Annotated in this window: 55 protein-coding genes and 3 pseudogenes (1 of these 58 running past the window's edge); 24 read left to right on the forward strand and 34 right to left on the reverse strand. The window is 33.6% G+C overall.

Annotation, left to right across the window (positions count from 1 at the left end):
- Window positions 1-100: 100 nt before the first annotated feature.
- Entirely contained in the window at window positions 101-538 is a 438-nt protein-coding gene (locus GH715_RS04780) for a hypothetical protein (RefSeq protein ID WP_324186979.1), read from the reverse strand.
- Window positions 539-637: 99 nt separating this feature from the next.
- On the opposite strand from GH715_RS04780, the gene GH715_RS04785 reads away from it, so the two are divergent.
- From GH715_RS04785 to GH715_RS21465, 3 genes and pseudogenes are all read left to right on the forward strand, one after another.
- A complete protein-coding gene (locus tag GH715_RS04785; protein ID WP_153834542.1) occupies window positions 638-1,342 on the forward strand; it encodes a YetF domain-containing protein in 705 nt (234 codons plus the stop codon).
- 89 nt (window positions 1,343-1,431) lie between these two features.
- Window positions 1,432-1,548: a biofilm-forming protein gene (locus GH715_RS04790; protein WP_153834541.1), complete on the forward strand. Its 117-nt coding sequence runs from the start codon at window positions 1,432-1,434 to the stop codon at window positions 1,546-1,548.
- Window positions 1,549-1,865: 317 nt separating this feature from the next.
- Window positions 1,866-2,007 (forward strand): annotated as a pseudogene (locus GH715_RS21465) (AraC family transcriptional regulator); the annotation flags it as partial.
- A gap of 555 nt (window positions 2,008-2,562) precedes the next feature.
- Here GH715_RS21465 and GH715_RS04800 read toward each other — a convergent pair.
- Entirely contained in the window at window positions 2,563-2,751 is a 189-nt protein-coding gene (locus tag GH715_RS04800) for a hypothetical protein (RefSeq protein WP_153834540.1), read from the reverse strand.
- A 498-nt stretch (window positions 2,752-3,249) separates the two neighbouring features.
- Between GH715_RS04800 and GH715_RS04805 the strand changes: the two genes are divergently transcribed.
- A complete protein-coding gene (locus GH715_RS04805) occupies window positions 3,250-4,548 on the forward strand; it encodes a hemolysin family protein (protein WP_153834539.1) in 1,299 nt (432 codons plus the stop codon).
- A gap of 272 nt (window positions 4,549-4,820) precedes the next feature.
- Here the strand turns inward: GH715_RS04805 and GH715_RS04810 are convergent, their stop codons facing one another.
- From GH715_RS04810 to GH715_RS04820, 3 genes are all read right to left on the reverse strand, one after another.
- Window positions 4,821-5,417 carry a hypothetical protein gene (locus tag GH715_RS04810; protein ID WP_153834538.1) on the reverse strand — a complete coding sequence of 199 codons (597 nt, stop codon included), beginning with the start codon at window positions 5,415-5,417 and terminating at the stop codon, window positions 4,821-4,823.
- Window positions 5,417-5,884, reverse strand: coding sequence for a hypothetical protein (locus GH715_RS04815; protein ID WP_153834537.1), 468 nt, complete (start codon window positions 5,882-5,884; stop codon window positions 5,417-5,419). Before GH715_RS04815 ends, GH715_RS04810 begins: the two co-directional genes overlap by 1 nt.
- A gap of 465 nt (window positions 5,885-6,349) precedes the next feature.
- Complete coding sequence (locus GH715_RS04820; protein WP_324186978.1) at window positions 6,350-6,742, reverse strand: ASCH domain-containing protein; 393 nt, start codon at window positions 6,740-6,742, stop codon at window positions 6,350-6,352.
- A 496-nt stretch (window positions 6,743-7,238) separates the two neighbouring features.
- Between GH715_RS04820 and GH715_RS04825 the strand changes: the two genes are divergently transcribed.
- Window positions 7,239-7,493, forward strand: coding sequence for an LAGLIDADG family homing endonuclease (locus GH715_RS04825; protein ID WP_228760253.1), 255 nt, complete (start codon window positions 7,239-7,241; stop codon window positions 7,491-7,493).
- A 448-nt stretch (window positions 7,494-7,941) separates the two neighbouring features.
- Here the strand turns inward: GH715_RS04825 and GH715_RS04830 are convergent, their stop codons facing one another.
- The 6 genes from GH715_RS04830 to GH715_RS04855 form a co-directional block, all read right to left on the reverse strand.
- The gene (locus GH715_RS04830) at window positions 7,942-9,450 is read right to left on the reverse strand and encodes a TniQ family protein (protein ID WP_153834536.1); all 1,509 of its coding nucleotides are present in this window, start codon (window positions 9,448-9,450) and stop codon (window positions 7,942-7,944) included.
- A 109-nt stretch (window positions 9,451-9,559) separates the two neighbouring features.
- Window positions 9,560-10,702 carry a TniB family NTP-binding protein gene (locus GH715_RS04835; protein WP_240469348.1) on the reverse strand — a complete coding sequence of 381 codons (1,143 nt, stop codon included), beginning with the start codon at window positions 10,700-10,702 and terminating at the stop codon, window positions 9,560-9,562.
- Between the two features lie 164 nt (window positions 10,703-10,866).
- Window positions 10,867-11,871 carry a DDE-type integrase/transposase/recombinase gene (locus tag GH715_RS04840; RefSeq protein WP_153834535.1) on the reverse strand — a complete coding sequence of 335 codons (1,005 nt, stop codon included), beginning with the start codon at window positions 11,869-11,871 and terminating at the stop codon, window positions 10,867-10,869.
- Window positions 11,872-14,538, reverse strand: a complete 2,667-nt coding sequence (locus GH715_RS04845) for a Mu transposase C-terminal domain-containing protein (RefSeq protein WP_228760252.1) — start codon at window positions 14,536-14,538, stop codon at window positions 11,872-11,874.
- Between the two features lie 171 nt (window positions 14,539-14,709).
- The gene (locus GH715_RS04850; protein WP_163578455.1) at window positions 14,710-15,240 is read right to left on the reverse strand and encodes a TnsA endonuclease N-terminal domain-containing protein; all 531 of its coding nucleotides are present in this window, start codon (window positions 15,238-15,240) and stop codon (window positions 14,710-14,712) included.
- On the reverse strand, window positions 15,227-16,591 hold the full coding sequence (locus tag GH715_RS04855; RefSeq protein ID WP_163578456.1) for a TniQ family protein: 1,365 nt from the start codon (window positions 16,589-16,591) through the stop codon (window positions 15,227-15,229). The genes GH715_RS04850 and GH715_RS04855 overlap by 14 nt, the downstream gene beginning before the upstream one ends.
- Before the next feature lie 294 nt (window positions 16,592-16,885).
- On the opposite strand from GH715_RS04855, the gene GH715_RS04860 reads away from it, so the two are divergent.
- The gene (locus GH715_RS04860; protein WP_153834532.1) at window positions 16,886-17,683 is read left to right on the forward strand and encodes a hypothetical protein; all 798 of its coding nucleotides are present in this window, start codon (window positions 16,886-16,888) and stop codon (window positions 17,681-17,683) included.
- Window positions 17,684-17,888: 205 nt separating this feature from the next.
- Window positions 17,889-18,083: a DUF7695 domain-containing protein gene (locus GH715_RS04865; protein ID WP_153834531.1), complete on the forward strand. Its 195-nt coding sequence runs from the start codon at window positions 17,889-17,891 to the stop codon at window positions 18,081-18,083.
- 226 nt (window positions 18,084-18,309) lie between these two features.
- On the opposite strand, the gene GH715_RS04870 is transcribed toward GH715_RS04865, so the two are convergent.
- Complete coding sequence (locus GH715_RS04870; protein ID WP_153834530.1) at window positions 18,310-18,942, reverse strand: YdhK family protein; 633 nt, start codon at window positions 18,940-18,942, stop codon at window positions 18,310-18,312.
- 436 nt (window positions 18,943-19,378) lie between these two features.
- On the opposite strand from GH715_RS04870, the gene GH715_RS04875 reads away from it, so the two are divergent.
- Window positions 19,379-20,893, forward strand: a complete 1,515-nt coding sequence (locus GH715_RS04875) for a multicopper oxidase domain-containing protein (RefSeq protein ID WP_153834529.1) — start codon at window positions 19,379-19,381, stop codon at window positions 20,891-20,893.
- A 323-nt stretch (window positions 20,894-21,216) separates the two neighbouring features.
- The gene (locus tag GH715_RS04880) at window positions 21,217-21,564 is read left to right on the forward strand and encodes a hypothetical protein (RefSeq protein ID WP_153834528.1); all 348 of its coding nucleotides are present in this window, start codon (window positions 21,217-21,219) and stop codon (window positions 21,562-21,564) included.
- Between the two features lie 144 nt (window positions 21,565-21,708).
- On the opposite strand, the gene copZ is transcribed toward GH715_RS04880, so the two are convergent.
- The 4 genes from copZ to GH715_RS04900 form a co-directional block, all read right to left on the reverse strand.
- On the reverse strand, window positions 21,709-21,915 hold the full coding sequence (gene copZ / locus GH715_RS04885; protein WP_147666856.1) for a copper chaperone CopZ: 207 nt from the start codon (window positions 21,913-21,915) through the stop codon (window positions 21,709-21,711).
- Between the two features lie 36 nt (window positions 21,916-21,951).
- Window positions 21,952-24,336 carry a heavy metal translocating P-type ATPase gene (locus GH715_RS04890; RefSeq protein WP_153834527.1) on the reverse strand — a complete coding sequence of 795 codons (2,385 nt, stop codon included), beginning with the start codon at window positions 24,334-24,336 and terminating at the stop codon, window positions 21,952-21,954.
- Between the two features lie 13 nt (window positions 24,337-24,349).
- Window positions 24,350-24,655, reverse strand: a complete 306-nt coding sequence (locus tag GH715_RS04895; protein WP_060681789.1) for a metal-sensing transcriptional repressor — start codon at window positions 24,653-24,655, stop codon at window positions 24,350-24,352.
- A gap of 165 nt (window positions 24,656-24,820) precedes the next feature.
- Entirely contained in the window at window positions 24,821-25,429 is a 609-nt protein-coding gene (locus tag GH715_RS04900) for an NAD(P)/FAD-dependent oxidoreductase (protein WP_147666859.1), read from the reverse strand.
- A 295-nt stretch (window positions 25,430-25,724) separates the two neighbouring features.
- Between GH715_RS04900 and GH715_RS04905 the strand changes: the two genes are divergently transcribed.
- The 8 genes from GH715_RS04905 to GH715_RS04940 all read left to right on the forward strand — a co-directional run bounded on the left by GH715_RS04905 (window position 25,725) and on the right by GH715_RS04940 (window position 33,741).
- Window positions 25,725-26,450, forward strand: a complete 726-nt coding sequence (locus GH715_RS04905; RefSeq protein ID WP_147666861.1) for a cytochrome c biogenesis CcdA family protein — start codon at window positions 25,725-25,727, stop codon at window positions 26,448-26,450.
- 12 nt (window positions 26,451-26,462) lie between these two features.
- Window positions 26,463-27,851 (forward strand): sensor histidine kinase, encoded by a 1,389-nt coding sequence (locus tag GH715_RS04910; protein WP_153834526.1) that lies wholly within the window; start codon window positions 26,463-26,465, stop codon window positions 27,849-27,851.
- Entirely contained in the window at window positions 27,844-28,524 is a 681-nt protein-coding gene (locus GH715_RS04915; RefSeq protein ID WP_153834525.1) for a response regulator transcription factor, read from the forward strand. Before GH715_RS04910 ends, GH715_RS04915 begins: the two co-directional genes overlap by 8 nt.
- Window positions 28,525-28,711: 187 nt before the next feature.
- Window positions 28,712-30,883: a copper-translocating P-type ATPase gene (locus tag GH715_RS04920; protein ID WP_153834524.1), complete on the forward strand. Its 2,172-nt coding sequence runs from the start codon at window positions 28,712-28,714 to the stop codon at window positions 30,881-30,883.
- Window positions 30,884-31,078: 195 nt separating this feature from the next.
- Window positions 31,079-31,654 carry a thiol-disulfide oxidoreductase ResA gene (gene resA / locus GH715_RS04925; protein ID WP_153834523.1) on the forward strand — a complete coding sequence of 192 codons (576 nt, stop codon included), beginning with the start codon at window positions 31,079-31,081 and terminating at the stop codon, window positions 31,652-31,654.
- Window positions 31,655-31,687: 33 nt separating this feature from the next.
- Complete coding sequence (locus GH715_RS04930; protein ID WP_060681782.1) at window positions 31,688-32,392, forward strand: cytochrome c biogenesis CcdA family protein; 705 nt, start codon at window positions 31,688-31,690, stop codon at window positions 32,390-32,392.
- Window positions 32,393-32,555: 163 nt separating this feature from the next.
- On the forward strand, window positions 32,556-33,083 hold the full coding sequence (locus GH715_RS04935; protein WP_153834522.1) for a CueP family metal-binding protein: 528 nt from the start codon (window positions 32,556-32,558) through the stop codon (window positions 33,081-33,083).
- Between the two features lie 328 nt (window positions 33,084-33,411).
- On the forward strand, window positions 33,412-33,741 hold the full coding sequence (locus GH715_RS04940) for a four-helix bundle copper-binding protein (protein WP_062351103.1): 330 nt from the start codon (window positions 33,412-33,414) through the stop codon (window positions 33,739-33,741).
- A gap of 69 nt (window positions 33,742-33,810) precedes the next feature.
- Here the strand turns inward: GH715_RS04940 and GH715_RS04945 are convergent, their stop codons facing one another.
- The 5 genes from GH715_RS04945 to GH715_RS04965 all read right to left on the reverse strand — a co-directional run bounded on the left by GH715_RS04945 (window position 33,811) and on the right by GH715_RS04965 (window position 38,845).
- Window positions 33,811-34,335, reverse strand: a complete 525-nt coding sequence (locus tag GH715_RS04945) for a spore coat protein (RefSeq protein ID WP_153834521.1) — start codon at window positions 34,333-34,335, stop codon at window positions 33,811-33,813.
- A 61-nt stretch (window positions 34,336-34,396) separates the two neighbouring features.
- Window positions 34,397-34,957, reverse strand: a complete 561-nt coding sequence (locus tag GH715_RS04950; RefSeq protein WP_121131880.1) for a hypothetical protein — start codon at window positions 34,955-34,957, stop codon at window positions 34,397-34,399.
- Window positions 34,958-35,240: 283 nt separating this feature from the next.
- Window positions 35,241-36,713: a multicopper oxidase family protein gene (locus tag GH715_RS04955; protein ID WP_153834520.1), complete on the reverse strand. Its 1,473-nt coding sequence runs from the start codon at window positions 36,711-36,713 to the stop codon at window positions 35,241-35,243.
- Between the two features lie 55 nt (window positions 36,714-36,768).
- Complete coding sequence (locus GH715_RS04960; RefSeq protein WP_153834519.1) at window positions 36,769-38,154, reverse strand: sensor histidine kinase; 1,386 nt, start codon at window positions 38,152-38,154, stop codon at window positions 36,769-36,771.
- A complete protein-coding gene (locus GH715_RS04965) occupies window positions 38,129-38,845 on the reverse strand; it encodes a response regulator transcription factor (RefSeq protein ID WP_062351081.1) in 717 nt (238 codons plus the stop codon). The genes GH715_RS04960 and GH715_RS04965 overlap by 26 nt, the downstream gene beginning before the upstream one ends.
- Before the next feature lie 132 nt (window positions 38,846-38,977).
- Here GH715_RS04965 and GH715_RS04970 point away from each other — a divergent pair, with 132 nt between their 5' ends.
- Window positions 38,978-39,217: a hypothetical protein gene (locus tag GH715_RS04970; RefSeq protein ID WP_062351078.1), complete on the forward strand. Its 240-nt coding sequence runs from the start codon at window positions 38,978-38,980 to the stop codon at window positions 39,215-39,217.
- A 19-nt stretch (window positions 39,218-39,236) separates the two neighbouring features.
- Complete coding sequence (locus tag GH715_RS21745) at window positions 39,237-39,359, forward strand: hypothetical protein (RefSeq protein WP_267463674.1); 123 nt, start codon at window positions 39,237-39,239, stop codon at window positions 39,357-39,359.
- 231 nt (window positions 39,360-39,590) lie between these two features.
- Here the strand turns inward: GH715_RS21745 and GH715_RS04975 are convergent, their stop codons facing one another.
- Window positions 39,591-39,863 (reverse strand): hypothetical protein, encoded by a 273-nt coding sequence (locus GH715_RS04975; RefSeq protein ID WP_163578457.1) that lies wholly within the window; start codon window positions 39,861-39,863, stop codon window positions 39,591-39,593.
- 583 nt (window positions 39,864-40,446) lie between these two features.
- Here GH715_RS04975 and GH715_RS04980 point away from each other — a divergent pair.
- From GH715_RS04980 to GH715_RS04995, 4 genes and pseudogenes are all read left to right on the forward strand, one after another.
- Window positions 40,447-41,838, forward strand: a complete 1,392-nt coding sequence (locus GH715_RS04980) for a hypothetical protein (protein ID WP_153834518.1) — start codon at window positions 40,447-40,449, stop codon at window positions 41,836-41,838.
- A 581-nt stretch (window positions 41,839-42,419) separates the two neighbouring features.
- A pseudogene (locus GH715_RS21470) lies at window positions 42,420-42,784 on the forward strand (arsenic resistance protein); the annotation flags it as partial.
- A 287-nt stretch (window positions 42,785-43,071) separates the two neighbouring features.
- On the forward strand, window positions 43,072-43,263 hold the full coding sequence (locus tag GH715_RS04990) for a hypothetical protein (protein WP_121131889.1): 192 nt from the start codon (window positions 43,072-43,074) through the stop codon (window positions 43,261-43,263).
- 199 nt (window positions 43,264-43,462) lie between these two features.
- On the forward strand, window positions 43,463-43,834 hold the full coding sequence (locus GH715_RS04995) for a hypothetical protein (RefSeq protein ID WP_153834517.1): 372 nt from the start codon (window positions 43,463-43,465) through the stop codon (window positions 43,832-43,834).
- A 708-nt stretch (window positions 43,835-44,542) separates the two neighbouring features.
- Here the strand turns inward: GH715_RS04995 and GH715_RS05000 are convergent.
- The 4 genes from GH715_RS05000 to GH715_RS05015 all read right to left on the reverse strand — a co-directional run bounded on the left by GH715_RS05000 (window position 44,543) and on the right by GH715_RS05015 (window position 49,340).
- Window positions 44,543-45,598, reverse strand: coding sequence for a flavin-containing monooxygenase (locus GH715_RS05000; RefSeq protein ID WP_153834516.1), 1,056 nt, complete (start codon window positions 45,596-45,598; stop codon window positions 44,543-44,545).
- A gap of 202 nt (window positions 45,599-45,800) precedes the next feature.
- Window positions 45,801-48,197 (reverse strand): heavy metal translocating P-type ATPase, encoded by a 2,397-nt coding sequence (locus GH715_RS05005; RefSeq protein ID WP_153834515.1) that lies wholly within the window; start codon window positions 48,195-48,197, stop codon window positions 45,801-45,803.
- The gene (locus GH715_RS05010) at window positions 48,190-48,555 is read right to left on the reverse strand and encodes an ArsR/SmtB family transcription factor (protein ID WP_153834514.1); all 366 of its coding nucleotides are present in this window, start codon (window positions 48,553-48,555) and stop codon (window positions 48,190-48,192) included. Before GH715_RS05010 ends, GH715_RS05005 begins: the two co-directional genes overlap by 8 nt.
- A gap of 179 nt (window positions 48,556-48,734) precedes the next feature.
- Window positions 48,735-49,340: a CadD family cadmium resistance transporter gene (locus tag GH715_RS05015; RefSeq protein ID WP_153834513.1), complete on the reverse strand. Its 606-nt coding sequence runs from the start codon at window positions 49,338-49,340 to the stop codon at window positions 48,735-48,737.
- A gap of 402 nt (window positions 49,341-49,742) precedes the next feature.
- Here GH715_RS05015 and GH715_RS05020 point away from each other — a divergent pair.
- Window positions 49,743-50,232 (forward strand): annotated as a pseudogene (locus GH715_RS05020) (YdhK family protein).
- A gap of 430 nt (window positions 50,233-50,662) precedes the next feature.
- Here GH715_RS05020 and merA read toward each other — a convergent pair.
- From merA to GH715_RS05060, 8 genes are all read right to left on the reverse strand, one after another.
- Complete coding sequence (gene merA / locus GH715_RS05025) at window positions 50,663-52,303, reverse strand: mercury(II) reductase (protein ID WP_153834512.1); 1,641 nt, start codon at window positions 52,301-52,303, stop codon at window positions 50,663-50,665.
- A 45-nt stretch (window positions 52,304-52,348) separates the two neighbouring features.
- Window positions 52,349-52,747, reverse strand: coding sequence for an Hg(II)-responsive transcriptional regulator (merR, locus tag GH715_RS05030; RefSeq protein WP_121128301.1), 399 nt, complete (start codon window positions 52,745-52,747; stop codon window positions 52,349-52,351).
- Between the two features lie 132 nt (window positions 52,748-52,879).
- Window positions 52,880-54,523, reverse strand: a complete 1,644-nt coding sequence (locus GH715_RS05035; RefSeq protein ID WP_121128300.1) for an FAD-dependent oxidoreductase — start codon at window positions 54,521-54,523, stop codon at window positions 52,880-52,882.
- Between the two features lie 39 nt (window positions 54,524-54,562).
- A complete protein-coding gene (locus GH715_RS05040) occupies window positions 54,563-54,844 on the reverse strand; it encodes a HesB/IscA family protein (protein WP_121128298.1) in 282 nt (93 codons plus the stop codon).
- A 21-nt stretch (window positions 54,845-54,865) separates the two neighbouring features.
- Window positions 54,866-56,638: an arsenical pump-driving ATPase gene (gene arsA / locus GH715_RS05045; protein WP_121128296.1), complete on the reverse strand. Its 1,773-nt coding sequence runs from the start codon at window positions 56,636-56,638 to the stop codon at window positions 54,866-54,868.
- A gap of 14 nt (window positions 56,639-56,652) precedes the next feature.
- Complete coding sequence (gene arsD / locus GH715_RS05050) at window positions 56,653-57,009, reverse strand: arsenite efflux transporter metallochaperone ArsD (RefSeq protein WP_121128295.1); 357 nt, start codon at window positions 57,007-57,009, stop codon at window positions 56,653-56,655.
- A gap of 93 nt (window positions 57,010-57,102) precedes the next feature.
- Window positions 57,103-57,522 (reverse strand): arsenate reductase (thioredoxin), encoded by a 420-nt coding sequence (gene arsC, locus GH715_RS05055; protein WP_121128293.1) that lies wholly within the window; start codon window positions 57,520-57,522, stop codon window positions 57,103-57,105.
- 15 nt (window positions 57,523-57,537) lie between these two features.
- Window positions 57,538-57,671: the 3' end of an arsenic transporter gene (locus GH715_RS05060; protein ID WP_153834511.1), read on the reverse strand. 1,165 nt of this gene lie beyond the right edge of the window; 134 of the gene's 1,299 nt are visible here — the last part of the coding sequence; its start codon lies beyond the right edge, outside the window; it ends in the stop codon at window positions 57,538-57,540.

Raw genomic sequence — 57,671 nt, forward strand, 5'->3', positions numbered from 1 at the left:
CTTGAGGTGGGAGTCTTCTCGCCTATTGCTGATAAAAAATGACGGGCATACACGGCTGACTGTTTCCCGTCGTAAACATGTGTTTATTTAAGGTAAGAGATTACCTGATCTCCAATAATCCTTTGAATTTATCTCTGAAATGATACAGTAAATAACCTTGTAGGATAACCATTATTACAGCCAAGATAAGTAATGAAGGATCTACAAAGATGTGCAGTAAGAAAATATTGGCTGTAATCGGTGTCAATACTGTTAAAGCTAATGGAACAAACCGATTAATCAATAGTAATAATCCGCAAATTACTTCTAATGACTTTTCCACAACTAATAAATAGTTAAATTGAAATAATGCCATTGCTTTAGGGCTTGTTGGAATTAATGGCTCGATATCAAATACAACAAGAAACCCGTTTAAACCCGCGATCAGAAAGATAATACCCAACACTAATCTAGCAGCATGATAAGCTATATTCTTTTCCTCCCTTTTGGTATTTTCATTTTCATTTAAATTGTTATCTCCAATTTTATTATATACCATTTCCATTACTTAGTTGTTAAATAAATGAATATGGGCAACTTAAAACAGTAGAAATTATTAGAATAAAACACCATATTCATTTAGCAAAGGAGTCTTCTTATGGATTTTACTGAACTAACACTTAGAATTATATCTACATTTCTGTTCCTGTTATTTCTTACGAGAATAATGGGTAGAAAAGAACTACGTCAGTTAACATTTTTTAATTTTGTGTCTGGAATCGCAATTGGTTCGATTGCAGCTTCCCTTGTTGTGAATCAAAATTTAGACATATGGGCGGGGATATATGCGTTATCTGCATGGGCGATTCTTACGATCATTATGGGAGTAATTGATATTAAATCGAAGAAAGCTCGAGAAGTTATCCAGGGACAGCCGGCAATTCTTATAAAGCAAGGAAAAATTATGGAAAATGAACTACGAAAAGCTAGATTGGATATCGATGCTTTACATGCATTGTTACGAAAGAAAAACGTATTTTCCGTTACGGATGTTGATTATGCCATTTTTGAAACGGACGGGACACTTTCAGTCATGAAGAACGAAGATAAACAAACGCTAACGAAAGGTGATATGCATCTCAAAGTAGTAAAAACAGAACCTTTCCCAATAGCAACTGAGGTTATTTCGGACGGAAAAATCAACAATTCCAACTTATCCAAGCTAAATCTAGATCAAAATTGGCTGGAACAACAATTGAAACGAACTGGAGTTAATGATATATCCGATATATTTTTCGCTGAGATACAGAAAGATGGAACTTTATATATTGACATAAGAGATGATGGTATTTCTAAGCAATAGATAGTTAAGGCAGATAACCATCAAATATGAATGGCTGTACAATACTTAGGGAAATTTAAGGATGATTGATAAAAAAGGTGGTGAAAAACATGGCAAAGAAAGGAATTCAAAATTCAAGTATTGAGCAAGTTAGAAAAGATCATGAATCCGAAACGGCCTTTACAGCAGACAACCCTAAAAAGCAAAAAAATAAAAAAGGCAGATAATAACTTGCTGTGGGTAGTTCGGATATATATGCCTTTATTGTAAGAATAAAACTTCTCCAGGAAACTAAAACACGAGCATCAATCTATGATGTTCGTGTTTTGTCGTAAATCGAGTTCTCTGACCTTGCCTCCCTTATATTATGCAATGACTGGTAAAGAACCTATAATAATATAAAAAATACATTCCGATAAATTACGTATGTAAAATATCGAGTAAATGACTAATTTTATCGATAATATGTATAGGGAAAGAAATGTTAAAAGAATTCAATCATTAGGCATATCTGATTACCATTTATTTCGTTTATGGCTGGAATTCTGAATGGTTGCCTTCCTCAGATTATGAAGTAGCAGATCTACCCGGGATTTCTTTTACAAAACACATGGTAGTTCGGAAAATGTATATAGCGAAATTTGGATGCCAGTAAAAGGAAAATAATTAGCAATAAACTTGGATAGATGATCTATTTACTAAAGCGTGTGTTATTCGGTTAAACCTTGATTTACATTATTTGACCAGTTAGATATAATCTGACTGATTTTTTGGAAATTGACAACCTTAATATTTAGTGTGATAACGATAAAGCTTAACAGTCAAACAAAAAATTATGCTATCTGACTGAGTACACCTCAACTTTTTTAATTCCAAGTGCAAAGACTTGTAACTATAACGTCGCAAATAATTGATTTAGATGATAATAGCAAGGTTTCTGTTGAAATAATGGTTCCACCAACAATTATAATTTGGATTTAAGACATGTTTATTATATGAAAAGTGTACTCCAATTTGAACCTTTTATTTTATACTAAGAAAAGCGCAGAGCGCCCGTTTAGAAACGTAGCGACTGGAACGAATTAACTGAGATAAAGGAATCACGGTAAGCTTGCGAACCGATGATGACTTATCGTAGGGCAATTCGTGAAGTCGCCTAGTTTCTGGGCGCTCGGAGCTAGACAAATACCTGAATTTTATACTTTCTTACCTTATAAAAAAAGACTGGGTAGACCAGTCTTTTATGCTAAATATCTTTGTAATTTTTGTAGCATATCCTTCGTATTTTGAGAACCGTTATTTTCCATCTTACTCATGAGCCTCTGCTTTAATTCTTCATCACATTTTTCAATGATAAGAAATGCTTTCATTTCATTAGAAGTAATGATCTTCCGGTACAGCTTGGAGACATCCCTCTCATCATCAACCATTTTTGAAAGCGAAACCCCTTTCAATAGAAATTAATTACATTATACCTGTTTTAATATTGATTGTAAAGCTAGCACCTAGTGTAAGTGGTCATGACAAAAAGGTAAACACCTAACCATACACAAGAGATGTCTCCGTTAAACTAACTAATAATGATAACCAATGAATAAATATTTACTCTTTTTAATCTAGCCCATTCATTGTTACAGCAAGGTGTAATGGTGAGTTGAAATAAGACGTGATAACTACATACTTAAGTTTAGCATATTATCATGATGTAATGGAAAATATAAAGAAAGACTATATCAGTGGGGGTTTTAACCCCTTCTGCTCGTTAGTGAAACTTATCAAGGGGTTGATTCATTTTCTGTACCAATTTTATTAATAGTCCTCCTTGATCAAATGTCTGAAACAAATGTTATGAATGCTTAAAAATAATAATTAGTCAATTTTTTATATAGGAGGTGAAAACCTTACACCATTATCGTGTAGGGAGTATTTTGGATATAATTAATTTAATCATTGTTGCTATATTAATTTTATTAACAGCTTTCTTCGTTGCATCGGAGTTTTCGGTTGTTAAAATGAGAAAATCCAGAGTTAGAACTTTAGTAGAGCAAGGGAAACCAGGTGCAAAATCTGCTGATAAAGTTACTAGTAATTTAGACGGTTATTTAGCCGCTTGTCAGTTAGGTATAACAGTGACAGCACTCGGTATTGGTTGGTTAGGTGAGCCAGCAGTTGCTCATCTTCTGCATCCAGTTATTGCTTCATTCGGCTTTTCCGAAGGACTTGTTTCAACTATTTCGTTCATCATTGCATTTGGTTTTATTACATTCTTACATGTTGTCGTTGGTGAACTCGCCCCAAAATCCTTCTCCATTCAGAAAACGGAGGCAGTTACGTTGTTACTTTCCCCTTTATTAGTCGTCTTCTATAAGGTGGCGTATCCGTTTATTTGGGTTTTGAATGGTACTGCTCGTATATTAGTTGGGATATTTGGTTTACCTCCTGCATCAGAAAGTGGAGAGGTTTACTCTGAGGAAGAAGTTCGCTCTATCCTTTCAACTAGCTACAAAAAAGGTGAAATTAACGCTTCTGAAATGAGTTATTTAAATAAGGTCTTCGAATTTGATGAACGAATTGCAAAAGAAATTATGATCCCAAGAACAGAGGTTGTATGTATTTATAAAGATAATGCACATCAGGATAACTTGGATATTATTAGAGCAGTAAAGTACACTAGGTATCCTGTTGCAAATGGTGATAAAGATCATATTGTTGGTGTCGTAAACACGAAAGAATTCCTTAATGACATTTTACAAGGTGAACAATTGAATCCAACTAATTATGTTAAACCGATTGTTTATGTTGCAGAACATACACCAGTAAATGAAGTATTAATAAAAATGCAAAAGCAACATAGTTATATGGCTATAGTAGTGGATGAATATGGCGGTACAGCTGGACTAATTACTGTGGAAGACATTATGGAGGAAATCTTCGGAGAAATTCAGGATGAATTAGATGTAAATGAACAACCGATGTACAAAAAAATAGGTGAGTATACTTATATCATCAACGGGAAACTTCTTATTTCTGAACTAAATGAGTTAGTTGGAACAAATATCGATGACAGTGAGATTGATACAATTGGTGGTTGGTTTCTCACAAATAAAATAGATCCTCAAAAAGGGACCACTATCGAGTACGATAATTATAAATTTACCATTCAAGAGGTAGATGGCCATCAGATTAAAAAAATCGAAGTAAGTCAAGTAAACACAAACAAAAAATAACAAACATTATAAGCAAACCCCTAATTCAATGGCTTAAAATGAATTAGGGAGCAAATTTTAATTATAAATGACTATTTCAGTTTTCGCGGCAATTTAAGGGGCAATAAATAATCTTCCTTTAACAATATCGTGCTTGCTGTCCCCAACTAAGTTTATGTTTATTAAACTTATCTGAAAAGTATCCAAATTATAAGTATATATAAATTTTTTACTTTCAATCATTAAAACTTACTTCAATCCTATTCATGTTTTACTCCATACTTGTTATGGAATCATCTTAGTTCTTCTTCATAAATAACTTCACCATCGTTATTCAACCCTCGTAACGCTAGACTGATATAGTCATTTTCCATTTCATTCCAATGAAATAGAAACATACGATGTTTCTCTAACTGATAATCTAACGTTACAATATCTTCTACAGGGACTTGTTCATCCCAATCATATCCTTCTGCAACATCTAGTTCCACCTTAGTTATTTCTGGGTTAGTAACGATACCATAATACCTCATCAACATGTAATTCTCATTAATGGAGCTACTCCCCCAAGAATGTGTAATATCTTGATCTTCTTTAATTTCTATTCCACCAACACCACTACCTGCACCCCAAAAAATCCCAGCATATTTGTTAACTAAAGTAGCTGAAAACCAGTTCTTATATTTTGATAAGAAAATTTGGACATCATCTACATCTACCTTTTCTAATACTTCTGATGGACCATAATAATAAGTTCGTTCAGATTTTTCAAATGCTGCTTCTGGTGAAAGTTCGTAATAACTAAAATAAGGGGAATCTTTAATAACAATAAAGATTAACAGAATCGCAATAGTCCATTCTATTATCGCTTTTATTTTATCTCTTTTCATTACGTCCCCCCCTGATCTAATGAAAACTCCGTTTGAAACATGCGATCATACCACTCGAAACCTACTACTATTGTATCTACATCTTCTTTCAAAGGTTCATAATTCTGAACAATGTACTGTCCCCAAGTACGACCAGAAGAAGTGCCACCTGTTCCTCGATAAGTATTGCCTTGTTTATCTTTTAATTCAAATACAGAGCCTGGAAATGACCATCCATTCTCTTTGGAGTGCACTTCAAATATTAATGAGGTCTCTTCTGCTGCTAATACAAGATATTTAAACAATATCTCGTCATTTTCCAGGTTTACCTTTTTGTCTAAATCAATAAGTACTGCATCCCCATTATTTACTTTACCTTGAATATGTTCTGGTAATTCATTAGTTAGCCCTGAAAAAAACGAAAAAATATTAGGTATAAGTGCAATCACACAAGCTATTATGATAAGGCGTCTGATCCATACTCCCATTACAACAACTCCTATTTCTAAAAATACTCTTATTACTTTCCAGCTAATCTTATCTAGTAAGCCAATTTCCTCTCGCACTATTTTATCATATTATTCCAATAGGTTTTTATTAAATTTAAGCCATAAGAAAAAGATCGTCTTAAATGACGATCCTCTTGTGTTGCCACAATGACAATTCATTGTTCCATTATTGTACCTATTTGTTGAATAGGGAAACTGGTTTAATATTAAAACCACAGAACCTGTTAGTATTAAAGGTCTATGACCAACTAATTTCCTTAAATTTTTTACATAATCCATATTCTAAGATCACTTCATTTTTCTTGTATTTTCTTCTTCAATAAGCCTGCCTTAATACAATTAGTATCTACTCTTCATAAAATTATTGGGACAACGCGCTTTATTTTTTATAAATTAGCTTAAACCTTTCACAAACAACAGGGATTTTATAATTAAACTCTTGATTTATATTTTTAAACTCTTTTTAAAGAAGGTTTCGTGAACGTCACGCCAATACCTTAATGTACGATCACCTTCACCTTCCAAGTATGCGTGTTCTATGGTAACCTGATCAAAAGGAACAATCTCTACTGATGTAGTTTCTGCTATTCCAACAGCTTTTCCACCCCCGTCAAGAATAATATTATGAAGACCAACAAACGGTAAAGTTTCGTTTTCCAATTCATATAAAGTATAGTTTGATGCTGTTGCTGTTTTCGTTCCCTCTAATACTAAATTTGCAAGCTCATCAGCCATTTCTTTTGAATCACCAAATGCCCATGCCTCATATTCTTTTGGTGCATTTGGGTTAATTTTTCGATAGTCTTCCCACATTTGAATAATCGAATTATTACTCATGTATATCAACCCACTTTCTATTTAACTAATGATGTTACTTAAATGGTAACACTTTTGGGTAGCGGTTCTTCTTCAATTCTATTGCCATTTACTTAAAGAAGGAAAAGCGAATACTTTGAAAGCATGGCACCCGTTAGTTTTAGTGAAAAACTTCACAAAACCACAATTCTCCATACTAAAATCATACCAGATGATAACAAATTATTGTTCATATTTTTCATGGAAATCGTTGCTGCGTAGCAAGAGTCTACTATGCAGGAAACAAAGAGTTCTTTCATATTGACACGTTTAAGTACTTTTTCTTTCATGAACTCATTTCCAATTTATATCTATCCAATCTAGAGGGTATGACAATTAGTGCCTTTTACAACACTTCGGCAAAATAGAGGGTTTCGCTTTACTATGATAAAATTGTATTTAACTGTAGCATTACAGTAGTTTACAAAAGGAATGAATGCTTTTTTGTTTTGTTTATATTTTCGGGGAGGTAAAAACAATGGAAGTGCCGGAAGCTGCTTATTTAGCAGGTATAATTGATGGTGAAGGTACAATCACCCTGACCAGAATGCACAAAAGAGAACATAGAAGACCTTGTATAACAATTGCTTCTACGGATCTTGAATTATTGGAATATTTGCAGACAATTGCAGGCGGGAATATCTCAAATAAAAGATTCCTATATTTTATGTATAAAAAAGAAAGTAGATGTTTTCTATACATTAACAGCTACTTTACCCTCCCTTCGCATTAAACAAAAAAGAAAAAGAGCCGAGTGGATTCTAAAATATTATGATATTGTTACGGTGAGAAACGGAAAATACTCAAAAGAGAAATTAATAAAGAAAATGGAATTTGAGAATAACTTTTTTAAAATTATTTAATAACAATTATTATTGTTCTCGATAAAAACTGTGACGTAAAGCATATAATTTCCTAGTAATAAAGCATATAACTTCCAACCCTAGAGCCACAAGGTATTTCAGCTCTTTTTATAAGACTTAATAAACCAAAAGACTACTACCATTCAAATACAATCGAGTAATAACCTCTTTTTTCTACTTTTAGGAAGCTTTATGCTTTACAATTTTATTTTAGGAAATTATATGCTTTACATTTCTTTTTTAGGAAACTATATGGTTTATTTAATTTCAGAACCCTTTTACACTCAATTTTAGATTAACAATTGTAGAATTAAATATTCAGTTATATCCTAAACTTTCCAAAGCCTCCTTCCAAGCCTGTTTTACCCATTCTTTTCTAAATAAATGTTTATTTTCAAGATTCTCTTGTACCTTATTTGAACTTGGATAAATTCCTTTTTGATGTAATGTATTTACAATTTCTTTAATTTCTCTTTTTATAATTTGAACTCTCTGCCTTTTCAATTCATGAATATACTCCTCATATCGTTTAACCACCTTTTTACATAAATTAGGGGAAACTGTTTTTGCAGTTTTTAAAGTTATGCCATTATCTTTTGAAAACTGATTCAAACTTATAGGAGTTTCTTTACTTAGACAATCTTTTAATTTTTCTTCAATCTCGATTCTTCTTTTTTTTACTTTTTGTTCTTTATAAGAATTAAAGTTTTCTGTTACCTTTTCACACAAAATTGGAAAATTCCTTTTGGCGGTATCTATATAAAATCCATACTCTTTGGAAATTCTATTTAGACTTTTTGGCTCTTTTGAATTGACCTCTTTCTTTAGCCTATCTTCAATTTCACTTATTGAGATAGATTTCTGTTGTTGAAGATAGCTATCTTTTTTTATTTCAAGCACTAGCTTTTTATTATTGTCATAAATCATCTCATAAATAGTTAACCCAATTTTTCGAGCAATTTTTAAAAGACTTTCACTTGAAGGTTGTCTTCTTCCTTTTACCCATGAATTTACTGTTCCTGGATTTAACTCTAAAATATTTGCCAACTTTGCTACACTTCTAATATCTAATTTCTTCATTAATCTATTTAAAAAGTTTGAAATAAAAACTCTTGTTGGGTAAATTGATTGCTTTGATGAATTTGCAAGCAATTCCTTATAATTTTGGTAAATAAATGTATCTTCCTCGGTTAAATTTTTTTTATTAAATACCAAATTATCTCCTAACCACGATCCACAATATTGACAATATCCAACCATTAGTTTCTTATGCAAAAACGGTAAATTTCTTTTACAATTTGAACACTTGTCGTGTAGTACTACTTCATGTACTTCGCATTTTTTTATATCAGAAATATACCAAATTAGCGGTTCATATATAATCTTAGAGTTAGATTTTATTTTATTTAAGCATATTGGACACCATTTTCTATATCTACTAAAGAGTTTTTTTGAAAAAATCCCCTGCCAATTTAACATAGTCAAACTACGTAGATCATCCCTACTAGTTAGTAATTCCAATGCATTACTATATTCTAAAGTAACGGGACTATTCTCATTAATGAAATGTGAAGTATCCTTGATTATTCCTTGGCTAAGTTGATCTTTTAAATAATCTATATTTAGCATAGGTGCAATTACTTTACTCAGCAATGCTGATACAGCTAAATTATGATCTTCCGCGATTCTAGAAATATAACTTGATAGACTTTCTACATAAGGTGTGCCAATTCCAATCGGTTTAATATTATATAACTCTGTTCTGCTGGATAAAAAATTCTCAACTTTCCCTTGTTCATCTGTTAAACTACTTAAAATTAAATTCATTACTGACTCCCCCTGATGATAATAATGCGTTAACAAGTAAATCTAAGAAATAAAAAATTGAGTGGAAATACCCACTCAATTTTTCTTTAATATTTTATATTCCCTAAGCTTAGGCTAACCCCACAGTATCCCTTTCTGGTTTTCTAATTCCCGGCTTAGGATTATTTTTTCTTTTTGGTTTTTCATTAGCTTTCTCATTTTTAATTCCCAGCAAGGTTTGAAGCTCACTTTTTTCTTTTTTATTATCACTGAAATAGTACTCTCCAGTAATTGCCTCTTTTGCCAGTGTTAAAAGCTTTTTTGTTTGTAAAGCATTTCTTTTCAAATTTTGATAGGTAATAGTTTTCTCTTCTTTTTCTATAGCATCTGAAAAGCATCTTTGTAACCAATTCTTCAGAATACCAGCACACCCTATGGAATTCTCATATATATATTCCGAGTACTTCTTTAAATCGGGTTCCTTCTCCACAGGTAGCAATTTCTGAAAGGTTAATAATAAAGCTTGGAAGTACCTTCTATCTTCAGCATTGGTATAATCATACCTCGGAAAGTGAATTTCCTTAACCCTTCTAGATAACTGACCATCTAAATTGAAAACAGCATTTAAATCATAAGTTCCAAATAAAACAATTTTTGTGGTACTCATGTTTGCTAATGATTTAATAGAATTAAATTGCCTCTGGTTCTGTTCACTGCTACCCCTTTTTTCAGAATTAATTTTAAAAAAGTGCTGCGCCTCATCAATTAGAAGTGCTTTTGTTTTCCTGTTAAAAAAAGCACTTTCTATTGATCTTCTTAGTTCTGGTGCAGTATTTGCATTAAGGGGATTGTTACTATTATTCTTCTTTTCTTTCTTGTCAATATTAGTAACATCAATCTTATAATCAATTAATGGATCTCTTAATGATGAAAGTACTCTATAATAGAAATCTTTCCAATTGAACTTCCCTAAATCTGGATTTGGAAGCTCTATACCAGAGATAGGGATAATGCTTCTATCTTTCTCAGTTTCTTCTTCCATATCTTTAAGAACAGATAACACTGTTGCAGAAAAAAGTCTGGATTTGCCAACTCCTGATGGGCCAACGACCATAATGATGTTTTGTGAACCTTTGTAAATTTCGTTTTTTAATTCATCTGAAACTTGTTTCATCTTTGGATGACTAACAGTAAAATCATTAAAAAAATCTTCTCGTTCTTTCTTAGACTTTGATAAAAGATCTTCTTCAAATAACCTTTTTTGTTTTATCACCTATACCAACTCCCCGCAAATCTTACCATTATCTTCTGTTTCTACAGATTCAACAATATATTGTGCAATCAATTTTGCTGTCACTGAATTATTTTTATAGTTATATTTAATCTTCTGTTTAATGACTTCTATAATTATTTTAATTCCCTTATCCGTCCTACCATTTAAATACTTGTAACACTAAGTTGGCATCGAATCCATTGATTATTAACATACGCATATAATATTCCAGTATTGAGCGGATCAAATTTAACCTCAACCTTAGTATACTCAAGCATTGGATCGTTAAATTGTTTGCACCAATAATATAAATAGTTTAATTTAATCCCCCGTCTTGGATGAACTTTTCTAGTTTTACCTTTTGGAGAAGGTAGTGTCATCAAAATAAATGTTTCGTCATAAGGAATATAGATATTCGGATGTCCAGATACCTCAAAAGAATTAAGAAATGCTTCTTTGGGACTTTGTTGAAGTGATGGATTTATATAATTGTCATATACATAATTAATCCAATTTTCAAGTCGTTTATTTAAGGTCTCAAGTGTCCATACAACATGGTTTTTGGAGTTCATAGAATTATTAACCTGCCGCCCATTTCTTGTGTTTCCCATAAGGTAATGGATAAAGAAGTTATTTGTTAATCCAAATAATCTTTCTACCACATTATTAAATTCTGCTTTTACAAGTGGTCTTTGTTTCATATGGATTCCATAAGTTACTAGCAATGTTTCAAAATCATCACTATTAAGTTCCATTCCACCATCTACTACCAAATTTTTTGGAAGTCTGTTATATTTTTTTACACACTTTCTAATAACCATCATACAACTATTGTAAGAGGGTTCTTCGGTTAGATAAAAAGCAAGAACCCTTCTTGAATAATCATCAATCATTAGCGTTAACCAAAGCCGCTTAGAATGCTTACCATCAATTTCTACTTCTATATCTAATTCAGTATGCTCAATGTGTGCTATTTCAAAAATACCTTCAGCATGTTTCGAATTAGTAAATTCTAGTTCTTTATTAAATCCCTCATATTTACATAAGGTTCTTCTTTCCTTTCCAAGTCCATACTTTTGCTCATTTGTAATTCCATTTAATGAATCCTCTCGTTTATTCTTAGATTTCGATGAAGGGCTTTCTTCAAATAATCTTTTTTGTTTTGTCACCTATATCAACTCCCCAAATATCTCAAGATCGTCATCATCATAAATATCATCAGTTTCACTAGAATTATCATCATCCATATTTTTATCATTTGAACCATCTTTGCTATCAAAAACCTCTAAATCTGGTTTAGTGGAAGATAAATTTTCGTTTATTAATTTTTCTTCTTTTAATTCAGATTCGATAATATATTGTGCAATCATTTTTGCTGTCACTGTATTGTTTTGTGAATATAATTTATTCTTTTGCCTAATTTCTTCTGTAATAACTTTCATTTGTTTTTCACTTTTACCATATAAATATTTGTATCCTTCAGATTGGCATTCAACCCATTGATCTCCTATATATGCATATGCAATTCCAATATTGAAAGGATCATATTTTACCTCAACTTGAGTATTTTCAATTTTTGGATTTCTGAATTGCTCACACCAATAATATGAATATGATAATTTTATACCTTTACCCGGATGTACTTTCCTAGTTTTCCCTTTTGGAGATGGTAATGTCATTAAAGTAAAAGTATCATCATAAGAAATATAGGTATTTGGACGACTTCCAGAAACATTAATTGATTCTTCATATGCCTCTTTTGGACTTTGATGAAGTGATGGATTTATTTTATTGTCATAAACTCTATTAAACCAGTTCTCAAGGGTTTCATTTAAAGTTTCTAGTGTCCAAATTGCATGGTTTTTCGGATTTACTGATTTAGTAACTTGTCTTACATTTTTTGTTAATTGTGTGTTACCAGCAAGGTTATGAATAAACAATTTATTAGCTATGCCGAATAATCTTTCCACATCATTTCCATATCTTGATTTTGCAGCAGGTCTCTGTTTCTTGTGAACACCATAAAAGGCCAGTAAAGACTCAAAATAAACACTATGAAATTCTTTTCCTCCATCCAGAACAAGGTAGTTAGGTAGCCGGTTATAATTCTTTACACATTCCCTAACAATCATCATACAACTGCGGTATGAAGGTGGTTCAAATGTTAGATAAAAGGCAAGGACTCTTCTAGAAAAGGCATCAATCATCACGGTAAGCCACGGCCGCATGGTCTTATGACTTGTAAGTTTTAGTTCAATATCTAGCTCAGTATGATCAATATGTGCCATTTCGAAAACTCGCTCCCCATGCTTTGGAGTTGTAAATTCTAGTTCAGTATAAAATTCCTCAAACTTATATGCTGCTCTTCTTCCTTTTCTAGATTCTTCCACTTCATATTTAGATAGATTATTAATCGCAGTACACAATGTTTGATATGATGGTGGATCAATATTGAGTTCTTCACATTTAACTAACAATTCACGATAAACTTGTTTCGCTGTTTTAGATTTTATATTTTTGTAACTTTCATTTATTACATCATCCATTAGCTTTTCTGTTTCAGGTGGCAATTTCGAATTTTTATTTCCTCTTTTTTTAATTCTAGGAAGAAGTCCGACAAAACCATTTCCATATAATTCTTCTGCATCACTGAATTTTTTTACCCAATTTCTGAGACTTCTTCCAGTAACATTTAACTCAACATTTTCTCCGTTTAGATATTTTGTAACAATTTCATATTTCTTGTTTGCTTCCTCCAAATCTCTTTCACTTGCTTCTGCAATCATCTTGTTTAATTTATTACTCTCATTATTGTTCTCTTTTTCTAAAGCTCGAATAATGCCTTCTGATATATATAATTCAAATAAATCAACAGGTAATTTAGAATCCTCATTAAAGCTTTTTGAGTATAAATAGACTATTTTTTCGCTACGGTCATAATTTATGATAGTCCAGATGCTATCTCCCCATAAAATACTGTTACCTGATTTTAATTCAATTTTGTTAGGTGACTTTCTTTTTCTGCTTGTTTTTTCAATTATCGAAAAACCTTTATGCTGTTCTTTATTTAGATATACTTTTACACTCTCTGGTTCGGTTATTAAATCATTGTACAAATCAATATAGATCATGTTATTTGCTATTAAGTCATATATATCATCAGAGGTGAATTGTTCCTCAGCATTTTGAATAAGGTCTAGCATAGTTATACCGGGAGTTGATATAATAGCCTCCTTAATCTTTGCAATAGTTTGATCTTCGGGAATATGATCCGTGGTAATATAATCCTCCAGAAATTCAAGGTTACGTTGAAGTATCCAATTAATCTCAGATGACGAACGTACAAGAAAATCCAAACCAAACTGTATTGCATAATTTTTTCCGAGTGAGAATTCCCATCTTCCATTATTTCTAAAATATCTATCTGGTTTTTCCTGAGACTTCTTAATAAGATGTTCTTCTGTCTTGCACTCTACCCAATAGGCTCTATCCTTTTCGATTACAAAAAAATCTGCTGTATACCAATAAGCCATTTTTCTATTTTTATCTTTCTTACTTTGAAAATAATTCATTTTTATTTTGGGTGGTTGATCATAATACTCCAAAACATCATCATTAAATTCCATCATATAGATAGTTGGTAATTCAACCTTATGGCTCTCAAATTGAATGGTAACCCCCATCTTTTTACTACTATACCTTCCGCTAACGTTATTTCTACCTCCCCCGACCCGTCTTGCTGGCGGAGACTGTCTTATACGTTGAATTTCCTTCTTTGCTTCTTCCGTTAAGTCCATTCTTGCTGCCCATTCTTCAAACTCACTGGAACTCATCATTGAAATATTTCCTCCTATTCTTATACTCATAACCACTTTGTACTAATAAAAGTTTCCAATAGTCTTGCAAAACCTTTTCTTTAAAAACTCCAATCTTGTTAACCTTTTCTTCAATTTTTCTACGACTAGGATATAATCCTTCATTTTTCAACTCATCGAATGCTAACTTAATTACGTGGAAGTATCCATAATCTCTGAATTCGAACGTACAAGAAAATCTAAGTCAAACTGTGTAGCATAATTTTTCCCCGGTGCAAATTCCCATCTTCCATTTTTTCTAAAATATCTATCTGGTTTATCTTGAGACTTTTTAATCAGTTCTTCTTCTGTTTTCCACTCTACCCAATAGGCTCTTTCTTTTTCGATTACAAAAAAATCTGCGGTATACCAATAAGCCATTTTTCTATTTTCATCTTTTTTACTTTGAAAATAGTTAACTTTTATTTGGGGTGGCTGATCATAATATTCTAAAATATTATCATTAAATTCCATCATATAGATTGCTGGTAATTCAACCTTGTGGCTCTCGAATTGAATGGTTGCACCCATCTTTTTACTACTATATCTTCCACTTACATTATTCCTTCCTCCCCCAACTCTTCTAGATGGAGGGGACTGTCTTATCCGTTGAATTTCAGACTTTGCCTCCTCCGTTAAATTCAATCTTGCAGCCCATTCTTCAAACTCACTAGGACTCATCATTGTAAAATCCCCTTCCTTTCTTCTCCTCATAACCACTTTGAATTAATAGAACTTTCCAATAGTCTTGCAAAACCTTTTCTTTTAAAACTCCAATCTTGTTAACCTTTTCTTCAATTTTTCTACGGCTTGGATAAATCCCTTCATTTACTAACTCATTGAAGGCTAGCTTAATTTGTTCTTTTAACCGTTTAATTCTTTGCTCTGACTTTTCTTTTATATAGTCGTAATATCTCCTCGATATTTGTTTACAAAGATCCGGAAAATTTCTGTACAATACTCTCTTATCCCGACCAATTACTTTTGCAACTGAATTCATCGAAATAGGAGTGTCTGTACTCAAATGTTCTATCAATTTTTTCTCAATTACATCGTAATTAAGTGGTTTCCAAGTTTGTTTTGTTTCATTATTAATGACCTGCCTGTCATTAATTTGAAATATATTAACATCTAAATTTAGGGATTCTAAGAGGAAATCTAAAACTTTTTTGTTTAATTTAAAAGAAATTTTAAGTATGTTATCTAAAGAAGGGAAGTTTTGACCATTTAACCAATATCGGAGAGTACTTTTTGGAATACTTAGGTATCTTGAAAAACCTGCAACATTATTTGAAAAACATTCTTCATTTATTACTTTCAATTTGCTTATAAATGTATGCTTAAAACTTTGAACGTCTATCTTGTTATGATTTATTGATAAAATATCTTTCATATTTTCATAAACATAAAGTTCCCACCTCAATTTTTCTAGATTGCTCCTATTGCTTTCACTTTCTTGGGCTAATATAGAGGAACAATGTGGACAATAGCCGGGAACCATTTGTCTGCGTATGATATCAACTTCCTTTTTACATATAGGACATCTATCAATTAAAAAGCGACTATGTTTTTTGCAAATCTCTACAGGTTTTAAGTGCCATATTAGCGGATAATAAATAACCTCCCCATCCTTCTCCCAAGTACTAATACAGTCAGGACACCAAGTAAGTGTATCCTTCAATAAATTTCTCAATGGAATGAATTCTTTTAGGTTGTACAAGGTTAAATTAATTAGGTCTTCTCTCGATGTTAATTTTTCAACTGTCCATGCAAGTTCAACAGCATTTTCCATGTATCCATTTACAGTTTTTGCGTTTTCATAAAAGCGGTTCCCACCATAAGCTGAAGCCCGTTCTAAATAACCCTTATTCATTTCAGGAAAAATCATCTTATTAAATAAATGACCAACAGAGATGTTATGTTCATATGCTACCCTAATTAAATAACTACTCAGGCTTTCAACTAACTCAGTTTGTAAACCAATTGGTTCAATACGGTATAAATCACTTCTAGAATCTAATTTTATTTCTATCATTCTATTACACCCCATATATTTAATAGACTAATAGTTATTATTGCCGTATAGAACATTTAATTATGCACCTTTTCCATATCAGGTCGTTTTATGGGCATAAACAGTCTGTTTAGAGCTTTGTTTGGATTACAGTAAGGAATTTTTGCTTTTATTCACACATGGAAATAAGGTCTAAATATACGATTTAGACCTTATTTTTAAATTAAAAAATAAAATAAAAAAATTATAATTAGCTATTCGAAAAGCTTTTTTAATAGAGTATAATACTTAAAATTATCTTAGGAGGTTTAATAAATGCTATCATTTAGAGCTATTTTTACTATGGAAGATGAAGAGGAAAAGAATAATTATAATCGTGTAGATGTAACTTGGTACGATAGGCCAATTGACGAACCGTTTAACTATGAATACTTCGAACTTGAATCAAATAGCTATATTGCATGGACAGAGGATCATATTAATTTTCATCGATGGATTTTTAAATATTTTTATCAAGGTTATGTGCTTAAACAATTTGAGTTGAATATATACCAAGGCCATAATCAAACTGAAGATGAAGTACTATTCTCGATTTCACATTTTAATATTAAATATAAGGATTGTTTAAATGTAATTTACGATGGATTAGTTAATTATAAGAGAGAGATAGTAGAAATTAACTTTATTAAGTCAGCGGAAAATTATGAGCGTATTTTTAGTAGAATCATTCTCTTTAATAATCTTTGGTTAAGATTAGCAAATATAAGTAACAAAGAGAATGAATTAATTAAGAATGACCATATCTTTGACTTACCATTCCTGATATATTTCGCAAGTAGCATAGAGGAATTTAAAGAAATAATTAACGAGGTAATCGAGCATTTCAATAGTATATTAAAACTATTGAACAAGAATAACGAGGATCGGGACGTTAGAAAGGTCAAAAATATATTGGTACTACTAATAGATGATTTAAGAAACGAGGAAAAAAATATAAATGAACTCAGTTGGTTATTTAAAATCAATGGGAATGAAATTCATAAAGAAAATAAAGATGATATCGAACTACAGCTTCCACTCGAAGAAGAATTCGACGATAACTTACCCCTCTAATCTATATTAAACTATATTGGCTGTCCAGACAGAACGTAATGACTCTTAGGGCAGCCTTTTTTATGACAAAAAAACAATTAATTACATAACTTTAATGAATTATTCGTTGTTCTAAAACTTAGCGCATTGAAATCATTGTCATTAAAAACCACATAAATTATAATCATATAGAATTCTAAAAGGTTATAAAGAAGGAGGCAGTAACATGAATAAAAGGATTAAAAGAAATAGAATTCGATGTAAATGCTGCGGAGATATTATTGAATCAAGACAAGTATATGATTTTCAACAATGTTCGTGTAAAACGGTAGCGATTGACGGTGGACTAGAGTATGCCAAAAGAATTTCACCTGGTAATCCAGCTGAAAAATTTTATGATGAATTAGTAGAATATGAATGATTCCGTATATACTCGACGAACTTAGACCAATTCACTAGCTAGTATAATTATTGCTGTTCTAGTCTAGGTAATCGGTTAGAAAGTTTCAGAAAGATGCTCTTGCCATGTTAATGGGAATACCAAACAAATGATAAGAACGATAGAACAATATTAATAAATCTCCCTTATCATTCTACTACTACAAAAAGAACCTACCCGATTTGCGGATAGGTCCCTAATTTAAAACTTATTCTACTGGTGATAATTCACTTTCTGTTACCCATTTATGGTTTTTCACCTCTTCTCCAGAATCGGTAGCTACAAAATCAACCATATATACGGTTGTTTCTTCCGCTGAATCGATTACTGCAGTTGCACCGTCCATACCCTCCATGTGGTCTGCATTAAGAGTAACTTCAGTTTCCGGTTCAAAAGGTTCAGCTCCTGCTTCTTCAATCTCTTCATGGATAACCCATTTATGATTTTTTACTGGTTCTCCACCAGTTGGTGTGTAGGAAATAGTATATACCGTCGTATCGTATGCGCCAACAATTGTCGCCTCAGCACCATTCATACCCGGCATATGATCAGATTCAATTATAGCTTGGCTACCAACCTCATAAGTAGGGTTATCCGCTTCTTGTAAGCCTTCGGGAACTTCACCAGTGCTAGAATGGTTCATACCAGAATGATCCATGCCTTCCATATCTTCATTGGTATCAGATTCTTCCATATCCATTTCATCATTATTGGATTCCACATTTTCTTCCGTATTAGATTCGGTTTCTATATTTTCTCCTTCATTTGCACCTGCACATGCAGATAAGATAAGTACTGTGAATATAGTAATTATCCCTATTACGATTTTTCTACCTTGCATTTAAACAATCCCTCCTAATAAAATAAAGCTTGCTTATATTCTAACCAGTAAATTTGCAGATTATATGCAGACTTTGCAAAACATAAATTACGAATAATTCCAAAATAAATCTCCATTCCTTTTCCAAGTGGATTACAAAAGGTTATGAAAAATACAATGTCATTTAATATAAATGACATTTCAGTAGAATAATCCATTAATACTCAACATCTAAATTAAATAGTGATTAGTTTTTACTCAATTATGCATTATTTCTCGATATTTGTTCGGTATGATAATCGCGATAGATTGAATGGCAAGGGAAGGAGGAAAATGTATTAAAGGTAGTTTTCTAACCCGTGGTGATTACAACTAAATAACACATCAGAAATCTAAAATTCAAAAACCGAAATGATATTTTCAACAACTTATACTTGACGAATAAAGGAGCGAACAAATGAAAAAAAGTATATTGACAGGTGCAGGCTTGTTGCTAATATTGACGGGTTGCACAAACGTCACAACAGAACAACAATCTGGAGAACAAACTATGGAATCTGAAGAAATGCAACATGAAGAAAATATGGATATGAACCACGGGGACATGGAAGGTATGGAAGAACACATGGACCATGATAATATCCCCCCTCTTCAAGCCTCCAAAGGAACTCAGGAGTTAGTAATACCACCCCTGCTAGAAAAACAGAATGACTCAGACTTCGATTATGAGGTGGTCGCACAAGAAGGCACGACGCAATTCTTTGATGGCTCTCCAACCAATACTTACGGATATAATGGGAATTTGTTGGGTCCGACTTTACAGTTGAAAGAGGGGGAAACCGTTAAAGTGAAGGTCCGCAATGAATTAAACGAACCAACAACCTTTCACTGGCACGGTCTTGAAGTACCGGGAACTGAGGATGGTGGTCCGAGTGATGTAATTCAGCCGGGCGAAAGTAAAATCGTCACCTTAAAAGCCGATCAGCCAGCAGCGACATTGTGGTATCATCCACATCCACATAAATCGACTGCTGAACAAGTTTTCAAAGGGCTTGCAGGAATGCTCTATGTGGAGGAGACGGATGAAGAAGCCCCTGCTTTACCACATACTTATGGTGAAGATGATATCCCTCTCATTTTTCAGGATCGTCTCTTTGACGAAAACCATCAACTGGATTATGAGAATCTGATGAACAGCGACGGAACAATCGGAGATGTATCGCTCGTTAATGGTACGCTTAATCCGAAACTGACTGTGACAAAACCGCTGATGCGTTTTCGAATCCTAAACGGTGCGAACGCCCGAAATTACACGTTCCGTTTAAGCAATGGAGCCACATTTACTCAGATTGCTTCAGATGGCGGGTTATTGCATGAGCCGGTTGAAATGGATGAGATTACGCTGTCCCCATCGGAGCGCGCTGAAATCCTAATTGATTTTTCAGCGATGGATTCCGATGAGCCAATTGCCATTACTGATGAAGAAGGTAATGCTCTGTTGCCTTTTGATTTGGATATCGACGGCGGAACGGGAGAAATGGAATCCATATCTTGGACCGATGACACTACTTTCCTTACAGAAAAAGAGAAATCCTTGCCGGTTACCAAGGAGATTGAATTGTTTGGAATGATGGATAAGGTCACCATCAACGGCAAGAAATTCGATCCTGAACGGATTGACTTGCGGCAAAAGAAAGGAGTCCCAGAAGTTTGGGAAGTTTATAACAAGCCAGACGAAATGGGGGGAATGATCCATCCATTCCATATTCATGGTACTCAGTTCAAAATCATATCGCGTGATGGAAGGGAACCAGCTCCGAATGAACAAGGTCTGAAAGATAGCGTTCTTATTGAACCGGGCGAACGAGTCAGATTGCTCGTCACCTTTCCGGAAGAGGGAATCTATATGTACCATTGCCATATTCTAGAGCATGAAGATAACGGTATGATGGGGCAAGTAGAAGTATACTAATTTTACGGAATAAACATTAAGAAGGGCTGTACCAATTGTTTTGGATTAGTACAGCCCCTTTTTATTTTGCTGACAATTCAGACTAAAACGTTGGTTAATGCCAAGAGATCTTAGGTATCCTTGAAATAATCTACTGTTGCCTTCGAAAAGTTCCACTAAAAATATTTATATAACAATTTTAATTAACAGTTTATAATATTTTCATATGATATAGTAAAAGTAAATTGGTACTTAAATCACTTTTTTGGTTTAGGGAAAAAGTGGAGTTGAGGTGAGATATTTTGTGTTTTTCCTATAGTTTTATTGAACAACAAACTCATGAAATGTCCAAAAAGATTTGGGAAAGCTCCCTATACAAATTAATTAGGGTTGACTTTGCAGGTGGCAACTGTTTTGAAGTCCAAAGTAGATTAAATGATTGGGTAAGTCTTGAATCGGAAATGGGGAATAAGTCCGCTTTAATTACAAAAGTCATTTTGGAAGACTTAGAAGGAAAGCTTTATTCTATTGAACCGAATGACAATGGGTTAAGATTTGCAAAAGGAGAAATCACTTATAAAGAGTATAAAATTCTTCAAGAGAAAGGGAATGCTCTTTGGATTACAATTTTTATTGTTGGGATTTTAGTATTTTTTACGTTGATGTCAGTGTTGTTAAAGTTTGTTCTTTAATACTATCTAATTTCTAATGGTTAACATATTGGTTCCCTTAGTGAAAGTAACATTATTTATCCAAATATGAAACCACCCTCATACCTTATGAAATGTATATTAAAAGGCTGGTCTTCTCTGCGAAAACCAGCCTTTTTCGTATATTTAGGCAACATCATAGCCTTGTTCTTCAATTGCTTCTTTCATGGCATCAACATTTACCTTTGATTCATCAAAAGTAACATCTACTTTTCCAGCTTCCAAATTAACCTCAGCTGCTGACACGCCATCTAATTTTTTCAATGCACCTTCAACTGACATTTTGCAATGACCACAAGACATGCCTTGTACGTCTAATGTTTTCTTTTCCATTATATTTTCACCTCCTTTAAATAAATTTAATATATTTTATAACTTCACTCTTTTTAGACGAAGTGAGTTAGTAACAACACTTACTGAACTTAACGCCATTGCTGCACCAGCAATCCACGGTGCAAGTAATCCAATTGCTGCAACTGGTATTCCAGCTGTATTATATCCGAATGCCCAGAAAAGGTTTTGACGGATATTTCGAATCGTTGCATGACTGATTTTAATTGCCTTCGGTATTAGCAATAGCTCACCACCAAGAATCGTAACATCAGCAGCCTCAATTGCTACTTCTGTACCAGTTCCAATGGCAATCCCAATATCCGCTGTAACAAGTGCAGGTGCATCATTAACACCATCCCCAACCATTGCAACTTTCTTACCTTGTTCTTGGATTGCTTTTACTTTAGCTGCTTTTTCTTCGGGTAATACTTCAGCGATTACCTGATCAATTCCAACTTGTTTTGCTATTGCTTTGGCTGTTCTTTCATTATCACCTGTTAACATAAACACTTCTATTCCTAAATCTTTCAATTGCTTAATAGCCTCTGGAGCCGTTTCTTTTATAGTATCTGCAACAGCAACTGTTCCCCGGTACTCACCATCAATGGCAATCAACATCGCTGTTTTACCATCAGTTTCATAATTAACTAATTTTTCTTCATAACCTGCTGTATTAATTTGATGATCATTCATTAACTTTCTATTACCAACAAGAATGTTTTTTCCAGAAATTTTTGCTTCAATACCATGACCCGGTACTGCCTCAAAATGTTCTACTTCCAAAAAGTCGATATTATTCTCTGTAGCATATGCCACAATTGCTTCTGCAAGTGGATGTTCAGACCCTTTTTCTGCACTAGCCAATAATTGTAATGTCTCTTCATCACCTGAAAAATCAGTTACTTCTGGTTTTCCTTTTGTGATTGTACCCGTCTTATCAAGTACGACTGCTTCTAACTCATGTGTTCCCTCTAGGTGTTCCCCACCTTTAAATAAGATTCCACTTTCTGCAGCTTTTCCTGTTCCGACCATAATAGATGTTGGTGTTGCAAGTCCTAAAGCACATGGACAGGCAATAACAAGTACAGCAATTGCTGCAACTAAAGCAGGTTCTAACTGACCCGGTTGAACTAAAGTAATCCATATAATAAAAGTAAGGATAGCAATACCGACCACTATTGGAACGAAGTAACCTGAAATAACATCCGCTAATCGTTGAATTGGCGCCTTTGATCCTTGAGCTTCCTCCACGACCTTGACAATAGATGCAAGGGCCGTATCTTTTCCTACTTTTGTTGCTTCCATTTCAATGGAGCCATTTTTATTAATAGTAGATCCAATTAATTTTGCTCCTGAATCCTTTTCAATTGGAATTGATTCTCCTGTCAGCATGGATTCATCTACCGAAGTTCTACCTTTTACAACCATACCATCTACCGGTATCTTTTCTCCCGGTTTGACAATTAAGCGATCTCCAACGACAACTTCTTCTACAGGAATCATTAATTCTTTACCATCTCTAATTACACGAGCTTCTTTTGCTTGTAAATTAAGCAATTTGGATAAAGCATTTGTAGTTTGACTTTTCGCTCTCGTTTCTAAATATTTACCAAACAAAATTAACGTAATCAAAACAGCACTGGTTTCAAAGTATAAATGTGGCATATATTCTGGATTGCCAATAGTCTTAAATGCTTCGTATAAACTATAAAAATAAGCCGCACTTGTACCTAAAGCAACAAGTACATCCATGTTTGCCCCACCATTACGTAGGTTCTTATATGCACCTTCATAAAATTGCCATCCAATGATAAATTGAACTGGTGTCGCCAAAGTAAATTGGAACCACGGGTTCATGAAGATATCTGGTATACCCATCCCAAATAAATGTACAAGCATTGTTAATAATAATGGTGCAGATAGTAAGACTGAAATGATTAATTTCGTCTTCATATTTTTTAGTTGTTTTTCTTTATAAGTTTGTTTTTCTTTCGCTTCTGCCTTTGGTTTAGCATCATAGCCGACATTTTTGATTTTATCAATCAATGATTTTACATCAACTAACCCCGGATTATATTCAATCGATGCACTTTCTGTTGTTAGGTTAACAGTTGCATGTTTTACTCCATCTTGTTTGTTCAATACTTTTTCAATACGGGTAGAGCAAGCTGCACAAGTCATCCCAAAGACATCTAGGTCTGTTTTCTCCGTTAGAACACCATAACCAACATTCTCTATTTTTTTCGATATATCTTCAATAGAGGTTTTCTCTGGATCATAATCTATCGTTGCCTTTTCTGTTGTTAAATTAACTTGGGCCTTGACCCCGTCCATTTTATTCAAAACCTTTTCAACACGATTAGAACAAGCTGCACAGGTCATCCCTGTTACACCAAGTGTTGTATGATTTGTTTCACTCATAATAATTCCCTCCTTACTTAGAAAATTGCTTCATGACAGTCATTAATTCCTCAATAGTTTCCTTTCCTTCACCCTGTTTAATAGCATCACTAACACAATGGTTAATGTGTCTTTCTGTGATAGAAAATCCTACATTTTTTAGTGCTGATTGAATGGCACTAATTTGTACTAAAATATCTACACAATATCGATCATCTTCAACCATTTTCTGTATCCCACGAACTTGACCCTCAATTCGTTTCAATCGATTAATCGTTTTCTGTATTTCATCTTTCGTTCTTGGTTTACTTGGGTGATCATGTAAGAATCTCTCTTCCAAATGAATCACTTCCTTTTCTTTTATACAATTACTATACCCCCGTATAGTATATTTGTCAATAGGGAAACTTCATTTTTGACAACATCTTTTAATTTTTTACACTTTTGGATATTAGATGTTTTCTTACATACTCACAAATGGTAAATTGTTGTCCAAGGTCTATTATTAGCTTACTAATTGTTCTTTACCTATCCGTTTTAAAAATTTATGGAATTTCTCCCGTTTTTTTCCCTTTTCAGCATATACATCAATTATTTTTTCAACAGTATCGTATAATTCTTCTGGTGTTAAATTTTCTTTCAGTAAAGAACCTACCTCAGCATCTTTTCCTTTCGCTTTACCACCAACATATAAATTATAATGATCTTTATACTTCATTACACCTATGTCACTTAACATTGGTTCACCACAACCAATGATACAACCTGTATAAGCAACCTTTAGGGTAAATGGTACGGGTTTTCCTGCTATACGGCGATTTATTTCTTTTGCCACTGGCATCCCTTCCCTTTCTTCCCCTTTACAAAAATTACAGGTTCTCAAGCTCTTTACGTAATTTCCAACTGGATAACATTTTAAACCAACACTTTCAAATTCTTTAATTACTTCATCTTTATCATCTTCTAGAATCTCTATATAGAGTTGTTGAAAGGTGGTTAACTCCAGTTCATCTTCCTCATTCATGTATTTTGAGATTGTCATAAGTTGTTTAGAATTGAGTTTAGCACCAAACCCTATTCCTCCATTCACAGCGATTTTTATTTTATTCTCCATATTCTTATCTCCCCTATTTTCAATATTTGTAACAATGGATAAAATATACCTATATACAAATTAAACAGATTTTGATGAAAACATCCTCTTACAAAATAATACTATACCCCCCCATTGTATGTGAAGTAATAAAAAGTGGACAAAATTTTATCCTAAACAATATTATGAGATTCTTTATCCAAATTATTGTTATTACCTTAGATTAATTTTTGCTGAAATCTGCACAAAAAATGGACATATTTTTTATATGTTATTTAGTGGATAAAACTATTACAATCAAAGCGAGTGAATTGATATGTTCGAACTTTTTAATGAAATAGGCATTATGCTAAATGGACCACTTCAACAAATTGCATATGGATATGAACACATACCGCTGTTATTTGCATTTTTTCTTGGGTTAATTGGCGCTGTTGCTCCTTGTCAGCTAACTGGCAATATCAGTGCAATGACTATTTATGGTAACAGATCATTAATCGAAAAAGTCCCTTGGTTACACGTATTTCTATTTGTTTTAGGTAAAATAGTTGTTTTTTCAATAATCGGTTTAGTAATTTGGTTACTTGGGAAGGAAATACATAGTAATTTAACACAAATGTTCCCGATTCTAAGAAAAGCAATTGGGCCATTACTTATACTAGTTGGTTTATTTATGATAGGGTTATTTAGCTGGAGAAAAACAGGAAAAATGTTTAAAATACCCACTAAATTTAAAGATAGTTATCTTGGAAGCTTTTTAATGGGTGCGAGTTTTACGTTAGCATTTTGCCCTACTATGTTTGTATTATTTATACTAACCTTAATGCCAGTTGTATTAGAAACATCATATGGATTTGTATTACCTTCTGTTTTTGGAATCGGAACCTCTCTTCCACTTTTATTAATTATTTTTCTTATTTGGTATTTTGGGGCAAGTGGCATTATATTAAAGAGAAGCAGAAAAATAGGGTCACTAGTACAAAAACTTGCAGGAGTTATCATTCTTGTTATAGGTATTCTGGATACTTTAACTTACTGGTAAAAGAGGTCAATTATGTTTAATAAATTATCCTTAAAAATTGGACTATTATTCTTTGTGTTCATGTTAATTATCGAGGTTTTTGTTTATTTTATTCTATATACAAATATAGCAAATGAACGTATTGATGAAGTGATGGATAGTTTATTAGCTCGTGCCAATACACATAGTGCTGTCTTGGAAAATAATTTTGATTCATCAACGTTAGAGCATGTTGCTATCATGGAGTCAGAATCAGAATTTGCTGTTATTATTACCGATGCCAATGGTAACATCATCATTAATTCTGATCCTGTTGAAAAAGAAATGTTTGAAGTAATTGATCATACGGATTATAAGGATATACCCAGTGTCGGAAAAGTAGTAGAACATCGTTGGACGGAAAAACAATATATAGCGGTTGACAGTCCCATTACTATTGATGAAGAACATCAAGGGCATGTCTTTATGTTTGCTAATACCAATATTGTAAAAAATATGGTTAATCATTTGAGTGATCAATTTGTCATAGTTGGACTAATCACCATTGTTCTAACAATTTTTACCGTCTTTATTCTTTCTCGTTTTATTACGTTACCATTAATGAAAATGAAAGAAGCCACAGAACAACTAAGCAAGGGAAAAAATAAAGTGGAATTACATAAGGAACGAAAAGATGAACTAGGTGAATTAGCTGGTTCTATCATGAGGTTATCTAGTGATCTAGAACGATTAAAAAATGACAGAAATGAATTTTTGGCAAGTATTTCTCACGAACTTAGAACGCCATTAACCTATATAAAAGGGTATGCGGATATCATCAGTAAGCAAAACATAACGGACGAAGAAAGAAAAGAATATCTGGATATTATACGGGAAGAAACAGAGCATTTGACAGTTCTAGTTAAAAATCTATTTGACCTTGCTAGAATGGATGAAAATAAGTTTGTAATTAATCGAAAAAATGTTCGTTTTAGACAATTAATCCAAACGATTGAAGAACGAATTGCTCCAGTACTGGAAGAAAAAAATATTACACTTTCTTCTTCATGCCCAGTAAATATCATAGGTAATATTGATCCCGATAGGATCCAACAGGTTTTATTAAATATACTGGATAATGCCAGAAAACATACACCCGAAGGAAAGTCTATATCATTAGAGGTAACCCAGAATGATATAGAAATTACTATAACTATTTCGGATGAAGGGGAAGGAATTCCAAAAGCGGAATTACCTTATCTATTTGAACGGTTATACCGTGTAGAAAAATCGCGTTCCAGAGAAAGTGGTGGAACGGGATTAGGATTAGCTATTGCAAAAGAAATTATAGAATCCCACGGAGGTACGATTGAAATAGAAAGTGAACTTGGTAAGGGTACAAGGGTTATTGTTCATTTAACAAGAGGTGAATATAATGGTTAAAGCTCTATTAGTAGATGATGAAAAACGAATGCTAGATTTATTAGCATTATATTTGAGACCACATAGTTATATATGTAAAAAAGCTATTAGTGCTAAAGAAGCATTATCGCTTTTAAAAGAAGAAACTTTTGACATAGTACTTATAGATATTATGATGCCTGAAATGAACGGATGGGAGTTATGCCAAGAGATTAGAAAAGGTTCTGACATACCTATCATCATGGTAACTGCTCGTGAACAGAAAGAAGATATTATAAAAGGGTTAAAATTAGGTGCAGATGATTATGTGACGAAACCCTTTGACGAAGATGAGTTATTAGCAAGAATAGAAGCGGTATTACGTAGAATGAAACCTGCGAGGAAGATTGAAGTAAATGGTCTCTTATGGAATGAAGATGAGTTTGAGTTATCATATAAAAATAATACATTAAAGTTAACGCCAAAGGAATTTACCATGCTAGGTTATTTTATGAGAAAACCAAACCAAGTGTTTACTAGAGAACAATTAATTGAATTAATTTGGGGATACGATTCGCACACAGAAGGAAGAACAGTTGATTCCCATGTACGGAACATGCGAGATAAAATTCGTCAATCTGGATTTCCCATAGATGATTATTTAATAACTGTTTGGGGTATTGGATATAAATGGGTAAACAAGCCTTCATTATAGGTATAAAAAGGTCTTTAATACAATTATAAAAGAAGACCTTTTGTTTTGACACAAATCTTTTACATAAAATCATAGCCTAATTAATACTGTACAGGGGTATAGTATGATATAGTATGGATAGAAGGATGAATAATACAGAAAATAATAGGAAATTCATCTAAATATCCATACCAAAGGAGGAGTAATAATGAATAACAAAGGAAATGAAGAGAATCAACACAACCACAATAAGCATAAAGAACATGACCATCATAATCATAATCAACATGAGGAACAAAAACATCACAGTCATCAACATCATAATCATGAACATGAAGATATGCATGGTCATCACAAACATGGACATGAAGAACACAAAAATCACGACCACAGTCATGGACATAGTGGGCATCATGGTGGACATGGTGGACACGGCGGACATCACGAACATATGGTAGAAGATTTTAAGAAACGTTTTTGGATATCCCTAGTTTTATCAATTCCTATTTTATACTTATCTCCAATGATTCAAATGCTGATTGGATATGAAGTAAATTTCACAGGTGATACCCTCTTACTTTTCTTGCTTTCCACGATTGTCTTTTTCTATGGTGGAAAACCATTTTTACTTGGAGCATGGGATGAGTTAAAAGAGAAATCTCCTGCAATGATGATGTTAATTTCTTTAGCTATCATTGCCGCTTATGTATATAGCACACTGACAGCATTCTTTATCGAAGGCAGCGACTTCTTCTTTGAACTAGCTACTCTTATTGTAATTATGTTGTTAGGACATTGGATAGAAATGAAATCCCTGATGGGTGCTTCGAAGGCACTGGAAGAGCTAATCAAGTTAATGCCAAAAGAAGCCCATAAACTGGACAAATCCGGAAATATTGTTGAGGTAACAGTCGAAGATTTACAACCGGGTGACCTGATTTTAGTTAAATCGGGTGAAAAGATTCCAATTGATGGTGAAATTTACGAAGGAGAATCTACCGTCGATGAGTCTATGCTTACAGGAGAATCTGTCCCTGTTGAAAAAGGACCCGGTATGGAAGCGATAGGTGGTTCCGTCAATGGTGATGGTGTATTAAAAGTTAAGGTAAGTAAAACAGGAAATGACACCTACCTATCCCAAGTTATTAAATTGGTAAGCGATGCAGAAAAATCGAAATCAAAGGCCCAAGGCTTTGCGGATATTGCTGCTAAGTGGTTATTCTATGTTGCTCTTGTAGTAGGGATTATAACCTTTGCAGTTTGGTGGACTAACGGGGATTTAGATTTTGCTTTGGAACGAATGGTTACCGTATTAATTATTGCTTGTCCACATGCACTTGGTTTGGCAACACCACTAGTAACATCTAGATCTACTTCCATTGCAGCTAAAAACGGCTTGTTAATTCGAAATAGAGTAGCATTTGAAAGTGCATTTAAATTGGATCGCGTGGTGTTTGACAAAACAGGAACACTTACGGAGGGTAATTTTGGTGTTACAGATATCCATCCAAGTGAGGGAATTAGTGAAGAAGAATTATTGAAATTAGCTTATTCTGTTGAAACACAATCAGACCATCCAATTGCTAAAGGAATTGTGAAAGAAGGAAATGATCGTAATTTAAAACCCCTTGATGTAAAGGATTATCAGAATTTAACTGGGAAAGGGTTAGTAGCTAAAATCGGTGATGCAGAAATTGCTGTTATTAGTCCCGGTGCTATGAAAGCAAATAAAATTTCTTTTGATGAAAAAATTTATGACCAACTGGCTTTACAAGGGAAAACAGTCGTATTTGTTCTTAAAGATAATGTCTTACAAGGAATGATAGCCCTAGCTGATATCATCCGTGAATCTTCTTATAAAGTTATTAAAGAATTAAATGACCGTGGCATAGAGACGGTTATGATGACTGGTGACAACACACGTGTAGCAAATTATGTAGGAGAAAAATTAGGTATTTCCAAAGTCATCGCTGAAGTACTTCCCCATGAGAAATCAAATAATGTGAAGTATTTAAAACAAAATGGAAAAAAAGTGGCGATGATTGGAGATGGAATTAATGATGCCCCCGCCTTAGCGGAAGCTGATTTGGGAATTGCTATTGGTGCAGGTACAGACGTTGCGATTGAAACAGCTGATGTCATACTAGTTAACAGTAATCCAGTAGACATTTTAAATATCATTAAATTGTCTAAGGCAAGTCGCAGGAAAATGGTTCAAAATTTAGGATGGGCTGCTGGGTATAACATTGTTGCTATTCCTTTAGCTGCAGGTGTATTGTACAATGTTGGGTTTGTCATAACCCCTGCCGTCGGAGCCGCAGTTATGTCACTCAGTACCATTATTTGTGCAATAAACGCTCAATTATTAAAAATCGATTAATAGAAACAAATAGTTTATGTTTGGCTAAGCATGTATGGTATTGCTTAGCCTTTTATTTTTCTGTAGGTAAATTCTGTTCATAAATAGTACAAAGAATCTGCTTAATTTCTGCAAACTTGTAACGTAATCTAAAAGAGAGTGTCTTTAGATAATACCACCGTTATACTATATTTCTATAAGGAGTGATACATACTTATGAGTTTGGAGGAAACGAAAAAGAAGAAGAAAAATAAAAGGAAAAACAGATTAATTTTTAGAACTTCTATATTAATTGTAATGGTTGGAGCTATTATATTTGCATTAGTGTCTAATATACAAGCGGATAAAACCATTTATCAAGTCGGAGATGAAGCACCTGACTTTGAATTAAAGCAAATTAATAAAAATAATGAATTAGAAACTATACGACTAAGTGATTTTAAAGGGCAAGGTATTATGCTGAACTTTTGGGGTACTTGGTGTAAACCGTGTGAAGAAGAAATGCCTTACATGCAAGCACTTTATCCCGAATATAAAGAAAAAGGAATTGAAATTATTGCAGTTAGTTTAGATAATACGGAACTTGTTGTTGATCGTTTTATTGATAAATATGATCTAACCTTTCCAATTCCCCATGATAAAACAGGAGAAGTCAGGGATTTATACAAAATAGGACCAATTCCAAGTTCCATATTCATTAATCCGGATGGAAAAATTCAGAGAGTTGTAAATGGGGCCTTATCCTTAGAAAGTTTGGAGAGTTACTTTAAAGAAATATTACCTAAACAATAGACCGCAATTTTCTTAAAAAGGGGGATAAAATTTTTGAATGAAATAAATATATTTCTAGCTTTTGGTGCTGGTTTCCTTTCTTTTATTTCACCGTGTGTATTACCACTATATCCGGCATTTTTATCTTATATTACCGGAATGAGCGTAAGTGAGATAAATGAAGAAAATAAAAAAATGAATAAAAAAGCTCTTTTACATACCGTTCTATTTTTACTAGGGTTCTCAAGCATTTTTATTATGATTGGTTTTACCACCTCTTATATATCAGAATTCCTATTAACCTACCAAGATGCCATTAGACAAATTGGTGCTATATTAATTATTTTCTTTGGACTAGTGATTGTTGGAATTTTTAATTTTAAATTTCTAATGAAGAATAAAAAAATCACATTCAAAAATCGTCCCGGTGGTTATGTTGGTTCTTTCATCATAGGGATGGCATTCTCTTTGGGATGGACTCCTTGTACCGGTCCGATACTAGCTATTGTTTTATCATTAGCTGCAACAAATCCTGATGTTGGTATGATTATGATGATTAGTTATGTTTTAGGTTTTTCGATTCCATTTCTATTATTAGCATTGTTTATTGGTAAAATTAAATGGATTAAAAAACATAGTCTAAAATTAATTAAAATTGGTGGATACATTATGATTTTCATGGGAGTAGCACTATTCTTTGATTGGTTGACGAAATTAACTTCCTTCTTAGCTGGATGGTTTGGTTTTTATGGATTTTAAAATATATTTTCCATAATTTATCTATTACATCTGCACGAATAATGCATATTTGGGCATTATAATTTGTCTTGTAGATTTTGTTACAATGTAGAATATCGTTCGTTTTACATGGTAGTATATATTAAGATTTAACAAATTAGATGAAAGAGGAGTCGAACAATATATGAAAAAAGGATTATTGGCAGTAATTGGATTATTACTTATTTTAATAGTTGCTGCTTGTAGTGAAAGCGAAAGTACATCAAACGAAAAAGAACCACAAGTTATCAAGAAAATGGTCCAAGATTACAGTGTCGGGGATTCCGATGATGTGTCTGCTTCTATTACTTCAGAAGAGCTTATTGTCACTGATAGTGATGATAAAGAGACTACCTACGATCTTCCCGAAGATGAATTTTTTGTATCCATCGCACCATTTGTTGAGACGACACACCCTTGTACTAATCACAGCTTGACTGGTTGCCAAGGAGAATTAGTGGAAAAAGAATTTGATGTTTATATTGAAGATGAAGAAGGTAATGTAGTTGTGGATGAAACGATTGTCTCATTAAAGAATGGATTTATTGATTTTTGGTTACCACGTGACAAATCATATAACGTGAAGATTCAATATGATGGAAAAACAGCTGAATCTGAGATTTCCACTTTTGAAGGTGACAATACTTGTATAACAACAATGCAATTAATCTAGTATTATTACCTTTTGATATCTTTAATATAAAATATAAAAAATAAAGAACAACGAGAAAAAATTATATGGTTTTATAATATTTCCTTTAGAATTGAGTGTTTTAAGATAATACTCGATTCTTTTTTTGCTTAATTTTACTATTTAAGATTTTTCTTTGACCCCTCTTTATCCTTATTTTATTGACTGTATATGAACTGACAAATAGATTAATACCTGATAATCAAATACGGAAATTCAGACTATGATGAAGCAGCCTTGTTGGATAAAAAATTATATCAAGGGGATAGTAAAATTTGTACTTAATCTTGAAGCAAAGGAGGATTTTTAGATGGCCGTGTCTTATGAAGAATGTATTAAAGCTTGTTTAGAATGTATGGAAGCTTGTAATGGGTGTTATGATGCTTGTTTAAAAGAAGAGAATGTAAAAATGATGGCGGATTGTATCCGCTATAATAGGGAATGTGCAGACATATGCGCATTAGCAGCAAAAGCAATGCAATCGGATAGCCCTTTTGCTAAGCAAATTTGTAAGCTTTGTGCTGACATTTGTGAAGCATGTGGAAAAATGTGTGAACAACATAACCATGCTAATCATTGTAAGGAATGTGCTGAATCTTGTTTTAAATGTGCAGAGATTTGCCGAACAATGGCATCTTAAATATAAAAACGGTGAACTTGTGTCACCGTTTTTATTAGTTTGTAGTTATGATTAAAACTTTTTCTGTATTTAATTATTTAACAAGTGTTGAAAATGTTGATAGGTTTTTACCTGTTCCTGAGTATCTGCATGGGGAACAAATGACCAACCCATACGATTGATAAAATCAGAATATCTTTTTTGAATTTCTAACTGTTGCAAAGCCATTTCCACATGAGCATTTCTAACATTTCTATTTTTCATTAATAAAGCAGAAGTATAATTTTCATTTGACATCAATTTAGCACCAGCATGTGCTTCTAATGCAATCCATTTATCGTTGTATTTATTAACCCCCGTACCATCTGCTCTTTTATTGCTTACATCATACATATTTAAATCCGGAACTTCAACATACTCATTATTATCAGGATTAATTAAAAATAACATTACCCTAACATGCGACATCATGACATTTATCTGGAGAGCAATAATACTTTTCAAATCTGGATTTGTAGTATTAATATGATAGACTTTTAACTTATTTATCATTCCTTCGTGTGTAGACAAATGTTCGGCCATTAAGCCAAGGTCTACAGATGGTAAAGTTGACATATAACTCACCTTTCATTAAATAAATTCCCTTTAATATATGCTGTTTAATGAAAATCTGTTATTAATGCCCACTCTTATCTAGAAAGTGAAAATCAAGTGGACCAATGTAATTCAATACCAAAAATAATACTACAATGGTAAAAATCATTAAGAATGGATATTTAAAAAAGGAAAGAATTTGATGGTTGGCTTGTTTACGAATTGATTCTTCAGCTGCATATAAAACAAGTAACAAAACCATTGTTATCAACACAGCTATAATATTAATGATTGCATTCGGCCTAGTCATTGCTACCATATCTCCTAGCATGGCTCCCATCATCCCCCCCATTAGTCCGGAGAGTATGCCATCAATGACAGCAGGAAGACCTATAGGTAGTCCTGCTAAAAAACCAACAACCAATCCAATCATTATAGCGTAAATGGTTGATTTAAATAAATCACCATGAAAGATGACCCCTAAAATAGTTCCCATTAGAATTCCTGCCGACATCCCTAATGACATGGATATCATCATTCCATTCATTTTTGTTACCCAATTTCGGTAATATGCTACATAAATAATGGTTGTTGTAACTTGGGTGGCACACAACAAAAGTATAAAAAATAATGAAATTGACATTATTTCAACCCCAATCTTAGTTTGTCCACTTTTATTGTATTCACTGTTAACCCGCATTATGATATACCCATATAGGGTTTATTTTTATATTTACTGATAATAGTACAAGAGAGTTATCGTAAAAATAATCGAAACCTCCGTTCCTTCATCTAAGCTACTATCTATTTGAATTTCCGCTTTACCAAAAAATACGGTGAATTATGTCACCGTATTTTTTAATTATAATGAGTATATTTCGAAATGCTCATATAGATAATTAATATAATATTTAAGCTTCCACTTTTTATTCCACTTTAAATTGTCCCATCATTCCTGCATCTTCATGTTCAAGTATATGACAATGATACATAAATACACCAGAATGATTAAATGTAGCAATAGCCCTAACTTTTTCTCCCGGATACACAATAAACGTATCCTTCCATCCAGTTTCATTAAGTGGCGGTGGATTTCCATCACGATCAATTATTTGAAATTGGACACCATGCGCATGGAAGGGATGAACAGTCCCTCCCATCATTCCCATTCCACTCTCATTGGAAACTTCCCATATTTCTGTTTCATGTATATCCACAAATTCGTCGATTCGATTCATATCCATTTGTTTTCCATTAATGTTGACCATAGGCCCCATTCCTTGAAAAACAAATTCTCTAGTTCTTACTGCTTCATCAGGATCAATCTTCTCAATGGAAGTTAATTGTTCTGGAATGGCATAGTTGGATTCACTTTCACCGTTTACAACAAACTTCATAAACTCTGACCCTTTATTCGATAATTGAATTGTATCTCCATCCTTAAAATTTGAAAAATCAACTAGGATTTCTGCCCTCTCGGCTGGACCCAGAATAAGCTCGTCCATTTCTATTGGATTTTCAAGAAAACCACCGTCACTTGCAATTTGATAAAAGGTTTGGTTATTACTAAAATGGAGTTCATACACACTTGCATTCGATCCATTTAATAACCGTAGCCTCATCATGCCTTTTGGAACTTCCAAATAAGGATCTACAGCCCCGTTGACTAGCATTGTACCTCCTTGTAATCCGTTCATCACATCATGCATTCCTAGTTCATATTGAAAACTTCCATTTTCATTAAATTGTTTGTCCTGAATGATAAGTGGAACATCATTCACCCCATAGTCTTTTGGAATACCCAGAGAGTCAGAAACTTCATCTTCAATGAAAAATAATCCCGCTAATCCCTTATATACTTGCCTCCCGGTATTTTTTTCTGGGTGAGGATGATACCACAGCGTAGCTGCAGGCTGATCTATCGTAAATTCCGGTGTCCAAGACTCGCCCGGTTGAATTCCTGAATGTGGTCCTCCATCTGCGTCTCCATCCACTTCTAGGCCGTGCCAATGAATTGTCGTAATTTCATCTTCTAAATTATTTTCTACCTGTACGGACACGTCTTCCCCATTTCGGACCCTAATGACAGGGCCTAAATAATTTCCGTTATACCCCATTGTTTCTGTTTCCACTCCTGAAATAAATTCCTTTGTTGCATTTTGGGCAGTTATATGGAATTCAGCTTTATCTGGATCTGGATTTTTATCCTCTAACAATGGTGGGATGGGTAGAGATGAATTTCCAACTATATCCGTTTTATTAAAGGAATTCCCATTATCTGATTCATTGATTGGATGTATTGGAAATCCCGATATACCCGAACCTTGTATAAAAAAAAGGTAATACCCTCCGAAAATAATTACTAATCCAGCCAAACTAATACCTAAATATTTCTTCATACTTTTTCCTCCTCGTGAGTGAAGATGTTACCCAGCCATCCAGATTCTTATCTATTCATAAAGTTTCATGCCTTGGGAAGAAAACTGTAATTTCCGTTCCTTCCTTCCATTTACTATCGATTTGAATTTTTCCACGGTGTGCATCCATTAATGCCTTGACTATAGACAATCCAATACCTATTCCACCTGTCTTTCTGTCTCTTGATTTGTCCCCTCGGTAAAATCGTTCAAATAGATAGGGGAGATCATCCTCTTTAATCCCAATCCCTTCATCTTGAACACAAAATCCAACATAACCATTAGAATCCACTATCTTAACATATACGCTATTCCCTTCAGGGGTATACTGAAGGGCATTATTTATTATATTTGCTAACACTTGTAAAACACGATCCTGATCCGCATGTAACCAATATTCTTTAGTTGGCTTTTGAATATTTAATGAAACGCCTTTTTTCTGAAAGGCTGGGGTAAATTGCCCCTCTACTAAACGTAATAAATTTCCTACATCTATATTGCTTTTGTTTAGTTTTATTTGTGGATTTTCAGCGGCAAGTAACTCTTCTAATTCACCGACTAGACGTACTAAACGCATCAATTCATCATGACTTTGCTGCAACCTTTTTGGCGTTGGTTCAAATACCCCATCTTGAAAAGCTTCCATTTGACTTCTTAATGTCGCAAGTGGGGTTCGTATTTCATGAGCAAAATCAGCAGTAAACTGTTTACGAAGTATCTCTTCCTTTGATAACGATTCAGCAAGTCGATTAAACGATTCACCAAGTGGCTTCATTTCATCTGACAATTCCTTAACTGGTACACGAGTTCGCCATTTATGGTCTTGTAATTCTTGAATAGCTTTTGATAACTTTCGATACCCAGTTGTTAGGCGTTTCGAAAACAATAGGCTAAACACGAACGCTAAAACAACTGTAACAATAATAGCAAGATAAATATTCGATTTAATTGTATTTAAAAAAGCAATGTCTTCCCCTATCATTTCCTCTGGATAATAAACTTCCATATTGCCTACATATCTTTCATCAAATGTTAAATCATAAGTATTTTTTCGGTATTCCGTCTTCATATCGATGTCCGAATCAGAATGCATTCCCATCCTATTCATCATTCCGAGCATCATCGTTGTATCTGCTATTACCTGTCCTTCTTCATCAGTAATTCTATAAAATAAATTGTCTGTCATAGCTTGTTGATGCATTAAATTTATTAATTGGTTATCAATAAGTTTCCCTGTTTCTTTATAAGAATTAATTGCTTCATCTTCTATTAGCTTACTTCTTTCCTCTCTATTAATTTTTAAATATTCGTTAAATTGATCTTCAAATCCCCATAGTATAGAAAAACTAGTAAGAAAAATACCAAAAAGTGACACAACTAATAGGTAAAAAAGGATTTTAGAACGAAGTGTCAATCGACGCATCAGACGCTCCTCCAAACTTATATCCCATCCCAAAAACAGTTAAAATAAATTCTGGGTGGCGAGAATCTGTTTCAATCTTTTTCCGAAGGTTTTTTATATGTGTATCAACACTTCGTTCATATCCTTCAAAATAAGATCCATCATCCTGAATTTTTTCCAGTAAATCCAAACGACTGTAAACTCGTCCGGGGTAGCTTGCCATAGCTATTAATAGCTTATATTCGATAGGAGTTAGTGGTATGATTTGGTTATTCAATGTCATCTCCTTTTTTAAGAGATCCACTGTTAGCTTTCCTTCATTGAACGATAAATGGTTTCCACTATTTACTCTTCTTAACCTACGTAAAATAGCCTTTGCCCTTATTACGACTTCTCTTGGACTAAAAGGTTTTGTAACATAGTCATCTGCCCCAATAACGATTCCATTAATTAAATCGTCTTCTGTCGATTTTGCTGTTAACATAATGATAGGAACATCACTTTCTTTTCTCGTTAATCTACATACCTCTTCACCTGAAATATCTGGCAACATAAGATCTAAAATAATAATATCTGGATTATTTTCTTTTATTTTTTTTAATGCTTCTATTCCATTAGAGGCAGGAATGGTTTCCCATCCCTCTTTTTCAAAGTATGCTTCTAACACTTCGAGAATCATATCTTCATCGTCAACAATAAGAATTTTAGTCATGTTAAACCACCTCTTTCATATAGTATCATCAATTAAAATGAAAATGATAATCTTCACAACTTCCACATAAGTTCACCACAAATTCTACATTTATAAGAGGTATGATTTAGTTAAGAAAAGGAGATGTTATAAATGAAAAAATTAGTAATAGGTATATTAACTGGAGCCGTCCTATTAGGAAGTGCAACTTTTGTCGCAGCTGAATCAAATGGTAATGGATTTTTCAACTTTGAAGAAATGAAACCTTATATTGAAGAAATGCATCCTAATTTATCACCAGAACAGCAAGAAGAAATGTTTAACAACTGTCACGGTGAAAATGGTATGATGCAAAACAATACCGGATTCCGTGATATGATGAATAATATCTAGTTTAGAGAGGTGATCCCATATGATGGGGATGATGGGCATGATGGGTTACGGTTTACTAGGATGGATCCTTAACCTTCTAGCTATCGGTATCGTTGTATATTATGCCACCAAATTAGCATTAAAAAATTATCATAAGGATTAATCTAATCGTAATCTCTTTATAAAGGAGCGACTGTGAGATCATTCCTTTTTAATCATGATAATCGAAGTTACTGTTTAACCCGTTTAACATAAACATTAACTCAGCATAAAATGATAGTATTTTGCAAATCAAAGAACCTTCAATATACAACCAATGTATAACTAGTTGTATATTGAAGGTCAATTAATATTTACGCTTATTACATTAAAGCACCAGACTGTTAAATTTACATTATGGCATAGATGTTACTACTAAGTGGATTAAACCTATTACTATAAGCAAAAACACCATAAAGGAAGTTGAATACAACATAAGATGCTTTATAATGTTTTTTTCTTTAATTTGTTTATAAACAATATAGCCTAATACAATCGAAACCAACCATATAATTACTCCCCAGATCGAAAATAAATAAGGTGAATTTGCTATCCAAAGTACAGTAACAAGTGAATAATAAAGTATCAGAACCCAAGCCAATCCTTTCATTCCTCTCCCCACTTTCATTGACCAATAACGAGCAGATTAATTACTAACACCCCTGTCCAATAATCCTGAGCCGGTAGTTGAACAAGCCTTTCAAAATTACGTTCAACTCCTCATTATACAATCTCTTTATTTCTAATTATACAATACAATTTTAAGTGATATTATAATTACATATTTCCGTTTAGTTTGGATTCTTAAAAATGCATTAAATGACAATAGAGTTGGATATACTTCAAATAGAATGTTTGCGCATACTACTATAGACTACTATAGCGTGATAATGATGTTTATGCTGTATTTCTTTACAGAATCGCCTTTATTTTGATTCTAGCGGATCAATAATCAAAATAACAGAAGGATTACTCCATTATTCTTAAATAACGTTTAATCTTATGTTCATAGATTTGCTACAAAAATGAAAACATTTCTCTTGCTATTACTATATTATTTAGTATATAATAACTTTACATTTATTAGATAAAATTAAAATTTCATAATAAAAAAGGGAGAACCCCAAATCTTTGTTAGGTCTTTGATAGTTCAAAGGCGTACTTAGATTTGGGGTTCTTTTCTTTTTGCACAAGTTTTGGAGGGTTAAATAATGACAATGTTAAGTAGGGAAATGTTAAAACAACAAAGAATATTAAAATCTCTTTCGTCTGTTTCTCTGCGTCTAATCCCATTTTTAGCGGCTAATACAGATTTAGACAAACGAATTAATATTATGTTAGAACATATTAAAGCAGCAAATATAATGACTCCTCGTCTAATTAAGGAAGCATTAGGTAAATTGGAGAAAATCCAATGGATCTATAGAGGTAAAGATGGTTACTTATATAGTAATTTCAATACTATTTCTACAGCTGATAACCATAATTTTCACTATATAAATCTATATAAGTTCTTTCAATCTGATGAGTTTAAAAAGTTATATAAGCGCCAATTACAATTCCTATTTTATATTCTTTCAGCAAAACTTCCGGGTCATGAACATTCTTTAGCTATTGAGCATCTTTATCAAAACCGGACTAATGCAAAGGATGTAAAGTTAGATTTTTTTATTAGTTTTGAAGATATGATATCCAACCTTTTAGATTTAATTAATAAAGGTTTCTTTGAAGTGCGACTTGCAGCGAGCAAAGAAATACTAAATAAAAACACTAAAAATCTTAAAGAAAGATTATATACGTTTGCCGAAAAAACAGGTAAAAGAAAGAAACGCATGAGTCAAAATGAAGTAAAGCACCATATCATTCATATTCGTATAGCAAAAGATTTAGTTACAAAAGATCAAATTTGTGACATTTATGATATGACAAGATTGGCAACATTGCAGGATTTAAAATCTATCGCAAAAGATTTTGGATGTAGTTTAGACAGCTTTGATGTAAAAGCATTAGAGAAAGTCCATATGGTAAAGGCAAAAATATATAGGGAATTCGGTGATGTAGGAATACAATTATACCGTGAAGGCTTAAAAGATTTTTTCAAAAATAGAAGCCATGCTTTTCAAAATCTAATGGAAAATGGCGATTTTGGTAATACAATTAAAAACTTTTATGTTATTCCTAGAATTGAACAAAGACTTAAATCCTTATTTGAACAGGTGAAAAATGATTATTTTACTAAATCTTTAAATTTCAAACATGCTATCAAAGACAGTAAACCATTTATATCTTACATTATGGAGGAATCATATAACGACAACCTTATCATATTAGATCGTGAATTAGAAGTAGCATATAGCTTTATTTATAACCAATTCACACAAGTAGATAAGATTTGGTATGAATTTAAAGAAAAAGTAGAAAAAATCTATAAAGATGAGGCCGAAGCTCATGGTAATGATAGGAATAAAGTATTTTATCTTGCTATCCAAAGGCAATTAAATCAAAAAGAACGTACTATCTCTGAAATCAAACGGGACAGTAACTATAAAAGAGAAAGAAGAGAAAAATTACTTTACAATCCTTACGTGGCAATTACCGAGTAATATCGTATCCTTTTTAAAAATTATTATTGCTGTTTTTTTAAGGTCCAAAATGCGGGGATTGCCTAATAATTATTTTTTTAAAATATAAAATATAAATTCTGCCTTTCTGCCCTAATGGAGAAGGGTTATTTGGCATGACCATTTTTCAAACAATACCTTTTAATAAAAAAGTATAGGACGATTCTCTTGTTTCTGTATTGTATTGTTTCTAAATAAAGCTATTTTTTAAAGATTAATGGCCAATTACTTCAGGAAATTTTTATAGTATCTGTTAAAACATCTATATTTAAAGACAAAAATCATATTTACATTAATTAATTTTATATTATAGATATTTGATTTCTAGTATCCTTGAAATTTATTGTCATATAAACTCTTCAATCCCTTGCCAAGTAAGGGTGTCTTAAAGTTACTTTAAGAGACTAATGTATCTTATAATGTTTTATATTATTAACTTTTATTACTATATATATCACTATTCTAATTAAATGCTAAATGATGTATTTGGCATTTAATTTACGTATGAATGGCGGTATAAATTTTGCATAAAAGTAACCCAAACATATAAGGATCGGAAATAGGTTAATTTTATCTGGACACCAATATTAGCTTGGGGTTTGGGTTCCATTTTCTTATCTGATTATCCTGCTTTATGGATTGGTTTATCATGCTTATGGTGACACCTTGTACAGATTGATATCTAGCGTTTACTGGCATAGCAAAAGGAAATGTGTCTCTTTCAACATCCGTTTTGCCGATTAATTTAATTTTGCAAGTCGTACTTTTGCCAATGTATTTGTTAATATTTGTACTGGAACTATATAGTTATTGTATTAGTTGTCCCTTTTATAATTGCTCATCTTACACAATTCTTATTAAGAAAAATTCTGTTTTAAACAACAAAATTATTCCCCTTCTTGGCAATGCTCAAATACTCTTTTTAGCTTCTCAATGATGATGTTTGGTGGTATTTTATGTTAGTGTTCTGGGGTTTAATTATTTGGTTCTCGTATTAATAATACGAAAGCTATCATCAAGAAATAGATCAAGCCAAACTGACAAGGCAGTTGAATTACTTAGACAGCGATATTCCCGAAGAGAAATCGATACCGAGGAGGAGTACAAAATACGACAATCGAATCATTTTTTTGAAGGTGACATTCACGTATTTATGTTAAAGGCATATATAAAATATTAGATATTATTGTATTACAGGAACAGGAGTGTGCAAAATTGAATTATCAATATCCATACTATTATTACCCGAATTATACAGGAAGAACAGAAGCTGGTATGCCCATGATGGGGATGGATGAAATGAAACAAATGATGATGGAACACATGAAGATGACACAACAAATTAAGCAAAAAGTTGATATGATTGATGAACGTTTAAGGAAAATGGAAGAAAAAATGATGTGGTAGTAAACAACTACCACATCATTTTTTAATTAACGGGTTTTAACGGTTCAGGGGTTATTCTCTACAAATGATTTACTCGTCTGTCAACATCAATTGTCTCTCTCCCATTGAATAGTCTCTCATTAACATAGTCAATAATGTTTGAAGTGTGTATATTAGGTCTTGTTTTGCTTCATAATGAAATGAACAAGGAGTGTATAAAATGGATATTGAATACATTTTTGAGCATGGTTCTTTTGAGGAATTTCAACAAATAACGACGTTAAGGGAAAATCAGCTTTACTGGTTAAATTATATTGTCAGCTCAATAGAAAAGAGACAAGTAGCGGAAATTTTGTTTGGTAAAGGGTATTCTATTAAAGAAGTGGAAGATATTCTTGTATTACCAGACGGTGAAGCTTCTTTGATGAAGGTTCATTTAGATAAATTCGGAACAATCGATACAGAAAATATACTAAAAGCACTAACAAAAATATATCAGAGACAAACGTTGGAAGCAGTTATTGAACGCTTGTTAGACAAAAATTACAACAAAGATGTTGTTGAAGATGTGATACAATTGTTTAATAAATAGATGGGAAGAAGTTTTAAAGTCTATGATTGAAAATGGTAATATAATTACCTCTGATAAGTTATTTTGGCAGAAAGTGTTCAATCCTAACGAGCAGAATCTGTTCATTTTAGTTTAGCAGTTACAACAGTTATTATTCCCATAAATAAGTGGTATACTGTTGATGTTGTTATTGCTACTTGTAAGTCTAGGAAGAAGAAATGCCAAGGCATTTCTTTTTCCTCAATATTATTAAAAGGATGAGAAAAATGGATAATAGTATTGAATATTGTCCCTTCTGCAATTCAAACTTGCAGGGTAAACCTATCCCAAAAGAGTTACGCAAGCACTATGGTAATTCAACTCATTTTACAAGGAAAATCGGCATTTCTAGTATAGAAGAAGACAGAGTAACAAAATGGGAGTGTCCTGACTGTCGCCAACAGTGGGACAGGGATTAGATTAAAATGATTTATACTCTGGATTATTGCTATTCGAATTCTTATGACGTTAATAGATTACAGTCCTAGAAAAGAAGCAAAAAGCCAACACTGTATTTAGTGCTGAACTTTTTGCTTGTTTGCACATTTATGTATGTGCAAATTTGTTGAATTCATAAGACAACTAATAACGATTTATACATATGATCTCCAATTAAGTTTAAATTATACTTTCCATATAAAAGTAATTCAGTATAAGTCATACTATTTTCTACGTTGGCCTTTTCTTTGACTACCGCTCATTATTGTTCTGAATATGTTTCACTAAATACTTTGCATCATACCCGACACCCTGCAAGAGAGCAGAACCCCGTCTATATAGCCAAGGTAAACCGAGAAAATATAAACCTTCCATATTGGTAATACCTCTATTATGTATAGGTTTTCCTTTCCCATCTAATACACCTGATACATTTAACCATGAATAATCAGGTTTAAAACCAGTAGCCCAAATTATGTTATCTACATCTAGAAAAGTGTTGTCTTGGAATATAACTTTATTTTCCTTACCACCAATTGTTCTTTCTTTAATAGCAACGTCACCATTTCGAATCGCATACTTCAATTCGAGACCAAAGATTGGGTCCCCTCTTTTTTGAATTAGTTTACCAAAGAGTGAATTGGAAGTTGCTTTTAGAACACCAAACTTATCAAACCACCAAAATATACTTTTATTTCTAATTTTCATTGGTAGAAACGTTAAATGTTGACTGGTAGATAGAAAAGTTTTCATTTCCTGTGAAAGTTCCAGAGCTATTTGCGCTCCACTATTTCCACCGCCCACAACTAAAACCTTACCTTCTTTTAACTGAGATGGGTTTTGATATTCAGATGAATGTAACTGAACAATATCCTTTGATAATTTATTCGCAAGGTCAGGAATTTTTGGTTTCTGAAAGGGACCAGTAGCTATTATGATATTTTCAGCTTTATATTCCATATGCTCCGTAGACTCAGTAGAAATATAATAAATATTATTCTTTCTTTGAACATCCGTCACGTTAGTTTTATATTTAATTGGTAGGTTAAAAGATTCCGCATAGACTTTTAGATATTGTGAGATTTCATCCTTTGTGGGAAAGTCTTGAGGATCCCCTTTGAGATCTAGCCCCGGTAGCGCACTGTATGCTCTTGGAGTAAATAAAACTAAGGAATCATATCTCTTATCCCATACTTCCCCTGCTTCTTGACTTTTATCTAATATGAGGAAGGAATGATTAAACTGCTTTAGGTAATAACCTATTGCGAGTCCGACTTGTCCAGCACCAATAACAATCGTATTGTACATTTCATCACCTCCTCGCGGTATACTATGTGCTTAATTATTATTAAACTATTCAATTCATAGTAGAATTGTGTTTGAACCACACTAGTGTTACTAAACTCATATATATAACCAAATCTAATTTCCCTCTATATATTGACCCAAAGACGCAATAGATTACTCTTTAGAAAGGGGTTTCCCATCTACTGGAAAACCCCTTTTTACTTTATTCTTTAACTCTCATAAGCCTTAAACCATTTAACGCTACAAGTAGAGTTGCCCCCATATCAGAAGCAATAGCAATCCATAGCGTTAACCAACCTGGTATCACTAATAGTAAGGCAATTAATTTAATACCTAGCGCAAAGGTAATGTTAGACTTGATTATATTTAATGCTTTACGGCTTAATTTTACAGTGAACGGTAGTTTTGTTAAATCGTCTCCCATTAGGGCAACATCTGCCGTTTCCAGTGCTGTATCAGTACCTGCACCACCCATTGCAATTCCAACGGTGGAAGCCGCCAGTGCAGGGGCGTCATTGACACCATCCCCGACCATAGAAACGTTACCATACTTGGATCTTAACTGTTTAATATAGTCTAATTTGTCCTGTGGCATTAGTTCTGCCTGAAAGTCCGATACCCCGACATGACCGCCGATGGCATTTGCGGTGGCTTTGTTATCACCTGTAAGCATAATCGTATTTTCGATGCCAAGTTGATGTAGTTTTTGAATGACTTCCTTACTTGATTCACGAACTTCATCAGCTACTGCAATGACAGCAAGTAATTCATTTTCAGTTCCAACAACCATCACTGTTTTTCCTTGGTTTTGAAGTTCCGTAACATTTTCATCTATTTTTTTATTGAAACCTGATCCTAATAATTCTTTAAATAGTTTTGGACTTCCAACATAGTAGATCATTCCATTTATAATACCCTTAATTCCTTTACCAGTAATAGAAGAGAATTCATCAACCACTACATCGGAATAGGAAATGTTTGATTCTTCCGCTTTCTTCATAATTGCCGAAGCAAGAGGATGTTGGGAACGATACTCTAACGCAGTAATAACAGACAACAATTCTTTTTCACTCGTATTATTGTTTAATACCTCAAAATCAGTTACAACTGGAACCCCTTTGGTCAATGTACCTGTTTTGTCAAATGCAATAGCCTTCAAGGCTCCCATTTCTTCTAAATATACTCCACCTTTTACAAGTACACCTTTTTTGGCTGCATTTCCAATTGCTGAAACGATAGAAATCGGAGTTGAAATTACCAATGCACAAGGACAACCAACAACTAACACAGCTAAACCTTGATAAACCCACGTTTCCCAACTTCCACCAAAGAATAAAGGAGGAACGATAGCTACTAATGCTGCAATGACCATGATAATCGGCGTGTAATACTTCGCAAATTTATCGACAAATGCTTGAGACGGGGCGCGTTCGCCTTGTGCTTCCTCAACAAGATGAATAATTTTTGAAATAGTAGTATCTTCTACGAGTTTGGTTATTTTTACTTCAAGTAATCCTTCTTCATTTATCGCCCCTGCAAAAACTTCATCATCAATTGTTTTTTCAACCGGGACTGATTCACCAGTAATAGCAGCCTGATTGACAGCAGAATTTCCGCTTACAACCAAACCATCCATAGCTATCTTTTGGCCGGGTTTTACAATCATTATGTCACCAACAGCAATGTCATCAACGTGTATCATCAATTCCTGTCCATTCCGTCTAACAAGCGCCTCTTTCGGGGCAATGTCCATCAAAGAACGAATCGATTGCCTTGCTCTATCCATAGAGAACCGTTCAAGTGCTTCACTAATTGCAAAGAGAATTACGACAATAGATGCTTCACCCCATTCTCCAATGATAGCAGCACCTATAACAGCCACTGTCATGAGCGTTTTCATGTCAAAATCAAAGTGTAACAAGTTCTGAAAACCAACTTTAAAGAGTGAGAATCCTCCGATTACAATGGATGATACGAATAATAATGAAGTTACAAGATTCTCTTCCCCATTCACAAACTGGGAAAGGTAGCCAAAGACAATCAATAGAGAAGCAAATAATAAAGTGCTATGCTTTTTATGAAATGGCACTTTTTCTTCTTTTTCAACCTCTCTAACCTCTTTAGTTTCTTGTGTAGCTTGCCTTACTGGTTTTTCTGGTGACACTTTTAGATTCTCAAATGCACCAGCTTTTTCCAATTCCTCGATTGTTGCATTACCTTGAACAGAAATTTTAGATGCCCCAAAATTTACTTTTGCATCTTGAACTCCCGGAAGTTGTATAACATTTTTTTCAAATTTACCTGCACAATTTGCGCATGAAAACCCCTCTACACGATATACATTTTCAACTATTTTTGGTTCACGTTTTGGCTTTTCCAGGGCTACTTTTAAATTCTCAAAAGCGCCAGCTTTTTCTAACTCCTCAATTGTTGCATTACCTTGAACAGAAATTTTAGATGCTCCAAAATTCACTTTCGCATCTTGAACTCCCGGAAGTTGCTTAACATTTTTTTCAAATTTACCTGCACAGTTCGCACATGAAAATCCATCTACGCGATATACATTTTTATCCTCTAATGACTTTACTGACTCACTCAACTTCGACAACCTCCTTCTGGTGTTCGAAGGCTAAATTTATAAGCTTCTTTACATGCTCATCATCTAATGAATAAAATACTAATTTTCCTTCTTTGCGGTATTTGGCTAACCCTAAATTTTTTAACAATCTTAAATGGTGAGATGCTGTAGCAGTAGTAGATCCTACAATGTTCGCCACATCGCAGACACATAACTCGTCTTCTAAAGACAAAGCATAGGCAATCTTAACCCTAGTATCGTCTGACAGAGCCTTAAAAACTTTAGCTACGTCCATAGGATTTTGTTTAGTAAGGTTATTTTTAGCTCTGGTTACCTTCTCTTGATTGATATACGTCACTTCACAAATATCTTTTGTCATATTATCCCCCTTATATATTCTAACAAACATTTGAATGATGATTATATTTATAATATATTCTTCTATAAACAAATAGTCAAACAATTATTTGATTAAATTTAAAAAATTATTTTCGACAATTTAATGTAATTCGCCTTTAGTTAATAACTAATTAAAAGTGTTTATAGCCATTTTCTTAATTAATTAAACCAATTTAATATCATACTAAAAGTTCCATTTTCAGACATAATCATGATTCCTAAAATCACAAAAACAATTGGAACAATAATTTTCTCGTATTTTTCTACTGTTTCGGATACACCTTTTACAGCTGATATACGGTGACAGAAATATAATAATACTCCCGCAGCAATATAATAAATTACGATTGTAAAGGCTAATTCAATTGTGTTTAAGGTAGTAAAATAAGGAATATAGACACCCAAATTATCTCCACCGGCTGCTAACATTATGACCGCAACACTAAGTATAAGACTGCTAAAACGATTGGTAGACTCTAAAACTTCTTCATCATCGTCATCATCTTTTTCAAGCAAAACCTTCAAACCGATAAATATTGGAACCAAACCAAGTAATCCAATCCATTGCTGTGGAATTAAAGCAAGGCCAAAAGTTGCTAAAAGGCTAACTACTATAAGTATGGTAAAGCCTAAATATTGGCCTAATACTATGTCTCTAATCGAGCCTTTTTGCTTTTTCATTTGCGCAAATAAAACAACTAAAATTACAATGTAATCAATACTTGTCGCTATGTAAGAGATAACTGCAGATATAATCGTTGTCATTATAGTAATCCCTCCATTCTAAAATATAAGTTGTATTCTCTCACTTCTTAAACCAATTTTGTGAACTCCCCATATTCAAACACACTTTTGAACGCTTTTATTTTAAGACTATGTAACCAATTAGTCAAATGATTGTTTGAATAAGAGGCTTAATATAGGTGCTTTACCCTTTACAGAAAAGCATTTGATTGCTAAATAAGTTTAATCCAATTTACAAATTTTACTGTTAAAATAAAAGCGATAAACAATATAATTAAGAGGATTTTTAATAAAAATTTATGATTACTATTTTTCACTGTGTTTATCTTATCTGCTTGTGCAGGTACAAATGAGGAAGAAAACACAGAAAATGAATTTAATACGGAAAAAAATATGAAAATGGAATCCAATAATGATGATGAAATGGATATGGAAGAACCTGACGAAGATATGGATGGAATGGATTATTCTGGTATGAGCCATTCTAGTTCTGGTGAAGTTCCAGAAGGTTTAGAAGAAGCTGAAAATAAAACGTATGAAGTTGGTAGCCAAGCTATAATTGAATCTGATCATATGACTGGGATGAATGGTGCAGAGGCAACAATTGTTGGAGCATATGATACAACAGTTTATACTGTTTCCTATACCCAAACAACTGATGGGGAAGCGATAGAAGATCATAAATGGGTTATACACGAAGAAATTGAAGGAGCGGGAGAAAATTCATTTGAACCGGGAATCCGAAGTGACCTTAAATACAGATCATATGGAAGGGATGGACGGAGCCTCAGCAGTAATTGATTCAGCAGAAGAAACAACCGTACATATGGTTGATTTTATATCTACTTACTTAGGGGAAGAAGTGAAAAACCATAAATGGGTAACAGAAGGTGAATTATCACCAGTAGAATAATTTTTGCGATTTAAGGACTTGTCCATTAATGGATAAGTCCTTTTTTACTCACCCATTTTTAGATTCTTATATTTTTGTTCATCCATAGTAATTCCCCTCCATTAACTGCCTGAACATTGTATCAAGGCAATTTCGTGTGGGTCTATAGAAATCTTATTAGAATTGGCAATTGTTAGTATGTAATAACCTAAAGAGTTGCGCATGGGAAATTTTATAAAAAGGAAAAGCGTCTTTGTTTAAAAAGACGCCTAAAGTAAGAGGAAAGGTGTTTACTTCATGAGCTAATACCTTAGAATAGTGAGAGACTATCACTTTAATTTTCATTACTAATTTAAAACTGATTTTTGTTAATATCTAACAAATACTATAGGGGTCAAAAGTTATTTTTACAACTTAGATAAATACTCGTTTTAGGTATATTATATTATTTTTATCCTGCACAACAAGATAATTTGGAAACATCTTTATCAATTGAAAGAGCAGCCAATTTTAATCCTTCTGACATTGTTAAATACGGAGCTAGGCTCTCTGTTAAATCTTCAATAGTTAATCCAAATTTTACGGCTAATGTTCCAGCATAGATTACATCTCCTGCATTTTCTGCCACGATATGAATTCCTAATACCTTTAATGATTTTTCTTCTGCTACTAATTTAATTACACCAGTAGTTTCTCTATTTACGATTGCTCTAGGGACAGAATCTAAAGGTAATACGGATATTTTTACTTCATATCCTTTTTCTTTTGCCTGTTCCTCCGTTAAACCAACCGTAGCGATTGAAGGATATGTAAATACAACGCTAGGTACTACCTCTAAATTTAGTTTACGATTCAAACTGCCAATAGCATTATCAGCAACAGTTTTCCCTTCATAAGCAGCTACATAAACGAATTGAGGACCCAATGTGACATCTCCAGCAGCATAGATATTTTTATTATTTGTTTGGGCATATTCATTTATTTTTATCTCATTACAAGACCCAACATTGACACCGGCAGCTTTTAAGTTTAATTCTTTGGTATTGGGTTGTCTTCCTGCAGCAATAAAAAGTTGTTCACTTTCTATAACATTTTGTTTTCCATCTACAGTGACATAAACTTTTTTTATTTCTCCTTTTTGTTCAACTCGTTCTAAAACCGCACCTTTTACAAAATATATCCCTTGTTCACTTAGTGCTTTTTCCGCAACTTCTGAAATCTCTGGTTCATAGCCTTTTAATATTCGTTCGCCTCTTTGTATAAGTGTTACTTCAGAACCCAAATTATGAAACATTTGCCCAAGCTCCAAACCAATGAATCCAGAACCGACAACCGTTAAACGTTTAGGAACCTCTTTTAGCTCAAGTAACGATGTACTTGTCAAATAATCCACTTCTTCAAGACCAGAAATAGGCGGTACAAAAGGAGACGCACCTGTTGCGATTAGGAATCGTTTTGATGAAAAATTTTTCCCATTTACTTCAACTGTATTTTCATCAACAAACTTCGCTTGACCCACAATCAAATCAATTCCATATTCTTCGATTAAATCAATATACTTTTGTTTGCGAAGACCACTAACTAATTCATCCTTTTGTTCCATTAATGAATTTAATTCTACTTTATCGGAAGATGTTTGTAGTCCTGCAAATGGATTTGTTTTAGCCAAGCGATTGATTTCTCCTGCTTTAAGAAGCGTTTTTGATGGAACACAACCAATATTTACACAAGTTCCACCAACTATTCCACGTTCAATCATACCAACCTTTGCACCATATTCGATAGCTTTAATGGCAGCGGAAAAAGCAGCCCCACCTGAGCCAATAATTAGTAAATCATAACCAGCCTGATGATCTAACTCTACATTTTTTTGTAATGAAATTTCTTCTATATCTTTAGGTTGGTATTTTGCTTGCGTAATTACCATTTTTACTTTATCTACATTAACGTCATTTGGTAATTCAAAAACAGATACACCACATCGAAAACTAGTTTCAATGTTTTTAGCACCAATACTAGTTAATGCAATATTAATATGCTGCTCACATCCTGAACAGCTCATCCCCTCGATATTAAGCCGATATTTTTTCATAATTATTCCTCCTAAGTTCTATAAATAATTCAGTAATACTTATCCCTAATCAACAATTAGTGATTCGATAATAGGACAATGATGTAATTCTTTTTGATCTGGGCATCTTCTTTTTAAATCCAGTAGCATAGATTCGATTCGCTTTAAATCTTCAATCTGTTTTCGAACCGCTTTCTCCTTTTGCGATACAAATTCGAACATATTTCGGCAGCGAACCTCATCATTATCAACAACGCCAAGTAATTTATAAATTTCATTTAATGTAAACCCAAGGTCTTGGAGTCTTTTGATAAATTTTACACGCTTAACATTGTCATCTGAATAAATCCTATACCTAGCATTCGTTCGGAAAGGCTCTTGCAATAATCCTTTTTGTTCGTAATATCTAATTGTCTCTTTATTTACACCACATTTTTCTGCAAATACACTGATTCGGTAACTCAAATAATTCACCCCTAGAAACATAATAAACCGTGTACCTTAGTACACGGTCAAGTATATGATTAAATTTTTCTGTTACAACTAACTTGCTATCATTAAAAGACACTAAACATCTTTACTCCTAATAGTTTTTCTTTATAACTTTCGTTTAAAACTCTGATAATTCTTATTCCCGCCAGAAAGATTAAATACCTCTTTAAAACCCATATTTTTTAACACATTCTGGGCAGCATTTCCTGTAACACCTTTATTACAATACGTTACGGTAGGGATATTAGGATCCAAATTCTTCGCTTCATCACGCAACTTTGCCAATGGAATATTTACTGCTCCATCCACTTTCGATACCTCATACTGTTTCGTTGCTCTTGCATCAATAATCTGGAACCTTTCTCCGCTATCGATTCTATCCGTTAATTCTTGTGGGGTAATCAGTTTATTTTTCTTATCTATCGCATTTTGTAAAGCCATCCCAGTGTACATAACGGGATCTTTAGTTGTACTGAATGGTGGTGCGTATGCTAAATCCAAATGGAATAAGTCTTCAGCTTTTGCTTTAAAGGAGATAGCCGTTACGAATACATCGATTCGCTTATCGACTCCATCTTCTCCTACGATTTGCACACCTAAAATTTGGCTTGTTTTTCTATCTGCAATCGCCTTGATTATTAATTCTTTTCCACCAAGGTACTCTGCTCTCGAAGGCTTAATATTGTGTAATACTTCAATATCAAACCCTTCTGTCTTAGCCCCTTTTTCACTTAAACCGGTATAGCCTACCGCTAAGTCAAACACCCTTAAAATTCCTGTACCTAAAATACCGCGGTGTTCCAAATCACCTCCAGTAATTACATCTCCAGCTATACGTCCCATTTTATTGGCTGTAGAGCCTAACGGACGATAAATAGGTTTTCCTGTTATAATTGAAAAGCTTTCTGCTACGTCCCCAACAGCATAAATATCAGACAGATTGGTTTGCATTTTCGGATTTACTTTTATTGCTCCAGATGCACCCAATTCGACACCAATTTCTTTTGCCAGTTTGGTATTAGGTCTCACACCAGTTGCTAAAATAACTATGTCAGAATCAATGACATTGCCACTTTTTGTTTGCACAGCATTCTCTGTAATCACAGTTGCTTCTTCGTTTAATAACAAGTTTACTCCGTTATCTCGGATATGTTCTTCTACACGGGATGCCATATCTTTATCCAAATGCGGCATAATCTGATTGCTACGCTGTACAATCGTTACTTCTAATCCTTTATGAGTCAACTGTTCTGCCATTTCAAGTCCGATGAAACCAGCACCGATGATAGTCACCTTTTTCGGATTATTAGAAACCATAAACGAATTTATTGTTGCTGTGTTTTGGATATTGCGGACATGAAAGACGTGTTTCATGTCTCCCCCTTTAATTGGTGGGGTGGTTGGAGTAGCACCAGTCGCAAAGACCAATGTATCATAATTGTCCTGTTTCGTCTCACTGGTATCTAAATTTTTAACCGTGACTGATTTCTTATCTGTATCTATCCCTATAACTTCATGACGTGTATGAATGTCCACATTGTAACGTTTTTTAAACCATGCAGCACTTCTCGGTGTTAATGTCTCTAACTCATCGACTTCTCCCCCTAAAAAGTAGGGAATTCCACAAATGGAATAAGAGATATCATAGTCTGCATTATATAACGTGATTTCTGCATTTTCATCGTTTCTGCGTGCCTTTGCAGCAACAGATGTACCAGCTGCAACTGAACCAATAATAATTATCTTCATATGTTTATAATCCTCCAGATCTTATCTTGATGTTTATTCTTAGCAGCACTGATCCATTCCTAGTAACACAAATTGCGATCCGTTTGGTGTTTCATCGTCATCTAATGTTAATCCTTCTACAGTATCTTTAACAACCTTATCAATGGCTACTTTAATTCCATCAATTTCTTCCACAATATCGTTTTCTTCAGGCGCATCTAGAGAAATACCTAATTGCGGACCACAACATCCCGCCCCCATTGAATAGAAGCGAATACCTTCTGCACCCTTTTCTTGAAAAATAACCTGTAATTTATTTTTAGCCTTTTCTGTGATATTCATTATAATTCCTCCCCTTATTTTTTAAAGTTGAACAAATTTCTTCAATTGGTCATAGCCTATTTTTACTTCCTTCATCCAAGGGATTAACGCACTATTATCAGCTAATTCTTCTTGTACTTTCTTAATCCATTGCTTTTCCGATGCTGCACGTGCTTTTAATACTTTATCTGTTGTTCCTGTTGCATATAAACTTCGATTGATGACCCACCATTTTGGAGTTAACTCTGCTCGCTTTAAGTCATCCTGCAAGCGTGTTGCCTCAAAAACAGGAGTTGCTTCTGTCAATGTAACAACGACTACCCCTGTCTCTTCTGGGTTACGCAGTCTTGGCAATAACTTTTTCACACTTTCTGGAATTTCACCTGTAGAACGGCTCATTTCCTTGTGATAAGCCTCCGATGAATCAAGTAAAAGCAACGTATGCCCGGTTGGTGCAGTATCGATAACAACAATTTCTTGTTCAGACCTTTCTACTACATCGGCAAAAGCACGGAACACCGCAATCTCTTCCGTACATGGAGACTCAAGGTCTTCCTGTAAGAAGGCAAGTTCGTCATCATTCAATTCACCAGCATTAGTAATTACTTCTTTTTTGTAAGCTTCTACTTCTACTTCTGGGTTAATACTGCTGATGGATAAATTCTCATTAACAGTACCGTTTTGGAACATATATTCCAGATGTGCTGCTGGGTCAGTTGTTGTTAAATGAACTTTATGCCCTTTTTCCGTCAATCCAACTGCGATTGCTGCAGCGACTGATGTTTTTCCAACTCCACCTTTACCCATTGTAAAAATAACACGAGTATTTTTAGATGAAAAATCATCAATTACATCCTTTAGTTCAGAAAGTGGTGCAAGTTCCGTATCCTCACTAGTCTCCTTGAATTCAACTAAAGGTTCATCGCTAACAATTTGTCGAAGACGATCCATACCAATTAGGGAATACGATACAAAAGGCAATGAATAGGTTTGAATTTTTTTCAGTTCCTCTGGTGTTTTCGTTAATGCTTCTTGCTGCCCTTCGTAAAACGCAGTAGATACCTCATCATTTTGGTCATAAGACTGCAATAGTCCATTTATGATAAGCATTTGTTTTTTGATGCCAATCTCTCCAAGCTCTGATGATGCACGGTTAGCTTCAATCAGTGTGGATTCCTCTGGTCTTGCAACTAAGATTAGTGTTGTTTTTTCACCATCAGAAAGGGATTCAACTGCTTTTTGGTACATATCCTTCTTATCATCAAGTCCTGACAATGGACCCAAGCAGGAAGCACCATGTGTTGCTTCCTCCAAATAACCTGACCATGCTGTAGGTAGGGATAATAAACGAAGCGTATGACCTGTTGGAGCAGTGTCAAACAATACATGATCATATTGAGTAAAAATTCTATCATCAGCTAATAAATGAGAGAATTCATCAAATGTGGCAATTTCTACTGTACATGCTCCAGAAAGCTGTTCCTCCATCTGATTGACTACCGATTCTGGAAGTTTATCCCGATATGGTCCAACCGTTTTCTCACGATATACTCTGGCTGCTTCTTCTGGATCAATATTACTCGCAAATAAGTTTTTTACACTTGGAATTCCAACAGGCTCACGAGATAACTCGATTTCAAATACATCCTGCAAATTAGAAGCAGGATCCGTACTGACTAACAAAACCTTTTTTCCTTGATCAGCAAGTGCTACTGCTGTTGCACATGCTACGGACGTTTTTCCAACCCCACCTTTGCCAGTAAAAAATAGATAAGGTGTTTCGACATGCTGTTTCGGATTATAACGTGTATACATTTTAAGATGCTCCTTTAATCGAGTTTTACTGAAACACGTACACAAGGTTTCTGAGTCAATTCCTCCGCACTTACTTCCAACCATTCCGCAAATTCCTCATTGGTTGGATATTCACCGACTTTAACTACTTCCCCATCTAAAAGTATTACTGGAAGTGCATCTGCTCCTTTTTCTTGAAGAACCTGATTTACCGTTTTATTATCTGCAAAAGCTGCAGGGTCATTTGCTAAATTAAATCGCTTGATGTCCACGCCTTTTTGTTCCATTGAATAAACTGCAGAAGCTACTCTTGTTAGGTTTGGATCGACACTAGGTCCACAAACTCCTGTTGAACAGCACATAGCTGGGTCAAAGATTTCTACTTTTTTCATAGGTAATACCTCCAGTCCATTAATATATAACTATATACTTATATGGTATCAGATAGATAAGCCTTGAGTATATTCTCACGGCTTATCTACCAGTCATTCTTCGGTTTCTGCAAATCGTTTAATTCGTTCACCAATTTCGTCCCGAACACGCTGAAATACTTGCCATACTTCCTCTTCCGTACCTTCTGATTTAGCTGGATCATCAAATCCCCAATGTTCTCTTTTTACATGAGCAGGCGTCATTGGACAACTATCCTTTGCATCACCACATAAGGTGACAGCCATTGTTGCGTTATTTAAAAATTCTGGGTCAATAGTTTTCGATTTTTGATCTGTTATATCAATACCAACTTCCTTCATGGCTTTTACGGCATTGGGATTTAATCCATGTGCTTCAATGCCTGCACTTCGAACTTCCCATTCATCTCCAAGATACTTTTTTGCCCAGCCTTCTGCCATTTGACTTCTGCAAGAGTTACCTGTGCATAAGAAATAAATTGTTTTTTTACCCATATAAATACTCCTTTATTAAAATATAGTTAATGTTAAACATAGACCTAGTAACGTGATAAATAAGATTGGTAGCGTTAGAATAATACCAGTCTTGAAATACGTTCCCCAAGAAATCTTAATTCCTTTTTGTGAAAGAACATGAAGCCATA

It is taken from the genome of Gracilibacillus thailandensis, assembly GCF_010994055.1.
Lineage (GTDB): Bacteria > Bacillota > Bacilli > Bacillales > Amphibacillaceae > Gracilibacillus > Gracilibacillus lacisalsi.

Bases quoted from the DNA above. Each gene is read 5' to 3' on its own strand.
- GH715_RS04780 (WP_324186979.1), bottom strand. From the start codon at position 538: ATGGTATATAATAAAATTGGAGATAACAATTTAAATGAAAATGAAAAT.
- GH715_RS04785 (WP_153834542.1), top strand. From the start codon at position 638: ATGGATTTTACTGAACTAACACTTAGAATTATATCTACATTTCTGTTC.
- GH715_RS04790 (WP_153834541.1), top strand. From the start codon at position 1,432: ATGGCAAAGAAAGGAATTCAAAATTCAAGTATTGAGCAAGTTAGAAAA.
- GH715_RS04800 (WP_153834540.1), bottom strand. From the start codon at position 2,751: ATGGTTGATGATGAGAGGGATGTCTCCAAGCTGTACCGGAAGATCATT.
- GH715_RS04810 (WP_153834538.1), bottom strand. From the start codon at position 5,417: ATGAAAAGAGATAAAATAAAAGCGATAATAGAATGGACTATTGCGATT.
- GH715_RS04815 (WP_153834537.1), bottom strand. From the start codon at position 5,884: ATGGGAGTATGGATCAGACGCCTTATCATAATAGCTTGTGTGATTGCA.
- GH715_RS04820 (WP_324186978.1), bottom strand. From the start codon at position 6,742: ATGAGTAATAATTCGATTATTCAAATGTGGGAAGACTATCGAAAAATT.
- GH715_RS04825 (WP_228760253.1), top strand. From the start codon at position 7,239: ATGGAAGTGCCGGAAGCTGCTTATTTAGCAGGTATAATTGATGGTGAA.
- GH715_RS04830 (WP_153834536.1), bottom strand. From the start codon at position 9,450: ATGAATTTAATTTTAAGTAGTTTAACAGATGAACAAGGGAAAGTTGAG.
- GH715_RS04845 (WP_228760252.1), bottom strand. From the start codon at position 14,538: ATGATGAGTTCCAGTGAGTTTGAAGAATGGGCAGCAAGAATGGACTTA.
- GH715_RS04850 (WP_163578455.1), bottom strand. From the start codon at position 15,240: ATGATGAGTCCTAGTGAGTTTGAAGAATGGGCTGCAAGATTGAATTTA.
- GH715_RS04855 (WP_163578456.1), bottom strand. From the start codon at position 16,591: ATGATAGAAATAAAATTAGATTCTAGAAGTGATTTATACCGTATTGAA.
- GH715_RS04860 (WP_153834532.1), top strand. From the start codon at position 16,886: ATGCTATCATTTAGAGCTATTTTTACTATGGAAGATGAAGAGGAAAAG.
- GH715_RS04865 (WP_153834531.1), top strand. From the start codon at position 17,889: ATGAATAAAAGGATTAAAAGAAATAGAATTCGATGTAAATGCTGCGGA.
- GH715_RS04870 (WP_153834530.1), bottom strand. From the start codon at position 18,942: ATGCAAGGTAGAAAAATCGTAATAGGGATAATTACTATATTCACAGTA.
- GH715_RS04875 (WP_153834529.1), top strand. From the start codon at position 19,379: ATGAAAAAAAGTATATTGACAGGTGCAGGCTTGTTGCTAATATTGACG.
- GH715_RS04880 (WP_153834528.1), top strand. From the start codon at position 21,217: ATGTCCAAAAAGATTTGGGAAAGCTCCCTATACAAATTAATTAGGGTT.
- copZ (WP_147666856.1), bottom strand. From the start codon at position 21,915: ATGGAAAAGAAAACATTAGACGTACAAGGCATGTCTTGTGGTCATTGC.
- GH715_RS04890 (WP_153834527.1), bottom strand. From the start codon at position 24,336: ATGAGTGAAACAAATCATACAACACTTGGTGTAACAGGGATGACCTGT.
- GH715_RS04900 (WP_147666859.1), bottom strand. From the start codon at position 25,429: ATGGAGAATAAAATAAAAATCGCTGTGAATGGAGGAATAGGGTTTGGT.
- GH715_RS04905 (WP_147666861.1), top strand. From the start codon at position 25,725: ATGTTCGAACTTTTTAATGAAATAGGCATTATGCTAAATGGACCACTT.
- GH715_RS04910 (WP_153834526.1), top strand. From the start codon at position 26,463: ATGTTTAATAAATTATCCTTAAAAATTGGACTATTATTCTTTGTGTTC.
- GH715_RS04915 (WP_153834525.1), top strand. From the start codon at position 27,844: ATGGTTAAAGCTCTATTAGTAGATGATGAAAAACGAATGCTAGATTTA.
- GH715_RS04920 (WP_153834524.1), top strand. From the start codon at position 28,712: ATGAATAACAAAGGAAATGAAGAGAATCAACACAACCACAATAAGCAT.
- resA (WP_153834523.1), top strand. From the start codon at position 31,079: ATGAGTTTGGAGGAAACGAAAAAGAAGAAGAAAAATAAAAGGAAAAAC.
- GH715_RS04935 (WP_153834522.1), top strand. From the start codon at position 32,556: ATGAAAAAAGGATTATTGGCAGTAATTGGATTATTACTTATTTTAATA.
- GH715_RS04940 (WP_062351103.1), top strand. From the start codon at position 33,412: ATGGCCGTGTCTTATGAAGAATGTATTAAAGCTTGTTTAGAATGTATG.
- GH715_RS04945 (WP_153834521.1), bottom strand. From the start codon at position 34,335: ATGTCAACTTTACCATCTGTAGACCTTGGCTTAATGGCCGAACATTTG.
- GH715_RS04950 (WP_121131880.1), bottom strand. From the start codon at position 34,957: ATGTCAATTTCATTATTTTTTATACTTTTGTTGTGTGCCACCCAAGTT.
- GH715_RS04955 (WP_153834520.1), bottom strand. From the start codon at position 36,713: ATGAAGAAATATTTAGGTATTAGTTTGGCTGGATTAGTAATTATTTTC.
- GH715_RS04960 (WP_153834519.1), bottom strand. From the start codon at position 38,154: ATGCGTCGATTGACACTTCGTTCTAAAATCCTTTTTTACCTATTAGTT.
- GH715_RS04965 (WP_062351081.1), bottom strand. From the start codon at position 38,845: ATGACTAAAATTCTTATTGTTGACGATGAAGATATGATTCTCGAAGTG.
- GH715_RS04970 (WP_062351078.1), top strand. From the start codon at position 38,978: ATGAAAAAATTAGTAATAGGTATATTAACTGGAGCCGTCCTATTAGGA.
- GH715_RS21745 (WP_267463674.1), top strand. From the start codon at position 39,237: ATGATGGGGATGATGGGCATGATGGGTTACGGTTTACTAGGATGGATC.
- GH715_RS04975 (WP_163578457.1), bottom strand. From the start codon at position 39,863: ATGAAAGTGGGGAGAGGAATGAAAGGATTGGCTTGGGTTCTGATACTT.
- GH715_RS04980 (WP_153834518.1), top strand. From the start codon at position 40,447: ATGACAATGTTAAGTAGGGAAATGTTAAAACAACAAAGAATATTAAAA.
- GH715_RS04995 (WP_153834517.1), top strand. From the start codon at position 43,463: ATGGATATTGAATACATTTTTGAGCATGGTTCTTTTGAGGAATTTCAA.
- GH715_RS05000 (WP_153834516.1), bottom strand. From the start codon at position 45,598: ATGTACAATACGATTGTTATTGGTGCTGGACAAGTCGGACTCGCAATA.
- GH715_RS05010 (WP_153834514.1), bottom strand. From the start codon at position 48,555: ATGACAAAAGATATTTGTGAAGTGACGTATATCAATCAAGAGAAGGTA.
- GH715_RS05015 (WP_153834513.1), bottom strand. From the start codon at position 49,340: ATGACAACGATTATATCTGCAGTTATCTCTTACATAGCGACAAGTATT.
- merA (WP_153834512.1), bottom strand. From the start codon at position 52,303: ATGAAAAAATATCGGCTTAATATCGAGGGGATGAGCTGTTCAGGATGT.
- GH715_RS05035 (WP_121128300.1), bottom strand. From the start codon at position 54,523: ATGAAGATAATTATTATTGGTTCAGTTGCAGCTGGTACATCTGTTGCT.
- GH715_RS05040 (WP_121128298.1), bottom strand. From the start codon at position 54,844: ATGAATATCACAGAAAAGGCTAAAAATAAATTACAGGTTATTTTTCAA.
- arsA (WP_121128296.1), bottom strand. From the start codon at position 56,638: ATGTATACACGTTATAATCCGAAACAGCATGTCGAAACACCTTATCTA.
- arsD (WP_121128295.1), bottom strand. From the start codon at position 57,009: ATGAAAAAAGTAGAAATCTTTGACCCAGCTATGTGCTGTTCAACAGGA.
- arsC (WP_121128293.1), bottom strand. From the start codon at position 57,522: ATGGGTAAAAAAACAATTTATTTCTTATGCACAGGTAACTCTTGCAGA.